A 57,671-nucleotide genomic window follows, 5' to 3' on the forward strand; every position below is an offset into this window, starting at 1 on the left:
ACAGTGGGGCCGACCTGATCCAGAAGACGTGGGTGTCGGGCAGTGACTGGTACGCGTGGAGCGGCCGCGGACCCGTCGGCGCACCAGCCTGCTGAGAACCGACGGTGACCGGCCCGGCCGCCGCGGCACCACCGCGGCAGCCGGGCCGAACCGCGGGTAGCCGCGTGCCGGCAGCCCAGCCCAAGCCGCCCCTGGGAGGATGGACCGGTGGACGGTGATCTGTCTGTGGCGGTCGCAGGCCTTCAGAAGGCGTTCGCCCGGTACCCGCGCAGGGCGACGCTCGAAGGCTGCCCACATTGCCGAGGGCCGGTGCCGGTCGACGATCACGATCTGTTCTCTTTGACCATCAGCCTCGGCAACACGGTCGGCAGCCGTGACGACCTGAAGAGTCTGCTGCCCCTGCTGCTGGAGCGCATGGCCAGCTCCACAGAACTCGACCCGGCGATCGTGTTGGGCAAGCTGCCTCGCGAGCAGTGGCGCACCTGGCCCGAAGCCGAGCAGGGCGCTGTCGACGGCTACCTGGATGCGGTGTGGCGGTCGTTGCTGGCGACGTACCCGTCGCAGGTCGGTGCGTTTCCCGACCCGGCTACCTTCCTGGCCACGGTCGTGGCCGGCGGGGAGAGCGTCGAGCGCTTCCTCGATGTCTGGGACGTCACGCTCAGTTCGGCGGCGGATCGCCACCTGGCTGCCACGGTGAACGGACTCGACTTCGCGGACCGGAGGTCGGCGGCGCTTGCCGCCTGGCTGCGCCGCGAGTCGGTCCGCGACCGGCTGTTTCGGGCGTTCGAGCGTGACCACGCCACGTCCTGGGGTGACGACCTGGCGCGGGCCCACGACCTCGTCCGTATGTAACGACACCCCATTTCAGATCCAGGTCCAGCGCGGGTGCCGGTGCTCGCGTCCCGCCACGTCGCCGACGGGGCATTATGGCCGGTCGTCGGTCTGTCCACACTGGTCGGACGGCTCGGGGGCCGGATGCGTTCGGGGTCGGATTTCCGTCCACCCAGATCTGGTCTACGGCGGACAATGTCGATATCGTTACCGGCCAATTGGACGGCCGATGATCATTCGTCGTCAGCTGACCTCCCCAAGCCCCGAGAACAGGAGGACGCGCTCGTGGCCTCACCCGCCGATTCAACGGTCGCCGGCGACGACGTCGAGCCGCAGCGGCCCATTCCGCGGTTCCTCACCGAGTTCACGCCCACCCGGTGGCGCCGTCGGCTGAGCCCCTTTTCGCGCGTACCGAAGCACTCCAAGATGGGCGAGACCTGGCACGTGGCGGCGAAGACCGCCCCGGACGAGCTGGTCATCGTCGACCGCCCGCCGGACATCGACCCCGACGGAGCCGAAGCCCGCACCTACACCCAGTGGGCGGAACTCGTCGATCGCGCCGCGGCCTGGCTGCACAAGGCGGGCGTGCGCCCGTGGGACCGGGTGGCGATCCTCAAGCAGAACCACCTGGACATCGTCATTCTCGGCTGCGCCATCGCCCGGATCGGCGCCATTCCCTGCATGTTCTCCGGCTCCTACGGGCCGGAGGCGATGATCCCGATGCTGGAGCGGCTGGAACGGCCGTTCCTGTTGACCGACCAGAAGCACCTCGACAAGTGCGGCATCACCCCGGAGGTGGTGGCGGAGCTCACCGTACGGACGATCAGCGTCGACGCGGTCGCGGACCGGCCGGACGTGCTGCACCTGGACGACTTCAAGGACGCGCCGCCGGTCCAGCCGAACATGCGCGAGTTCAAGGAGCCGGTGGTCATCACCCACACCTCCGGCACCACCGGCATACCCAAGCTGGTCATGCACTCCGCCGAGTCCATCTACGCGATGGCCATCGTGGAGACCGAGCGGTGGCCCAGGTTCGGGCTCCGGCGCAGCGACACGGTGGCGTTCTGCGATCCCTACACGCACGAGCGGCTCACCACCATGCAGCTGGCGATGGCCGCGGTCGGCCCGCGGGTGCTCTACCTGTCCGACCCGCTCTCGCCGAGGATCCGGGAGTTGCTGGCCGAGCACAAGCCGACGCTGGTGGAGGCGCTGCCGAACATCTACCTCGCCTGGGAGCCGCTGGCCCGCGACCCCGCCGGCCTGTTCAGCAACGTGCGCGAGTACGTCAACTCGTTCGACGCCATCCACACCCGTACGATCCGCACCTTCATGGCCGCCACCAAGCGCCGGTTCCCGATCTGGGTCCAGTCGTGGAGCCAGAGCGAGAACGGCGCGCTGTGCATCCGGCCGTTCTTCCGCTTCGTGGTACGCCGCAAGGGGCACCGCCCGCCGCCGACGCAGCTGATCGGCTGGCCCATCCCGTTCCACGCCAAGATGCGGGCGGTGGACCCGGAGACCGGCAAGGAGGTCCCGCGCGGCCAGGTCGGCCTGATCGAGATCGACCAGCCGGGACGGTGCCTCGCCTACGTCGGCGAGCAGGACCGGCACGACCTGAAGTGCAACGGCAGGTGGTGGAACACCGGCGACCTCGCGGTCATCAACAAGTGGGGCGCCGTGCGGATCGTGGACCGGGAGATCGACCGGATCCCCGGCGGCAGCGCGATCGAGTTCGAGGACCTCATCCTCGACCGGATCGACTACACCACCGAGGTCATCGTCCTCCCGGTCGCCGGTGACCTGCCGGTGCCCGTGGTCAGCACCGCGGACGACGTTCCGCTGGACAAGGGCGACTGGGAGCGGGCGGTCGCGGACCTGAGCCCGATGGCCCCGCCGATCCAGATAAAGTGGGACGAGTTCCCGCGAACCGGCACGTGGAAGATCCGCCGGGTCGCGCTCCGGGAGAAGCTGCTCTCCGATGCCCAGGCGATCGGCATCGGGCGCTGGACCTGATCATCACCATCCTGTGATCACATCGACGCGGCGCCGGTCCTGACTGTGCCGGCGCCGCGTCGTTCTCCTGAGCACCGCGGTCGAGCGAAGGGTTGCTGCCATGTTGGATCTCCTCGGCCGGCTCGCGCACCGGGCGCGCTGGTGGGTGATCGCCGGCGCCGCGGTGTTCCTGGTCGCCGCGGGCACCTGGGGCGCCGGCGCGTTCGGCGACCTGGCCGTCGGCGGATTCACCTACGCGGCGAGCGAGAGCTCCCGCGCCGACGAGGTCGAACGCAAGGCGCTCGGCCGCAACGACGCGGACGTCGTCGTGCTGTTCGGCAGCGACCGCTGGACGGTGGAGGACCCCGCGTACGCCGACGCCGCCCGGCGCGTGCTGGACGGGCTGCCGGCCGACCGGGTCGAGGGCGTGACCGACTACTGGCGGGCCAGAGTTCCCGCGCTGGTCAGCACCGACCGGCACGAGACGTTCGCGGCGGTGCAGATCGCCGGTGCCACCGAGAACGACCGCCTCACCAACTACCTCGCCATCAAGGACGGCCTGACCAGCCCGGATCTCGACGTCACCGTCGGGGGGCCGCTGGCGCTGATCGACGACGTCAACAGCCAGAGCAAGGCGGACCTGACCCGCGCCGAGGCGCTGGCGTTGCCGATCCTGTTCCTGCTGCTGGTGCTCATCTTCCGTAACCTGCTGGCGGCGCTGCTGCCGGTCGCGGTCGGGGTGCTGGCGATCGTGGGCTCGTTGGCCGGCCTGCGGCTGCTGGCGCAGTTCACCGACATCTCGATCTTCGCGGTCAACGTGGTCACGCTGCTCGGCCTCGGGCTGGCCGTGGACTACAGCCTGTTCATGGTCAGCCGGTTCCGGGAGGAACTCGGCGCGGGCCACCCCGTCCCGGCGGCGTTGCGGCGGACCATGGTCACCGCGGGCCGGACCATCGTCGTCTCCGCGGTGACCGTCGCGCTCGCGCTCGCCAGCCTGGCCGTCTTCCCGCAGGTGTTCCTCCGGTCCATCGCCGTCGGTGGGGTCGCCGCGGTGCTGCTGGCGGGGTTCTTCGCGATGACCGTGATGGCGGCGATGCTGGCCCTGTTCGGGCCGCGGCTGCGGGAGCGTCGCCGCAGGCCGGTCGACACCGACCCGAACTCCGGCGCGTGGGCGCGGATCGCGCGGACGGTGATGCGCCGACCCGTACTGGTCGGGGGCGCGGTCATCGCCGTGCTGGTGGTCCTCGGTCTGCCGTTCCTGCGCATCTCCTACGGCTGGCTGGACACCCGGGTGCTGCCCGCCTCGGCGGAGAGCCGGCAGGTCCAGGACGCCATCGAGCGGTCGTTCCCGGACAGTGTCACCCGGCCGGTCGAGGCCATCGTCACCCTGGACGGCCCGGTCACCGGTCCTCCCGCCCGGGAGGAGATCGCCGCGTACGTGGAGCGGGTGGCCGCGCTGCCGGGCGTACGGCAGGCGGACGTCAGCGGGCTGGCCGGCGACACCGCGCGGGTCACCGTCCGGTTCGACGCGGAACCGATCTCCGAGCAGGGACGGGAGCTGGTCGACGCGGTGCGCGCCGTCGAACCGCCGCCCTCCGGCACGGTACTGGTCGGCGGCGACGCCGCCGGGTTCGCCGACCTGATGGACATGCTCGCGCAGCGGCTGCCGTGGATGGCGCTGCTCGTCGTGGCCACCACGTTCGTGCTGTTGTTCCTGTCCTTCGGCTCGCTGGTGCTGCCGGTCAAGGCGATCCTGATGAACGTGCTGAGCCTGACCGCGGCGTTCGGCGCGGTGGTGTGGGTCTTCCAGGACGGCCACCTCGCCGGGCCGCTGCGGTTCACCTCCACCGGCAACATCGACGTGGTGCAACCCATCCTGATCTTCGCCGTCGCGTTCGGGCTGTCGATGGACTACGAGGTGTTCCTGCTCTCACGCATCCGCGAGCACTACGACCTCAGCGGTGACAACACCGAGGCGGTCGCGGTCGGGTTGCAGCGGTCCGGACGGATCATCACCAGCGCGGCCCTGCTGCTGGTGGTGGTGATCGTGTCGTTCGCGACCGCGAGCGTGCTGGTCGTGAAGATCATCGGTATCGGGCTCGCCCTCGCCGTCGTCGTCGACGCCACCATCGTCCGGGCGCTGTTGATGCCGGCCACGATGCGGCTGCTCGGCCGGCTCAACTGGTGGGTGCCCGGGCCGCTGCGACCCCTCTACAGCCGGTGGGGGATCCGCGGGGAGAGCAGCCACCTGGACGCGGAGCGTACAGCCGCGTAGAGCCGCGCCGCCGCGCCGGGGAAGTCCCCGCCGTGCCCGCCAGTCGTGCGGCCCGCCCGTGGCCTGGGGCTGCCCCCCAGGCCACGGGCGGGCGGGTTAGTAGATCAACGCCCGGCCGAGGCCCATGTCGGTGAGGCGGGTGGAGTGCACGATGCTCGTGACCTCGACAGCCTTCTGGATGCGTTCCTCCGGCGTGGTGTCGACCAGCCGTCGCCCGTCCCACACCTCGTAGTCACCGATGCTGTCCAGGTGCGGGGCGATGCCCTCCTGGAACCAGTTCTCCCAGCGGGTGAGCTGGTCGGACACCGGCAACTGCTCCCACAGCCGCATGCCGTCGCGGATGAGCTCGACGAGGCGTTCCTTCTCGTCGGGGTGCCGCTGCACGTGCTCGCGGATGATCGACGTGCCGACGGCCAGGTGGCGCACCTCGTCGATGGCGGCGCCCTTCTCCATGTCCGCCATCCGCGGGTCGATCGGTCGCCACTTGCGCTCGCTGAGTTCGAACGACGGGGCGAGGAACCCTTCGACCAGGATCGTCAGCAGCACCACGCCGCCGACGAAGTCCTGCTGCTCGCGCACGATCGGCATGCCGTACTCCTCCAACGGATCGAGGATGGTCGCCTTGTCGTGCGCGGTCTCCCGGGCGATGACGGCGGCGACGTCCCGCTCGTCGATGCCGAGGTTCCGCAGGTGGTTCCGGAAGATCATCGCGTGGCGGGTCTCGTCCACCAGCTGGGTGGCGTAGAACTCCGCGGTCGTGGAGTCGGGCGCGCACGCCACGATGTGACCGATCGCGCGGGCCGCCCGCTCCTCGGCCAGCGCGCGGAACGCGACCTCCTGGATCAGTGCGTCCCGCAGCGGGCCCGGCTCGTGGAGGAATTCCGGGGTTACCAGCTCCGGCGGGTAGCCCACGATGTTTCCGCGCAGCGTGCGCTGCGGGACGTTGGCGAACCAGTACCGCAGGTCGCAGTCGCGTGCGGTCAGCCGGATGCCCTCCGCGCCGTCGAAGAGGGAGGACGCCTGGTCCCAGTCGGCGGCGTCGTCCGCCGTCATCCCCGACCGCTCGTCGGTGCGGGGGGCCGCGGGCTGCGGGCTGTACGTGACCACCGGCTGCGGGCGCGGGCCGGGCAGGGTGACCGGTGCCGTGGCCTCGTCGGGCCGGGTGGAGGCCGGGTCCTGGACCGGCTGGACCGCGAGGCTGGGCGCGGGTGCGCCGACCGGTGGGGCCACGGACGAATGCACCGCCTGCGGGCCCGGTGGCTGCGCGGCCGGCACCGCCGGTGCCTGCACGGACGGCTGCGCCGCTGGTGGCTGCGCGGCCGGTGCCGGGGCGCTGTCGTTCATGATGAACGGGCGGGTGCCGTCGAGGTAGTCGACCAGCGGCGCCGCGACGCTGGCCCGCGACGGCGGGTGGAACGCGACGCACTGGCAGGCCGCGACCAGGTAGGCCACCTCGGGGGAGCGGATGAACGACATGCCCCCGAGCATTTCGACGGCCTGGCGGGCGGCGTCGGTGATGGCGTCCTGCGTGCCGTAGCGGGCCATCAGGACGCGGGCCAGCGCGTCGTTGTCCGTCTCGCCGGCCTGCATGGCGCGGGCCGCGCCCTCCAGCAGCTGCGTCGCCGTCTCCAGCCGGGTGCCCAGCGCGGCGCGGTCGGTGACCGCGCCGCGCCCGGCGGCCAACGCGCGTTCGACGAGCGCGCTGGCCATGCCCAGGTACGACGCGGTGATGAGCAGCTCGAACCAGATGAACCCGACTGTCTGCAGGTCGTCGAGCATCCCGTCCGGGCCGTTCTCGGTCGGGATGACCAGTTCCTCCTCGATGAACACGTCGGTCAGCCGGACCTCGTCGCTCTCCGCGCCGGCGAGCACGCTGCTGCCCCAGAACGGGTGCCGGGTGATGCCGCGCAGCGTGGCCGGCATGAGCAGGAAGGCCGTCTGCTGGCCGCCGCCCGGTGCGGGCACCGCCACGCTGGCCGTCAGCAGGTCCATCGAGTGGCTCAGGCTGCACGGCTTCTTCGACCCGTTGATCCGGTAGCCGCCGTCCACCGGCGTCGCCGTCATCGAGGGGGAGAGGATCCCCTGGGCCGGGCGGCCCTCGGCGAAGCCCGAGGAGACCAGCAGGTTGCGGCTGGTGATCGCCTCCAGCAGGGCCCACTCCATGCCGGAGTTCTTGATGCTCTCGGCGAAGGTGAACAGCGTCGCCACGGAGAAGTGGTGCATCGTGGTCGCGACCGCCAGCGACGGCGCGTGGGCGCCGATCGCGCGGGTGACCCGTACCGCGTCCAACGGGGACGCGCCGAGCCCGCCGTAGTCCTTCGGGATCACCAGGCTCGGGCCGCCGCTGGCCCGGAACACCGGCAGCGTGCCGCCGCCGGAGGCTTCCCGTTGCTCGAACGGGACCTCGGACAACCCGTCGAGCAGCCCCGGCAGGTACGACTCGCAGAGGGCACGGGCCTGGTCAAGGGATCGCACAGAATTCCTCCGGAGGCGGACGGTCAACGAGGGATGAGCGAGCGGGCCGCCGCGCGGCGCAGCTTGCCCGACGGGGTCTTCGGAAGGCTGCCCGGCGGCAGCACCACGACCTCCGCCGGACGGGCGTCGACGTCGGCGAGGACCCGGTTGGCGATCGCGTCGGAGAGCGCCTTCTCGGCGGCCGGGTCACCGACCAGGCGTGACTCGACCAGCACCGCGAACGACTCCCGCGCCACCCCGTCGCCGGCCATCAGCCGTACCGCCGCGACGTTGCCGTCGCGGACGCCGTCGACGCCGGCGGCCGCGCGCTCGATGTCGGTGGGATAGATGTTGCGGCCGCCCATGATGACGACGTCCTTGCGGCGGCCGCAGACCACGATCTGACCGTCGACCAGGTAGCCCTCGTCGCCGATGTCCAACCAGCCGTCGTCGTCCAGGGCCGGGGCCGGACCATCCTCGGTGAGGTAGCTCCGGGTCACCGAGTCACCGCGCAGCTGCAACCGGCCGACCTCACGGTCGCCCAGCTCGGCGCCGGAGTCGTCGACGACCCGCACGCTCACGCTCGGGTGGGCGGCGCCGAGCATGGGCAGCCGGCGCACGGCGGTCGGGTGGTCGTCGCCCGCCGGTACCGCCCGCCGGTTCTTCTCCAGCGCCAAGGCGTCGACGGTGTCGAGGAGCATCGGATCCGACAGCGCCGACAGCGAGATGACCAGGGCGCTCTCCGCCGCGCCGTAGCAGCAGTTCACCGCCTCCGGCCGCAGGCCGAACCGCGCGCCGGCCGCGACGAACGCCTCCACCGTCGACGGGTCGATCGGCTCCGCGCCGTTGCACAGGGCCTTCAACCGGGACAGGTCGAGCGAACCGGCGTCGGCGCGGGCGAGCTGCCGGGTCAGGATCGCGTACGCGAAGTTCGGCGCGGCGGTGATCGTGCCGCCGTACCGGCTCATCAGCTCCGCCCACACCATCGGGCGGCCGAGGAACTCCGCGGGCGTGACCATGACCAGGTCGATGCCGGTGAACATGGGCAGCAGCAGGCAGCCGACCATGCCCATGTCGTGGAAGAGCGGCAGCCAGCTCACCAGCACGTCGTCGTCGCCGCACTCGAGGTGGGCCGCGGTGTCGACGAGGTTGGCGTGGATGTTGCGGTGGGTGATCCGCACCGCCTTCGGCTCGGCGGTCGAGCCGCTGGTCAACTGGAGCAGCGCGGTGTCGTCCTCGGCGGCGGGCACGACGGTGAACTCCCGGTCGCTGTCCAGGTCGCCGATCATCCGGTGGGGGACGCCCTGCTCGCGCAGCACGCCGGCCATCGCCTCGAACGGGGCGCCCACCAGCACCAGACGCGCGTCGATCATGCGCAGGACACGCAGCGTGTCGTCGCGCCAGACGGCCAGGTCGGTCCGCGGGGTCGGCTGGTGCAGCATGGTCACGCTGCCGCCGGCCAGCCACGTCCCCTGGGCGACCCGCGCGACCTCCCCCGGGTCACCGGCCAGGACCGCGACGGCCTGGCGGGGGGCCAACCCGCCCGCGACCAGTGCCGCCGCCGTACGCCGGGCCGCCTCGTGCAACTGCCCCCAGCCGCGCCGCACCGGGTTCGCGGGGGCGCCGGTGACCATGCCGCCCGACGACCGCCCGGCGGTGCCGACGACGGCATCGACGAAACGGCTCACCTCGATCTCGCCTGAATCATGCGGGACAGCGTAGACAGGGCGATCGACAAAGACCATAGATCCTTTGTGGAGTCCGTACGGGCGATTGTGTTGGGCGCCGTGACCGATAGAGGATGACCGCTGCCCGGTGGGTGACCGCGGCACCGACGTTGATGATCGCGGAAGGCGGCCGCCTGAATGGGTGACTCCAGGACGCAGTGGTGGTTGGATGTCGTACGTACCGAGGCGGCCGAGGTGCTCGGTCGGCCGCGTGGTGACGTCACTGCCGACGGTGCCTTCGCCGACCTCGGCTTCGACTCACTGACCGCGCTCGAACTGGCCGACCGGCTGTCCGAGGCGAGTGGGCTCCAACTCTCCGGCACCCTCGCCTTCGACTACCCCAACCCGTCGGCCCTGGCCGGGTACCTGGCCGAACAGGTCGGCGGCCCGGACGCGGACCCGCAGCCGGGGCACCGCGTCGCCACGCCGGCGGCCGGCGAGCCGGACGGCGCGCCGTCGGGTGCGCCCGAGCCGATCGCCATCGTGGCGATGGCCTGCCGTTTCCCCGGTGGAGCGGCCACCCCCGAGGACTTCTGGACCTTCCTGGCCGACGGCCGCGACGGCATCGGGCCGTTCCCGACCGACCGGGGCTGGGACCCGCAGGTGTTCCATCCCGACCCCGACCGTCCCGGCTCCACCTACGCCCGCCACGGGGGGTTCCTCTACGACGCCGGCGACTTCGACGCCGGGTTCTTCGGCCTGTCGCCCCGCGAGGCGTTGGCCACCGACCCACAGCAGCGGCTGATGCTGGAGATCTCCTGGGAGGCGCTGGAACGCGCCGGCATCGACCCGCGCACGCTGCGCGGAAGCCGCACCGGCGTGTACACCGGCGTCATCGCCGGCGACTACGCCCCGCGCCTCGGCGCCATCCCGCCGGAGGTCGCCGGCTTCCTGATGGCCGGCAACGCGTCCAGCATCGTCTCCGGCCGCGTGTCGTACACGTTGGGCCTGGAGGGACCCTCGCTGTCGGTCGACACCGCCTGCTCGTCGTCGCTGGTCGCGCTGCACCTGGCGGCCCGCTCGCTGCGTACCGGCGAGTGTGACCTCGCACTGGCCGGCGGGGTCACCGTGATCGGGACGCCGTTGGTGTTCACCGAGTTCAGCCGCCAGGGCGGGCTCTCCCCGGACGGGCGGTGCCGGTCGTTCGCCGCGGCCGCCGACGGCACCGGCTGGGCCGAGGGCGCCGGTGTGCTGGTCCTCGAACGGCTCGCCGACGCACGCCGGCACGGCCGGCGCGTCCTGGCGGTTTTGCGCGGCAGCGCGGTCAACTCCGACGGGGCGTCCAACGGCCTCACCGCGCCCAACGGTCCGTCCCAGCAACGCCTGATCGCCGACGCGCTCGCCGATGCGGGCCTCGACGCACCCGACGTGGACGTGGTGGAGGCACACGGCACCGGCACCCGGCTGGGCGACCCGATCGAGGCCCAGGCGCTGATCGCCGCGTACGGCTCCGGCCGGCAGCGTCCGCTGTGGCTCGGGTCGGTCAAGTCGAACATCGGACACACCCAGGCGGCGGCCGGCGTGGCCGGGGTCATCAAGATGGTGCTGGCGCTGCGGCACGGCCGGCTGCCCCGCACGCTGCACGTCGACGAACCCACGCCGTACGTGGACTGGTCCGCCGGCCCGCTGCGGCTGCTGACCGACGAGCAGCCCTGGCCGGCCGGCGCCCGGCCGCGTCGCGCGGCGGTGTCGTCGTTCGGGATCAGCGGCACCAACGCGCACGTCATCGTCGAGGAGGCGCCGCAGGACGAGCCCGTCGCCCCGACCGACAGCGCGGCCGTGCCGGTGCCGCTGGTGCTCTCCGCGCGGACCGTCCCCGCGCTGCGCGAACATGCCCGCCGCCTCGACGCCTTCCTCGACGCCCACCCCGACCTGCCGGTCCGCGCGGCGGCGGTCGCGGCAGCCCGGCGTACGGCGTTCGAACAGCGCGCCGTCGTCCTCGACCGCGACGCCCTCGCGGCGCTCGCCGCCGGGCAGGACGCCCCGGCCGTGGTCACCGGCACGGCGAGCGAGGGCGGGCTCGCCCTGGTCTTCCCCGGACAGGGATCGCAGCGACCCGGGATGGGGCGGGAACTCGCCGCGGCCGAACCGCGGTTCGCCGCCGCCCTGGACGAGGTCTGCGCCGCACTGGACCGGCACCTGGACCGTCCCGTCCGCGCGGTCATCGACGGCGACCCGGACCTGCTGGACCAGACCGAGTACACCCAGCCGGCGCTGTTCGCCGTGGAGGTGGCGCTGTACCGGCTGCTGCGACACTGGGGCCTCCGGCCGGACTTCGTCCTCGGCCACTCGATCGGGGAGATCACCGCCGCCCACGTGGCCGGCGCGCTGTCGCTGGACGACGCCGCCCGCCTCGTCGTCGTCCGCGGACGGCTGATGCAGGCGTTGCCCGCCGGCGGCGCGATGGCCGCGATCCAGGCCACCCCGCAGGAGGTCGAGCCGCTGATCGCCGACCCCGCGGCGCAGGTCGGGCTCGCCGCCGTCAACGGCCCGACGTCGGTCGTCGTCGCCGGCCCGCAGGACGCGGTGCAGACCGTCGCCGACGCGTTCGCCGCACGAGGCCGCAGGACCACCCGGCTACGCGTCAGCCACGCGTTCCACTCCCCGTTGATGGAGCCGATGCTCGCGGACCTCGCCAAGCTGGAGGCGGACCTCACCCACCGGGCGCCGGAGATCCCGCTGGTCTCCAACGAGACGGGCCTGCCGGTGGACATGATCACACCGGGGCACTGGAGTCGGCACGCGCGGCAACCGGTGCGGTTCGCACAGGCCGTACGCCGGCTACGCGAGCAGGGGGTGAGCCGGTTCCTGGAGGTCGGGCCCGGCGGCGTGCTGTCGGCCATGGTCCTCGACTCCGTCGGCGACCTGGACGCCGACACGGGTGACCCGACGATCGCCGTGCCGCTGCTGCGCGGCGGGCGCGACGAACGGGACTCCGCCTGGGGCGCGGTGGCCCGCCTGTTCGCCCACGGCGTGGACGTCGACTTGCCCGCGCTGGTCGGCGGGGACGTCCCGCCCGCGGAGCTGCCCACCTATCCGTTCCAGCACCGGCGGTACTGGTTGACCCCACCGGCCCGGCCGCTGCTCGGGGAGCCGGTCGAGACGCTGGACGCCGGAGTGCTGCTGACCGGCGAACTGTCGATCGCCGCCCAGCCGTGGCTCGCCCAGCACCGCGTGGGCGGGACGGTCGTCGTACCGGGCGCGCTGCTGGCGGAGCTGGCGGCGCGCGCGGGCGCGCACGCCGGCTGCCCCGAGGTGGTGGAGCTCCTCCTGCAGGCGCCGCTGGTGCTCCCCGAGGCCGGCGCCGTCCAGACCCGGGTGGTCGTCGCCGGGACGGACGGCGACCCGACCCGCCCGCTGACCATCCACGCGCGCCCACCCGGCGGAACGTGGACGCCGCACGCGACGGGAACCGTCGCCCCGGTGCGGACCAGCGACGCCACCCGGTTGAGGCTGTGGCCGCCGCCGGGCGCGGCGCCGTTGGACACGGACGGCTTCTACGACCGCCTGCGCGCCGGTGGCTACGACTACGGCCCGGTGTTCCAGGGCGTCGGCCGGGCGTGGCAGCGGGGCGACGAGATCTTCGCCGACGTGACGCTGCCCGCCGACGCCGCCGGCGCGACCGAGGGTTTCCTGCTGCACCCGGCGCTGCTCGACGCTTCGCTGCACGCCCTCGGCCTGATCGGCGACGCCGGCGCGGACGACGGGATCGCGCTGCCGTTCTCCTGGACGGGCCTGCAGGTGCACGCCCGAGGCGCCACGGCGCTGCGGGTCCGGCTGACCCGCGTCGGCGACGGTGTCGACGTCGTCCTCGCCGACCCGTCCGGTGCGCCGGTCGCCTCGGTCCGGCACGTCGCGCTACGGCCGATCACCCCCGACCGGCTCACCCTCGGGCCGTCCGGGTCGGGCGGCGGGTACGAGCTGCGCTGGGTGCCGGCCGCGCCGGTCCGGTCCGACCAGCCGGTGGTCTGGCTCGACGAGTTGGCGGCCGGCGACCAGGTTCCCGACCTCGTCTTCACCGAACTGCCGCCGGGCGGTGACGACCCGCACCCCACCGTCGCCGCCGCGCTCGACCTGGCGCACCGCTGGCTGGCCGACCCGCGGTACGGCGCCGCCCGGTTGGCGGTGGTGACCCGGCGGGCCGTCGGCGACCAGTCCCGGGACCTCGCGCAGGCGGCGGCGTGGGGGCTGCTGCGGTCGGCGCAGTCCGAGCACCCCGGCCGGTTCGCGCTGATCGACCTGGACGACGACCCGGCGTCGCGGCAGGCGCTCGCCGCGGCCGGCTCCGCCGGAGAACCGCAGGTCGCCGTCCGCGCCGGTGGACTGCTGGTGCCTCGGCTGCGCCCGTCGGCCACCGACAGCCTCGTCCCGCAGACCGGGGCCCCCACTGATCCCGGGGCCGTCACCCGCGTCGGACCACGGCCGTGGGCCCCGCAGGGCACCGTCCTCGTCACTGGCGCGACCGGCGCCATCGGCCGTCTCGTGGCACGGCACCTGGTGGAGCGGCGCGGGGTGCGGCACCTGGTGCTCACGTCCCGGCGTGGATCCGACGCCCCCGGCGCCGCCGACCTGGTCGGCGAGCTGACCGCGCTCGGCGTGGAGTCGGTGCGCGTCGTTGCCTGCGACGTCGCCGACCCGGCGGCCCTGACCGACCTGCTGGGGTCCGTCCCCGCCGAGCATCCGCTCACCGCCGTGCTGCACCTGGCCGGTGTGCTGGACGACGGGGTCGTCGAGTCGCAGACCCCGCAGCGGGTGGCCGGAGTGCTGCGGCCGAAGGCGGACGGCGCACGGCAGCTGCACGAGCAGACCCGCGAGTGCGACCTGGCCGCGTTCGTGCTCTTCTCCTCCGCCGCCGGCCTGCTCGGCTCGCCCGGGCAGTCGGGTTACGCCGCCGCCAACGCCTACCTCGACGCCCTCGCCGAGCAGCGGCGCGCGCAGGGGCTGCCGGGGCAGTCGCTGGCGTGGGGCCTGTGGGAGCTGCCGGACGGGATGGCCGAGCAGGTCAGTGACACGGGCCTGCGTCGCATGCGCGGGATCGGGCTGACGCCGTTGCCGCCGGGGCGCGGACTGGCCCTGCTGGAACGGGCGCTCGACTCGGACGCGGCGACGCCGGTCCTCGTCGACGTGGACAGCGCCCTGCTCGACGGGCACGACCGGCGGTCGGTGCCGCCGGTGCTGCACGACCTGATGGCCACGGACCGCCCGGCCGGCGCGGACGTCGCCGGCCTGGGGGCGCCGGCCACCGCGTCGGTCGACCCGGTAACCGGCGGCGCGCCCGGCCCGACCGGCGGCACCCGGGCGGGAGGCACGGACCTCGCCAGGACCCTGCCCGGGCTCGCTCCCGCCGACCAGGACCGGGTGCTGCGGGAGATGGTGCTCGCCGAGGCCGCCAGGGTTCTCGGCCACACCTCCGCCGCCGACCTGGACGGCACCCGGAGCCTGCCCGAGCTCGGATTCGACTCGCTGACGGCGGTCGAGCTGCGCAACCGGCTCGCCACCGCGACCGGGCTGACCCTGCCGGCGACCCTGGTGTTGGACTACCCGAACGTGCGGGAACTGGTCGGCTACCTACGCGGTGAGCTGTTGCCCGAGCAGGCGTCCACCGCGCTCGGGGTGCTGGAGGAGTTGACCCGGCTGGAGTCCAGCCTGGCCAACCTGACGATGGACGGTGTGGCGCGCAGGCGGCTCGCCGACGCCCTGAACCAGTTGCTGTCGCTGGTCGACACAGAGTCGGACAAGGTCGACGCGGCGAAGGACGACTTCTTCGACCTGCTCGACTAGGAGCCCGCCCCGGCCCGTCGGGAAAGCGGGTCGTCCTCCAGCCGATCGGGCGGCTGGAGGACGGCCCGCGGCCGCTCAGCCGAGCGGGGCGGCCTCCACCACGGTGACCTCGATGTCGGAGCCGAACAGCCCGCGCAGGATGTCCCGGATCGAGTCGCGCATCGCCGCGCACGCCACCGGGTCGATCAGGCTCGCCAGGGAGGCGATGCCCAGGTCGAATCGGCTGTCGAACTCGACCCGCACCCCCTCGTCGGCCTCGACGACCAGCCACGAGCCGGTGAACGTCGCGAAGTCGCCCTTGGTCTGTTCGAAGTCGATGCGGCGGTTGACCGGGTCGATCTGGTCGCGTTCGGTCCAGACGAGGATGCCCCGGCGGAAGTTCACCTCCCACGTCGACTCCACCTCGGTCGGGCTGACCTCGGTCACCCCGACCGTCCGTACGGTGTCGGTGAACTCCGGATACGCGGCGAAGTCGGCCAACCGGTCGAACGACTCCTTGGCGTCTGCCCTGGGCAGCAGAGCGTGCACGATGACGGAGCACTCCATCGCGGGTGGCCTCCTCAGCTCGGGTTGACGATCACTGCTGCAACCCCCGGATCAGGTGACGCAGGCTGACCCGCCACGCGTCCTCGGCCTGCGCCGGGGTCATCGCGTCCGGTCCGCCGGGAATCGTGCCGAACGATGTCGGCAGCAGTTCGGGGATGATGACCAGCCCGCAGACGGCCACCACGCCGTCCAGCCGAGCCAGGTCCTCGGGAGGAAGGACGTCCGCGAACGCCGGCCGGACCAGCCGATCCACGATGGACGGATCCGCGATCCGGCCGTCGGGTATGTCCATGCCGCACTCGCGGGCGGTTTCCGTCACCAGTTCGAGGTAACGCTCCACCGGGATGCCGGCGGGTCCGGCGGTCAGCCAGTAGTCGCCCTTGCGCAGGTCGGCGTCGAGCACCGCGCGGATTCCCTGCGCGACCATGTCCTGGGGGACGAGGTCGAAGAACGTGCCGGGATGCGCCGGGATGAACGGCAGCTTGCCGGTCACCAGGTACTCGGCGAGCTGGTGCACTCCCTGGGGCTGGCGGATGACGCCGGTACGGGAGTCGCCGATGACGATCGCCGGCCGGACGATCACCGTGTCGATGCCGCTGTCGCGGACCATCTGCTCGCCGAGGTACTTCGACGTGACGTACTCGTCGGTCCGGGCGGCCACCTTCTCGGTGCCCAGCCTGCCGCCGCCACCGGCGCGGCCGTACCGGGACACGTAGGCGGTGCTGACGTGGACCAGGGTCGCGTCCGCCTCGGCGGCGAACTCGACGACCCGGCCGAGGCCCTCGATGTTGAGCCGGTCCACCTCCGCCTGGTCGGCGGAGAAGTTGACGATGGCGGCGGAGTGGACCACCGCGTCGACCTCGGCGCACAGCTCGCGGTAGGCGCGGCGGTCGAGCCCGAGCGAGGGGGCGTGCAGGTCCAGCCGGACCACCCGGTTCGAGCCGCCCGGCAGGCGTCGGTAGGCGGCGGCGATCACGTCGTACCCGGAGAGTTCCGCCAGTACGGCGGTGCCCACGACGCCGCTGGCCCCGGTGACCAGGACGGTACGTCGCGTCATGCGGGGAAGTCGCTTCCGGTGGCGGGGAAACGCGCGGCCAGGGCGGCGCAGGCCCGCTCGAATGAGGCGACCAGCCGCTCCTCCTCGTCGGGGGTCATCGTGGCGGGTGGGGTGAGCCGCAGCACCGGGTGCGCGTTCATCGAGTGGTTGACGACCACGTCGTTGTCGAGCAGGTCCATCAGGAACTCCGCGGCGTGCATTCCGGAGCGGAACTCCACTCCGATGAGCAGCCCGGCGCCGCGTACGTCGGCCACGAGGTGCCCGATCGACCGCACCGTCTCGGTGATCGCCGCAAGTAGCCGCTCGCCCAGGTCGGCCGCCCGCTCCACCAGCTTCTCCTCCCTGATCACCTCGACCGTCGCGCGGACGGCGGCCATGGCGAGGGGGTTCGCGGAGAACGTGGACGTGTGCAGGTAGGGGTCCTTGTCGAACGGGGCGAACGCCTCCTCGGTCGCCAGGGTCGCCGCGACCGGCACCAGCCCGCCGCTGAGCGCCTTGCCGACCAGCAGGACGTCCGGCCGTACGTCGTCGCGGTCCGCCGCCCACCAGGTCCCGAGCCGCCCCAGCCCGGTCATCACCTCGTCCAGGACGAGCATCGCCCCCCGATCGCGGCACAGCGCCTCGACGGCCTTGAGATAGCCGGGCTGGGGGATGATCACCCCGCCCTCGCTCTGCACCGGTTCGACGACCACGCAGACGTCACGGTCGACGACGGCGGCCAGTTCGTCCAGGTCGCCGAACCTGACGTGGGTGACCTCGGGCAGCAGCGGGCGGAACGGGTCCTGATAGAGCGACCGCGCGGTGAGCGACAGCGCGCCGACCGTCTTGCCGTGGTATCCGCTGTGCATGGAGACCAGCCGGTGCCGCCCGTTCGCCCGGGCGATCTTGATCGCGGTCTCCACCGCCTCCGCGCCCGAGTTGGAGAAGTGCACCTTGACCAGGCCCTCCGGCGCCACCGAGGTCAACGCCTCGGCGGCCCGGGCGGCGGGCTCGTTCAGCAGCACCCGGGTGGACAACGCCTGCCGTTCGAGCTGGTCGCGCACCGCCGCGAGTACGACCGGATTGCCGGCACCGACGAAGAACACGCCGTAGCCGGCGCAGTTCAGCAGTTGGCGACCGTCCGCGGTGTGCACCACGGTGCCCGTGGCGCCGACCTCCAGTGGTGTGTGGAGCATGGCGGCGACCCGCCCCAGCCCCTCGCCGAGATGGCGGCGGTAGATATCGAAGACACTGGAGGACACGGCGGAAGTCTGCCCGAACGGCAGCAACCGATCAATGGTCTACTCAGGACTGTCGTCGGTGGCCGAACAGCCGACCCGTCGAGCATTGCCGCGAGCGTTGACCTTGCTCTAGGGTGCCGGCGTGGACACGTACAGCGAGATCATCTACTCCGTTTCGGACCGGATCGCCACGGTCTCGCTCAACCGTCCCGAGGAGCGCAACGGCTACACCCTGCGGATGGCCGACGAACTCGCGCACGCGTTCGACCGCGCCGACCGCGACGACGACGTCCGGGTCGTCGTCCTCACCGGTACGGGTGAGCACTTCTGCGCCGGGTTGGACATGTCCGTGACGGAGTTCGACACCCCCGACGACCCCGAGGCCGAGTGGGCGGAACCGGCGGGGCGGTGCTCGATGCGGATCTTCGCGATGAACAAGCCGGTCATCGCCGCGATCCGGGGCGCGGCCGTCGGCGCGGGAGCCACCATCATCCTGCCGGCCGACTACCGGCTCGCCGCCACCGACGCGCGATTCGGGTACGTCTTCAGCCGGCGGGGCATCTACGCCGAAGGCGCGTCCACCTGGTTCCTCCCGCGGCTGGTCGGGATGGGCTGCGCGCTCGACTGGATGATCAGCGGGCGGGCGTTCGACGCCGCCGAGGCGCTCTCGGCCGGCCTGGTGCACAGCGTCCACGAGCCGGAGCACCTGCTCGACAAGGCGTACCAGCTCGCGCGGACCATCATCGCCAGCACCGCGCCGGTGTCCGTGGCGGTCATCCGGCAGATGCTGTACCGGACCAGCGCGCTGGACTCGCCGTACCCGGCGCACCGGCTGGACTCCCGACTCTCCGCAGAGGCTCTGACGAGCGCGGACGCGAGGGAGGGCTTCGACTCCTTCCGGCAGCGACGCGCTCCGGCCTTCCCGGGGCGGGTCAGCAGCGACCTGCCCGACCACCTCCCGTGGAGGAACGAATGACGTCTATGGTTGCGGCATGACCACGCAGGCAGCCGGGCACGGTCCAGAAGTCGCCGAACAGATCACCGTCACGGCACCGGCGGGGACGGTCTACGCGGCCGTCGCCGACGTACGGCGGATGGCCAGGTGGAGCCCGGAGTGCGTCGCGGTCTGGGTCACCCGGCGCGACGGCGGGCAGCCGCGACGGTTCGTCGGCTGGAACCGTCGCGGCCCGTTGCTGTGGTTCACCACCTGCCGGGTTGTCACCGCGACGCCGGGCAGCGAGTTCGCCTTCGACGTCACCACCTTTGGCCAGCCGGTGGCCCGCTGGGGCTACCGGTTCAGCGAGACCGACGGCGGCACCGAGGTGACCGAGTACTGGCAGGACCGGCGCAACGGGACGGCCCGCGTTCTCGGCCGGATCTTCACCGGCAGGGCGTCGGGCGACCGCCCGACCGTGAACCGGAACGGCATGCGGGAGACCCTGCGCCGGTTGAAGCGGGAGCTGGAAGCGGCCTGACCCCGCGGCGGCCGACCGGGTGTCGTAACCGGCCCTATCCGAGGATGGGTAGGGCCGGGTTCGGCGGGGCGGGGTCAGGCCCCCGTCGTCGCCAGCGTGCGTTCCTGCTGCGGGGCCGCCGGTAGGTCGTGCGACACGCGCGGGAGCCATTCCAGCCACCGGGGCAGCCACCAGTTCTTCTCGCCGAGCAGGGCCATGACCGCCGGCAGCAGTACCGCGCGGACGATCGTCGCGTCGAGCAGCACGGCTGCGGCGAGCCCGACGCCGAGCTGCTTGGGAGCGGCCATCGGCAGCGTGGCGAATAGCGCGAACACGGCCACCATCACCGTCGCCGCGCTGGTGATGACCCCGGCCGTGCGGGTGATCCCCTCGGTGACCGCCAGCCGGGTCGGTAGTCCTCGGTCGTGGCCCTCACGGATCCGGCTGACGACGAAGACGTGGTAGTCCATCGACAGCCCGAACAGGATGACGAACAGGAACAGCGGCATCCAGTTGGTGATGCCGTCGGCGGCGCGGAAGTCGAGCAGCGACTCGAAGTGACCGTACTGGAAGACGTAGACCAGCATGCCGTAGGCCGCGGCGACGGACAGCAGGTTGAGCAGCACGCCGGTGACGGCCACGACGACGGACCGGAACGACACCAGCAGGAGCAGGAAGGCCAGGCCGAGAACGAACCCGAAGACCAGCGGCAGGGACTTCGCGAGCTGGTCGTTGAAATCCTGGGAGGTGGCGGTGGCGCCGGTGACGCCGACCCAGGCGTCGGGCAGCCGGCCGAGCGTCGCCGGCAGCACGGTTCCGCGCAGGGTCGCCAGGGCCTCCTCGGAGGTGCGGTCCCCGCCGGAGCCGGACAGCCCGACGCTGACGACGGCGACCGTGCCGGCGGGGTTGACCTCGACCGTGATCGGCTCGTGCAACCGGCCGGTCGCCAACGCCTGCTCCTTGAACGCCGCCATCGCACCGTTCCAGGCGGGCCCCGTGACCTGCGGGGCCTTGACCACGATCTCGGCCGGGGCGGCGCCGCCTGGGAACGCCGTCTGGATCGCCACGAACGCCTGCGCGATCGGCGCGCTCGGAGACAGGTCCTCGACACCCTCCCCCTTCGTACGCAGGTCCAGTGCGGGTGCGGCGAGCGCGCCGAGAGCCACGGCGGCGAGCACCGCCGAGACCAGCGGGCGGCGCAGGACGAGCCGCAGAACCGTGCCCCACACCCGGCCGTCGGAACGGGTGCGGTACAGGACGGGGATCCGGCCCGAATCGACGCGGTCGCCGAGCGCGGACAGCAGCGCCGGCAGGACCGTCAGCGAGCCGAGCACCGCGGTCGCGATGACGAGGATGGTGCCGACGGCAAAGCTGACGAAGGTGGTGTCACGGGTGAGGAACATGCCGGCCATGGCGACGATGACGGTCAGCCCGGAGATCCAGACCGACCGGCCGGAGGTCTGCGCGGCGATGACCAGCGCGCGCTGCGGATCCGCGCCGTTGCGGCGTTCGTCGCGCTCCCGGCGGATGTAGAACAGGCAGTAGTCGACGCCGACGGCCAGCCCGACGAGCAGCATGACGTGCATGGTGGTGTCGACGGTCGGCGCCAGGTGGCTGGTGAAGCCGAGCAGGCCGATCGCGGCGACGACGGCGGTGATGGCGAGCCCGACCGGCAGCAACGCGGCGGCGACCGCGCCGAAGGCGACGAACAGGATGCCGAGGGTGACCGGGATGGAGAGCATCGACAGCCTGGTCAGGCCGGCGTCGAGGTCGTCGCCGACGAGTTTGTCGCTGCTGGCGTCGCCGGCCTGCGCGATGTACAGCTGCGGGTGCGCCCGCTGGACGGCGGCGACGGCGTCGAGGACCGGCCCGACCCGGTCCTTGGCAGTCCGCGGGTCGCCGTGCATGGCGAAGGTGAGCAGCGCCGACTTCCCGTCCCCGGAGATCACCGGCGGCTCCATCGCGTCGGTGGCGCCGGTGGCCTGCACGGCGGCGGTGACCTCGGCGATGGCGGCCCGCCCCTCCGGACCGTCCACCGTCGATGTGCGCGAGCTGACGATCACCATCTCGCCGGCCTGCTCTGTGGGGAAGCCGGCCTGTTCGACGATACGGTCGGCGTGGCCGGACTCGCCGAGGCCGAAGTCGCTGTCGGTCGCCTTGACGATGCCGACCTGCCCACTCAGGACGGTGACGCCGATGACGAAGACCAGCCAGCCGAGTATGGCGAGCGTACGGTGACGGGCACTCCACACCGCGACGTGCGCCGCGACGCCGGTGACGTCTTCCCTGGATCTCATGGCTCGAACGGTATGGAGCGCGACGGGGCGGGTCGATCCCGTGAGCCTCCTGGTGGGGGTGGGGACAGCCCTACCTTGACGACCGGGGCGGGGCGGATGGACGTACCGGCCGGCTGGCACCTGCGAGTTCGCGCGCCCAAGGCAAGATCGCATTGCGTCGCCCTCGCCCTACGACGTGGGCAAGAAGATCAACGGTTCGTCATCACCGACACTTCGGGCCTGCTGGGGGTACGTCGCCGTCGCTCCGGCTGACGCTTGATCCAGCCCGCCCACTCGGGCTGCGCCGCGTGTTCGGAGGCCCGCCAGGCCGCATGTGCCAGGTGGTCCTCGACGAGCACCAACGCGTCACCGGGCAGCGGCCGGGGCGCGGAAGCGGTTCCTCAGTCGTCGCGATCAGCAGGCCGGCGGCTCCCCCGCCAGCGGTGCGTAGGTGCCACCGCGAGCCGCGCAGGTGGCAGCGCCACCGGGCAGCATCTAGCCGCTACCGGACCCAGGCGGACAGACCGGTCCTTACGCCCCAGAGAATGTGAATCAACTACTTATAGCACCTCAAGTGCTACATGTTGCGAAACCCGGAAAAGACCTCTTGTTTCACATGAATCGGCCTAACGTTCGTCATGGCTCGTCCTCCTGAGCCGACCAGAAGGGAGTGAGGAACATGTCGATGAGGTTTTTGACCAAGCTCGCCGGCGGGGTGGTGCTGGGCAGCGCCGCCCTGCTGCTCGCTGCGCCCGCCACCGCGCTCGCCGCGACCGACGAAGGTCCCAAGGAGCCCACGGCCTCGAACCAGGGGCAGGCGAAGAAGAAGTCAGACGACAAGCCGAAGACCTTCAGCCTGCACGACAAGAAGGGTAACGGGGTCACTTGCGCCACCAACAAGCAGATCAACGAGCAGAACATCACCCAGATCATCAAGGACAACACCATCACGAACAGCATCGTCACCTTCAACCTGTCCGCAGCGCAGTCAGCGTCGAACGACAACAGAACCCAGCCAAACAACATCGTCGTCTGCATCCGCGACCTCGACGTGGAGGTGGATGTCGAGACCGATCTGCTCGCCGACCTCCTCGGGATGGTCGAGGCCGGTATCGGCAAGGCTGGTTCGTCGGTGGGCCAGCCTGCCGGCGCCAGCGGCGCGTACGCGGGTCCGGACGGAGCCTGGGTGTTGCCGAAGACGGCTGGCGTCGCGGCCGGTGACGGTGGCGCGCTCTCCGGCACCAACACCGGTGCTCTGACGGCGGCCGGTGCCAGCATGATGGGCGTTGGCGTGCTCGGTGGCATCGCACTGCTGCGTCGGCGGTCCGCCAATGGCACTGTCGCCTAGGGCGGCCAGGAGCGCCAGCGGCCGCCACGGATTCCCGTGGCGGGCCGCTGGCCTCGTCCTGGTCGTCCTCATCACGCTTGCCGGAGCAGGGTTGATCACGCTCGCGGCCACGGCTCCTGATCCGGTCGGGCCGCCGCAGCCCGACCCCGCCGCCGCACCGCAGTCCCTGCTTTCACCGTTGGCGGACGAACCCACCACACCAGAGCCGACGCCGAGCGAAGCCAACGCGTCGCCGGCGACCCACGGCGAGGCGCACAGTGCTCGCGGCCGCCTCAAAGCCGATCCCGGGTCCACGGCGACCCGCCCGTCTCCCGCGCCGAAGATGGCCGGGATGCCGCGATCGCAGCCCACCCGCATCAGGATCCCGCGGATCGGCGTCGACGCGCCGACGGTTCCGCTCGGGCTGGACCGGAACCAGCAGATCGCGGTCCCACCGCTGGATCAGCCCAAGACGGCCGGATGGTACAAGCTGGGACCAAGCCCCGGCGAGGTCGGGACCGCGGTGGTGGTGGGCCACGTCGACTCACGCGCCACGGGTCGGGCGGTCTTCTTCCGCCTGGGCGCGCTGAAACCCGGAGACACCATCGAGGTGCCCCGCCAGGACGGCAAGAAGGCCCGCTTTGTCGTCGACGGGGTGGCCCGCTACCCGAAGAAAAAGCTCCCGCTGAGCCTGGTCTACGGTCACACCGGCAAGGCGCAGCTCCGCGTGATTACCTGCGGTGGCGCCTACGACAAGGCAGCGAAGTCGTACAAGGACAACATCGTGGTGTTCGCGACGCTGGCGCCCTGACCACCACCGTTCGCTGTGTTGGTGGCACGCCGGCCTCAGTGGCGGCCCGGGCGACTGCCGGGGTCGTGCGGATCCGGACGCTGCCCCGTGTCGGTCGTCAGCCATCAGTGTCCCGGTCGCGGTCCCTTCCCTCGCGGCCCTCTCACGCTACTGACGGAACAGCCATGTCATAGCCTCCAGGCTCTTGCTCACGTATGCGTTCTGCCCGGTGTCGACTCCGTACATCATGTCCTCGAACAGGGTGCATCGGGCGTAGAAGACCGCCCGGTCGTGCAGGCCCGTGCGGTCGGGCCCAGGTGCGTCGTACCTGGCTAGGGCGAGGTCGAGTGCGTGTGGGCCAAGGTCGCGACAGATCAGGCCGAAGTCGTAGGCAGGGTCGGCGATGGCGGCGTCACTCCAGTCGATGATGCCGGTGACCTCACCGTTGTCGGGGTCGACGAGGACATGTTCGATGCCGAGATCATTGTGGGTGAACACCGAAGTGTGTGGTTCTGGCGGCGGGGTGGACTGGAAGAAGGCGTCGACGGCTGGCCGATGTCGAGGTGGGATGTGCCCGGCAACAACTGAGTAGAACTCCTCGGCCTCGCGGTGCCACTCGGTCAGCGGCGTGTCGTCGATGTCGACCAACCCGGCCACGCGGTCGGCGGGGATGGCGTGAAGGGCGCGGAGAAGTTCACCCAGGGCGGTCGCGACCGACGGGATCAGCGCCGCGCGCGATGCCTCACGAATCGACAGGAGTGGGCGGCCGCGCAGTTTGGGGTACGCCAGAACACCGGTTTCGGCCGCCGCGAGCAGTGGTTGGGGCACCGGCAGAGGTGATGCGGGTGCGACCACCTGTAGTAGCTGACATTCACGGATCGCGCGGGCGGTGCGCTCGTCAGAGTCGGGGTCTTTGGAGATCCGGACCACGAGGTTGTCGTTCACCTCGTACGAAATGTTGTCCAGGCCTGCCCCGAGCGGGACCACCGACGTGACATGAATGTCGGGCAGGTGGGCGGACACCGTTCGCAGTGCGGTTTGTTGATCGTCCCACTCGGATACGGCTGGGCCGGCTTGCCCGGGCATGGAGCCTCCAGGGTGTGATGCGATGACTGACGTCGGGGATGAAAGGCTGAGGTGGTCTTGGATGTCTCCGCGTGTGCAACGGTGGCCGGTGGACGATCTATGCGCGACACCGTTGGCGTCGGCGTGGCAGGAAACCCACCACAGCGAGGCCGACAATCACGGTGACCACGCCGGCGGCCAACCAGCCGGGTGACCCACCCGTGACGGGTTGACAGTCGGCGACGCACAGGATCGGCCTTATCCGGATCAGGTCGGTCCCCTGCAGCATCCATAACAGGCCAAGCAGGACGAGGGTCATTCCGGCGACCACCCTCGCGGTCCTACGCCATCTCACAGCCACGCCCCTTCCGGTTGGGTGAGGGATGGGATGCGCCAGGGGCGTCCCGCAGTCGGTGTCGCTGTCGCAAGGCCGGCAACCGGCGGCGAGTTGCCGGCCCGGTGCCACCGGTCGGAATGGGGGATGGCAGTGGTGAAGCGCTGGGTGGGCACCGCCTCGGAGGTGCCGACGAGGTGGGGCTGAGGCATGCTGCTCCGTTCGGCTAGGCTCAAGTAATCAAGCAACCTTAGAAGGCGAGATTATAAGGTGCCCGAAGGATCCACAAGTGACAAGCCGTTCCTCCCGCAGCTCATCGGTCAGGCGTTCAACCTGATCCTCGACCAACTTCACCACCACCTCGTCGAGACCGGACACGGCGACCTGCGACCCACCCACTACCTCAACGTGTTCCGGTTCATCGACTGTGACGGCACCCGGCCCACCATCCTGGCCAGGCGAGCCGGGATGACCCCTCAGGCGATGAGCGAACTCGTGGGTTACCTGGAACAACGCGACTACGTGCGGCGTGTCCCTGACCCCACCGACGGCCGCGGTCGCGTCGTCGTCTACGCCGACCGCGGCACCCGGGCCGCCGAGGTCGCCACGAGATTCTTCGCGGACCTGGAGGCCCGCTGGGGCGCCGTGGTCGGACACGACCGCCTCCAGGACGTGACGTCCGCACTCGCTCAGATCCTCGACGCCTCTCCTCGCGGAGCCGACACGTCGAGAGCCTCCGCACCATGACACCGTCGCCCCGACACTCGCCGACCAGCGGGAAGCCCCAGCTTCCACCACGACACGAGGACGGCTGGCGCCAGCGACGTGCAGCCCAGCCGTTACGGCTCGGCGCGGTCAGCCGGCCGGCGGGATCTTCCAGACCTCGTTGAAGGCGATGCTGTCGAAGAACGCCGTCCCGTCGGCCACCTTGCCGTCGCGGAAGGTCAGGAACCAGGCGACGGTGCTGTCGTGGGTGGTACCGGCGACGGTGACGCCGGTGCCGTCGAACACGGCGATGACGGTGTTCGCGTCCGGGTCCTCGTAGAGCGCCCGCACGCGCACCGGCCGGTACGGGCTCTCCGGCCTGAATCGCGCGTCGAACGGCCGCAGCGCCTGGGTGACGAAGTCGTCGACGCCGTGGTACGTGCGCGACACCGCCGAGTTGCCCACGATCTCCCACCGCACGTCGGGAGCGAGGATGTCGGAGATGGCGCCGGTGCCGGCGGACCAGTTCGCGAGGGCGCGGGAGACGATGTCCCGGTTCGTCGCCATGAGGCGGACCGCCCTTCTCCTGTCGCGCGGGCGCCGCAGCCGGGCCCGCTCGGCGGCTCGATCGTTCGTGCCGTCAGGTGTTCGGGCTCACTGTATCGACGGTCAGGTCGACCGAGGCCAGGTCGGCGGATCGCGGAAGTCGTACGGCTGCGGCCCGCTATGGTTGCGGCCGCGACGACTGCTGCCAGCACGCACCCCCGCCGGGAGGGGCCGCCGGCGCCGGTCGTCGGGCGGCTGCGGCGGCGAGATCCAGGTGACCATCACCACCGAGATGATCATGAGGAGGAACCACGACGCGAGCTTCTCCGGCGAGACCGGGTGCCAACCGCTCATCTGGCTCGGGTAGAGCCAGGCCTGCGACCAGGTGGCGATGTTCTCCGCGAGCCAGATGAAGAGGGCGACGAGGAGGAAGGCCAGCAGGAGCGGCATGCGCAAGCGGAACCGGAACACGCGGAACTGCATGACACAGCGCCCGAACACCAGCGCGACGACGGCGATGAGCACCCATCGCACGTCCAGGACGTAGTGGTTGCTGAAGAAGTTGGCATAGATCGCGGCGGCCACGACAGCCGTCACCCAGCGTTTCGGGTAACGCGCGAAACGCAGGTCGAACAGCCGGTTGACCCGGACCATGTAGGAGCCGACGGCGGCGTACATGAAGCCGCTGAAGAGGGGCACCCCGGCGAGTCGCAGGACCCCGTCGGGCGCGTAGGACCACGAGCCGATGTGGGTCTTGAACAGCTCCATGGCCGTGCCGACGAGGTGGAACAGGACCACCACTCGCAGTTCGCGCAGGGTTTCCAGGCGTCCGGCCACCATCCCGATCTGGACGGCGACCGCGGTGAGAGTCAGGAAGTCGTTGCGGGCGAGTGCCGCGTCTGCCGGGTACCAGAGGTGCGCCGCGAGGATGACCGCCAGCATCGCCGCACCGAACACGCACGCCCAGGCCTGTTTGAGCCCGAAGACCGCGAACTCGGCCAGCCAGCAGATCGGCCCACGCTCAGGCAGCCGTGCCAGGACCGCGCGGAAGCGGGCATCGATCGCGCGTTCGGCCGTGGTCAGGCCGGCTGGTCCGGACGGGGTACGCATCACCGCGACGCTATCGGCCGGCCCAGCCCGAGCCGGCGCCGGTGGGCGGTGCGCGCCTGCTCGTCATGCGGCAAGCGGGACGCGAAGCGACGAACCCCGTGTCTCAGTCCTCGTCCGCGGCCAGCACCGCGACCAGGACGCCACCGCCAGCGGCGATGACGAGGGCGTCCATGACGTGCCGGCTCACCGGGTTCCATGCTTCCAGATCGGTGTTGGTCCACCAGCGGGTGCCGTGACCCAGCAGACTGATCGTCTTCTGGAACACGTCTCGAGCCTGCCCGATCGGGTAGCGGCCCCGTGTGCGGTAGGCGAGCGTGCGTGCGGTCATCCCCACCAGCACGGCCGACGCGGCGTCCTGGTCCACCTCGCCCATGCGTGCCGACAACTCCGCGGCATCCTGTGGCGCCTGCGACGCCGTGCCGTACGGGCTGCCGGAGCCGATGACGGCAGCCTCGGTCAGGAACGCGAACGCCGCCGGGAACGGATCTTCGGCGTCGCTGGACCGGACGAGGGTCCAGAGGCGTCCTTGCCGTACGGCCCCGGCAGCCCGGCCAGCAACCGCCGGAGCCGTACCAGTCGCTCAGCGGAGTCCACCGCAGGTCACCCCGTCTGCTCAGCCGGCCGGAACTCGTGCACCACCTTCGGGACCGACGAGGTGCCGGATTGGCTGCCCTCGGCCGGTCGGCGGGGCGGAGATCCGTCGACCGGGCTCGAACCGGCGTCCTGCCGGACCCTAGCCGGCTGCTCTACCGCTGAGCTACAACGGACCTCCGCACGTCCCGATCGGCTGGGCTCGAACCAGCGTCCACCCGGTTAAGAGCCGGGCGCTCTACCACTGAGCTACGACGGGCCGCCGACGATGTTCTCCGATCACTGCGGGCCCTGTCCACCGCGTTCCGGCAACGCGCTGGTCACGACGCCGGCGGGTACCTGGTGCTGTGCCCGGCCGGCCTTGGCCGGCTTGCCGGAGAACACGCCGTCGGAGCGCAGCACGGATGCCCAGACCGGGTCGGCGATCGACACGCCGTGCACCAGTTCCGGCGTCGGCCGGAACACGCCGGTGTCGCCCACCGACCGCGGCCCCACCCAGCCTGATCTGGCGGGGTCCACACCGGCGTCCGCGCACGCCGCTTCCACGTCCCGGCGGGTGCAGGCTGCCGCCCCGTCGAGGACGTCCCAGGGCAGCGGCAGCCGCGTCCACACGCCCACGTCGGGGTGCAGTCCGCCGCCGGTGGAGCGGTGCCACGCGGCGAGGTCGGCGGCGATCAGCATCATCGCCTTGCCAGGGCAGGACACGTCCAGCAAGCCGGTGCTGCCCGACGCGTCCAGCGTGTTGATCCAGGCCGCTCGGGCGGTGTTGTAGGCGCCGCACAGCAGATTCCACGTGGACGAGTCGTTGCCCCGACGGACGATCATGGTGGCGCGGTCGAACTCGCTGGCCGCCCACACCCGCTTGAGTAGACCCGCGACCTGCCGCATCGTCGCCCACCACCGGCCCAGCAGCTCACCCCGCCGCGCCTCGGACAGTCGCGCGAGCACCTCCGGGCTCGGCCAGACCTGCGCGACCATCCACCAGTCGGTGCCCGGACTGTCGACGCAGCGGCGGAACAGCAGGTCGGCGATCTCGTCGTAGGGGTTCTCCCGGCCGGACAGGGTGAACTCCCGCCGTAGCTTGCGCTTTGCCGTGAGGTAGGCGACGAAGCATCCCGCCCAGGGGTCGGCGACGAACGCGTCCCGGTCGATGTCCGCCGCGAACCCGGCCCGCGCGATCATCGTCAGCTGCCGCTTACTCCACTCCGTCTCCAGTCGCCCCGCTTTCGCCGCCACCCGCTGGGTCACCCGGAAACGCCGGTTGTACTGCCGCTTCGAGATCTCGATCCCCGCCGCGGCCCGCGCCTCCCGGTTCAGCCGGTCCCGCAGGAAGTCCAACCGCCGCGCGTCGACGGCGCCGAGGGACTCGCTGAGCTGGACGCTGAAGTCCAGCAGCGAGGCCGGATCGTCCGCGTCGACATCGACACCAGGCAGCTCGAACAGCCGCAGCGCCGCGTCGACCTGTCGTCCGCCGCCAACGGGACGGGCGAAGTCGGTCGACATCGAACTCCAGCCGTTCCACCGGGACGCGGCCCGGGCCACCCGGCCCAACACCGTCCGCTCGCGTAGTCCCAGCTGGCCGCCGACAGCTTGCCACACCAGAAGCGCGACCTCCTCCGGCCGGCGCCGCTCGTCGAGCGACGCGTGCAGCGCGGTCAGCGCTTCGTCAGCGGACACCTCAACAGACATGACCGCGATCCTGACAGCGGCCGACACGTGCGGCAATCGCATTCGTACGACCGCCGAGCGCGGCGGAATCGGGGTGTCCCCGACCCGGCCGGCCCACTACGCTGCCGTGCATGACCAGCGCGACCGCTCAGTGCACCGGAACGTCGTATGACGTCCAGGTCGGTGCGCAGCGACGCCGGCGATCCGTCGCCCGCCCGCGCTGACCTGTTCACGGCGACCGGCGGATCGAGCCGCCGGCCATCGCCGATCGTCCTCGGTCTGCCCGCATCTCCCCGTCCAACGGCCCGCGTGACAGCGCGGGTCCGAGCGAGATCGGCGTACCCATGGATCTTGAAAGGCTGCTCTCCGACCGGCTGGCACCGGCGTTCGCGACCGTGGCCGGCACCCCGGTCGACCCGACGGTGCGGCGTTCGCCGCGCGCGGACTTCCAGTCCGACGCGGCGCTGGCGCTGGCCCGGCGGCTCGGCCGCTCGCCCCGCGACCTCGCCGCCGAGGTGCTGGAGCACGCGGCGCTCGACGACGTCTGCGCGTCGGCGGAGGTCTCCGGGCCGGGCTTCCTCAACCTGACCGTGGCCGACCAGACGCTGGCCGACCTGGTTTCCCGGCTGGCCGGCGACGACCGGCTCGGCGTGCCGCCGGCGGCGGTGCCGGAGACCGTGGTGGTCGACTACTCGGCGCCGAACGTGGCCAAGGAGATGCACGTCGGCCACCTGCGCTCCACCGTCATCGGCGACGCGGCGGTACGGCTGCTGGACTGGCTCGGGCACCGCGTGGTGCGGGTCAACCACCTGGGCGACTGGGGCACGCCGTTCGGGATGCTGATCGAGCACCTGACCGACCTCGGCGAGGTCGAGGCGGCGCACGGGTTGTCGGTGGGTGACCTGGACTCGTTCTACAAGGCGGCCCGGGCGAAGTTCGACGCCGACGAGGCGTTCCGCGAACGGTCCCGGCGGCGGGTGGTCGCGTTGCAGGGCGGTGACGAGTCGACCCGGCGCCTGTGGCGACTGCTGGTGGAGCAGTCGGAGCGGTACTTCCTGTCCGTGTACGACCTGCTCGACGTGACGCTGACGGGGAGCGACTTCCGGGGCGAGAGCGCGTACAACGAGCTGCTCGCCGACGTCGTCGACGACCTGGACCGGCTGGGGCTGCTGGTGCCCAGTGGCGGGGCGGACTGCGCCTTCCCGCCCGGGTTCACCGGCCGAAGCGGTGAGCCACTGCCACTGATCGTGTGCAAGAGCGACGGCGGCTACGGCTACCCGGCCACCGACCTGGCCGCGCTGCGGCAGCGCACCGGGGAGCTGGCCGCGACCCGGTTGCTGTACGTGGTCGGGCTGCCCCAGCAGCAGCACTTCGCGATGGTCTTCGCCGTCGCCGGGGCGGCCGGTTGGCTGCGCCCGCCCGCCCGGGCCGAGCATCTCGGCTTCGGCTCGATCCTCGGCGCCGACGGGCGGATGCTGCGCAGCCGGACGGGCGAGTCGGTGAAGTTGGTCGGCCTGCTCGAAGAGGCGGTGGCCCGCGCCACCGACCTGGCCCGGGCCAAGAACCCCGACCTGGACGCCGCGGCCGCCGCCGAGATCGGCCGGGCCGTCGGCATCGGCGCGATCAAGTACGCCGACCTCTCCACCGACCGCGCGCGGGACTACGTCCTGGACTGGGAGCGGATGCTGTCGCTCGACGGCAACACCGCGCCCTACCTCCAGTACGCGTACTCCCGCATCCGGTCGGTGTTCCGGCGGGCCGGGACGGCCCCGCGGCCCGGCGCGCCCGTCGTGCTCGCCGAGCCGTCGGAGCGGGCGTTGGCGATCGAGCTGCTCGGCTTCGCCGGGGTCGTCGGCAAGGTGGAGCGGAGCCTGGAGTTCCACCACCTCGCCGGCCACCTGCACCGGCTCGCGACCACGTTCAGCGCGTTCTACGAACGCTGCCCGGTGTTGCGCGCCCCCGACGAACTGCGGCAGAGCCGGCTGCTGTTGGCCGACCTGACCGCCCGGACCCTGCGGCAGGGGCTGCACCTGCTCGGCATCCGAACCCTCGAACGGATGTGATCCCACGGCGTGGTCACCGACCAGCAGGCAGGTAGCGGGGGAGCGGGCGGCCACCGTAGGTTATGGGCTCCGGACAGTGAGGGGTGTGGATGCGGACCATCGACTGGCGGGACGGTCTGATCATCGCGATCGACCAGACCCGGCTGCCGCACGAGGTCAAGTTCCTGGAGATCGGGACCGTCGAGGAGTTGATCGCGGCGATCCGGTCGCTGGCGATCCGGGGCGCACCCGCGATCGGTGTCGCCGGGGCGCTCGGCGTGGCCCTCGCCGCCCGGCTGTATCCGGACGACCCGGCGGAGTTGCGGCGGGCCGTCGACGCGATCCGGGCCGCCCGCCCCACCGCCGTGAACCTCGCCTGGGGCGTCGACCGGGTCCGCGTCCGGCTCGAGGCCGAGGGCGCGGAGGCCGCCCTCGCCGAGGCCCTGACGGTGCTGGAGGAGGACGTCCGCTGCTGCCGTGCGCTCAGCGAGCGGGGTGCCCGCTGGCTCGTCGAGACGGTGGGGCCGCAGGTGGCGGTGCAAACCCACTGCAACGCCGGGGCCCTGGCCACCGTCGAGTGGGGCACCGCGCTGGGCGTGGTCCGTTCCCTCCAGGAGCACGGGGCGCTGGCCCACGTGTACGCCTCGGAGACCCGCCCGTTGCTGCAGGGCGCGCGGCTGACCGTGTGGGAGTTGGCCCAGATCGGCGCGCCGCACACCCTGGTGGTGGACTCGGCCGCCGCGTCGGTGCTGGCCCAGGGCCTGGTCGACGCGGTCGTGGTCGGCGCGGACCGGATCACCGCCAACGGCGACGTGATCAACAAGGTGGGCACCTACCCGCTGGCCCTGGCGGCGGCCCGCGCCGGGGTGCCGATGGTGGTCGCCGCCCCGGAGTCGACCGTCGACCTGGCCACCCCGACCGGCCGGGACGTCCACATCGAGGTACGCGCCCCCGAGGAGATCACCGCTCTCGGTGCGGCGGACCTGGCCCCGAAGGGCACCGGTACCCTCAACTACGCCTTCGACGTGACCCCGGCGGACCTGGTCACCGCCATCGTCACCGAGCGTCGGGTCATCCTGCCGGCTGCCGGCGGCCGCCCCGACGACCCCACCGCCCGGGCCTGACCAACCCCGACCTCTCCTGCGAGGAGCCGCCCCCCATGCTCGACCGCTGGTCCGCCGCCGACGCCCCGGACGCCTCCGATCCGATCGCGCGACTCGTGTACGCGTCCCGGCTGCTCGGTGCCGACACCGACCTGGTGCTGCACGGCGGGGGGAACACCTCGGTCAAGACGACGGTCACCGACCTCACCGGGGAGCCGGTGGAGGTGCTCCACGTCAAGGGCAGCGGCTCCGACCTGGCGACCATGGACGCGTCCGGCTTCACCGCGCTGCGGCTGGACCGGCTGCGGGCGCTGCTGCGGCTGGAGCGGCTCGCCGACAGCGACATGATGAACGAGCTGCGCTGCGCCCGCCTCGACGCGACCGCGCCGGACCCGAGCGTCGAGACGCTGCTGCACGCGCTGCTGCCGTACCCGGCTGTGCTGCACAGCCACGCCGACGCGCTGCTCGCCCTGACCAACCAGCCGAAGGGTGACCGGCTGGTTGAGGAGGTCTACGGCGACCGCGTCGTCGTGGTTCCGTACGTCATGCCCGGGTTCGACCTGGCCCGGCTCTGCGCGGAGCTGTACCCGGCGCGCGCCCACGCCGGTACGGTCGGCGTGGTCCTGCTCAACCACGGGCTGTTCACCTTCGGCGCGGACGCTGAGGAGGCGTACCGCCGGCACATCGAGCTGGTCACCCTGGCGGAGGAGAGGATGGCCCTGCCGCGCCCCCGGGTCGCGCCGGCCAAGCCCCGTCCGGTCGACCGGCTGCGCCTGGCCCGGCTGCGTCACGAGGTCTCCACCGCGGCGGGCGCCCCGATGCTGCTCAGCCGCTACGAGGACCCGGCCGTGCGGGCGTTCCTCGACCGGCCCGACCTGGCGGCGGTCGCCACCCGCGGCCCGGTCACCCCGGACCACGTGCTGCGCACCAAGCGGATCCCGCTGGTCGGCACCGACGTGGCCGGGTACGCCGACAACTACCGCCGGTACGTCGAGCAGAACCGCTCCCGGGCCCGGACGGCGCTGACCACGCTCGACCCCGCGCCCCGGGTGATCCTCGATCCGGAGTTGGGGATGCTCACCGCCGGCCGCCGGGCGGCCGAGGCCATGATGGCCCGGGACATCTACCGGCACACCGTCGACGTGATCGAGGCGGCCGAGGCCGTCGGCGGCTACCAGGCCCTGTCGGCGCAGGACATCTTCGACCTCGAGTACTGGGAGCTGGAGCAGGCGAAGCTGCGGCGGGGCGGCCCGGTGCCGGAGTTCGCCGGCGAGGTGGCCGTGGTGACCGGGGCGGCCTCGGGCATCGGCCGGGCCTGCGCCGAGGCGCTCCTGGCCCGGGGGGCCTGCGTGGTGGCCCTGGACCGGGACCCGTCGGTCGCCGCGTCGGACGGCCCGGCCCGGCTCGGCCTGACCGTCGACGTCACCGACTCCGCGGCCGTCGACGCCGCCCTCGACACGGCGGTGGACCGGTTCGGCGGAGTCGACATCGTCGTCGCGGCCGCCGGGATCTTCCCGGCCAGCCGGGAGATCGCCGGGCTGGACCCGGCCGACTGGCAGCGCACGATGGCGGTGAACGCGGAGTCGGTCGCGTATCTGTTCTCCCGGACCCACCCGCTGCTGGCGCTCGCGCCCCGGGGCGGGCGGGTCGTCGTGGTCGCCTCGCGCAACGCCCTGGCCCCCGGGCCCGGCGCCGTCGCCTACTCCGCATCGAAGGCGGCGGTGACGCAGGTGGCCCGGGTGGCGGCGCTGGAGTGGGCGACCGACGGCATCCGGGTGAACGTGCTGCACCCCGACGCGGTCTTCGACACCGGGCTGTGGAGTGCGGAGTTGCTGGAGGCTCGGGCCCGGCGCTACGGGCTGACCGTGGCGGAGTACACGCGCCGGAACCTGCTCCGTACGGAGATCACCAGCGCCCGGGTCGGCGACCTGGCCGCCACGCTCTGCGGGGAGACGTTCGCGGCCACCACGGGCGCGCAGATCACCGTGGACGGGGGGAACGAGCGGGTGATCTGAGGCGCTGACGCCTCGGCCCGCGGCGGCATCAGGTCCGCTCGGCATCATCCGTTCGGGTTACCGGGGGTCGGCTGTTCGGTGGCGGCGATGGTCAACCTTATGGCAGACTCCCAGCGGGTTGTTTGACACGTATGTGTCACGCGGCGAGGGGATTGAGAGGCGCGGGTGCCAGCCGGTGTAGGACGGCTGGAGCCCGCGCCTCTCTTCATCGGTTGGGCGTAGCCGGAGGGGTCGAGCCCTGTTCGGGCTCGCCGTACCGCTGGTGGGGTTCAACGCCCCGGGCGGCTTCGCCGACGCGAGCAGGCCCGCCTCGACCGGCCCGGGGACGTCGCCGTGGCCGGCGGGTGCCGTCCGTTCGCGTGTCGGAGCGTGTCGATGCGTTCACTGTTGGCACAATCGGCGTGGTCGGGAAGAGCAGTCCCCGGAGGTGCGTGTGGTGCGGGTTCGCGGCCGATTTGCCCGGACGATGCTGCGGGGGGCGCTGGTGGTCGGTGGCGTCCTCGGAGCCTGGGGCATGGCCGAGGCGACAGCGGAAGAGCCTGCCTACGCTGCCGGACCGCCCCGCCTGTGTACGTTGGGCGATCTGCTTGACAGCGCCGGGGCCATCGCGGACGGTTCGCTGTCCTGCACTGCCTCGTCGGCCGCCGACCGTGGATCCCCGGCCATCGTCGCTGTGGGCGTCGGCCCGGCGGCGCGGGGGAAGGCGCCGGTGGGCGCGATCCCGCCCGACGGAGTGGACTCAGTCACCGAGGTGGCCGAACCGGTGACGCGTCGGGTCGTGGGCGATGCCCCGCCCGCCGTACGGGAGGCCGCCGAGGCCGGCCCGCTCGAGCCGGTCGGCGCGGTCGTTCGTCCGGTGGTCGAGCCGGTCGGCGCGGTCGTTCGTCCGGTGGTCGAGCCGGTCGTCGAGGCCCTGGCGCCCGCCCTGGCGCCGGTGCTCGAGCTGACCCGGCCGATCGTCGGCCCACCCGTCGCGCCCCGGCCCCCGGCCGGCGATCCGGCGGATGTCGTGCCTGCGCCGGCCGAAGACGTGCCGGCCGTCACGCTACCCGCCACTGACGAGGGCCCGATGCCCGTGCCGCCGATGATCCCGGGCGTCATGCCACACATCCCGAGCAGCGCGGCAACCACGTCACCCGCGACGGGGGAGTCGACGCCCGCCGGTGCGCCGGGCGCCGGCGCAACCGAGGCGAGCCACCCGATCCGGCAGCCCTCGCCGGCCCACGTTCCCGGTGTCACGCCGGCCGCGTCTGGCAGCTCGGCGGGCAACAGCTCCGCCGGCGGGTGGACCGGCACCGCCGCCGACACCGCACTGGGTTCGTGGGCCCCAGAACCCGAGTCCCAGGGCTGGTGCGCCAGCCGCGGCGAGGAACTCGCGGACCGGCCGCGCCAGCCCGATACCCGACCCGCCTGAGCCCTTGCGCCCGGCCCCGGACGCATCGTCGCCGTCACCACCGGAAGTCATCGGAGGCGGAAAGACCCAACGGACGGCGTACGGGTAGCGGTTCGCCATGTCGGCAACCCGCTTCGGGCAGTGGTGGTCGCTGTCGCGATGACGAGCCGTACCGCTGGCGGCGTCGGCATCACCACGATCGCCTGGACGGTCCGCTGACGGGTCGTCGCTGTGGCCACCGGACTCGGGGGCGGGCGAACGACCAGATGCCGTGTCCGCACGACGAGGGGCGTGGGCCCGCGTCCGGGCGGGGGAGCGATGCCCTGCATCGACCCGGCGCCTTCCGTCGTACTGATCAAGCCGCCTGGACTCCCGGCACCGTTGTCGGCCGGCGCGGGCCGGGCCTGATCGAACAAGTCCATCTGCCCTGCGGCTGCTCCGTCTGTCGACCAGCCGTACCCGTGAAGAGGAGAAGTCATGAAGGAAACCCTGCCGCTCGGACGTGCCCGGTGGTGCGACATCGGCGAGGTCGTCCACCTCGTCGCCGCTGCCCTCGCCACCAGCGCCATCGGGGCATGGCTCGTACCCGACGAGTGCCGTCGACACGACGTGCTCCGCGCCGTCACCCGGATCTGGACCGAGCACGCGCTCCTCTTCGGCGAGGCCTACCTCCTCGACGACCACTCCGCCGCCGCGGTCTGGTTCCACCGGTACGGCCGGATCCCGCCACCGACCGGATACGGCGAACGGCTCGCCGTTGCCTGCGGCGACCACCTCGATCGTTTCCTCTGCCTCGACGGCGTCCTGGCCGCCCATCGGCCCACCGGCCCCCACAACCACCTGGCGTTCTTCGCTGCCACGCCGGACCGGCGAGGCGTCAACCGCGCCGGCGCCCTGCTCACCACGAGCCACGCCCGGATGGACCACGCCTTGCTGCCCGCCTACACCGAGGCAACCACCCTCACCGAACGTGACCTCTACACCCGGCACGGCTACGTCGCCCATGAGCCCTTCACGCTCCCCGACGGGAGCACCGCCTACCCGATGTGGCGCAGCCCAGGAGCGGGCGGGACGCCGGCGCAGCTCACCCGACGCGAATCTGTCGGCGGCTGACCTCTTCCCGTCACCGCCGTGCCTGTCTGCCTTCCGCATGCGTACACCGTCAGAAGGGATCACTCCGGTGTCGAAACCAGCTACGACACGGCCGCAGCGAAGCGGTGCCGGTCATTCGCCCCGCCGTGGCGCTGGCGGGGAGTCGGTCGTCGACGCCCCGCAAGGCTCGGGCCGGCGTGGCGCACCGCATCGTCGTGGAGGCTGAGGTGCCGGCAGACCGGGTTTCTCCTCCGCGCCGCCTGAACGGCCTCCCGATCCGGGTGATCCTCGACTCCTCGGCGATCCTCGCGTTCGCCGAGGAGTCGATCGACGTGGGCGAGGTGATTGCCGAGGTGGCCGACGAGGGGTGCATGTTCGGGCTGCCGGTGGCGTGCCTTGCCGAGGCGTTTCGGCTGGCCGACGCGGACCGCCTCGACATGGTCGTCAACCATCCGGCCGCCGCGGTGCTGACGGTCGACCCCCTCAACTGGCGGGCGTGCGCCATGGCGCACCTCATGCTGGGGCGCTTCGACGCCGCGAGCGCTCTGCTCGCCGCCGTCGACAACGAGTGCCACCTGCTCACCGGACAGCCCGACCGGTATGCGCCTCTCGCCGACGGGGGGCCGATCATCCCGCTCCAGGTCGGAAGGCGGCCAACTGGTTGGCAGCACGGCTCGCCCGACTGGAGCGAGTGCCAGGTGCCGTTTCTCGAAGGGTCGTGACGCCCGATGACGTAGCCGAAGGCGCCCGTGCGACCGTCACGAACGGGCGCTGTTCGGCACGCGCCTGATGTCGTGCAGCAACACGGCGAGTGCGACGCCGTCGACGGCGGCGGCCGCGTACAGCGCGCACGCCAGGGCCAGGAGGACGCCGCCGGCGGCGACACCGCGTGCGGCGGTGCGCAGTCCATGTGTGCCGCGCGCGGACCGGACCTGAAGCAGGGCGACCAGCACGGTGTGCGGCCCCGGGGCGGCTGGCTCACCGCCCCGGGGCGGCCATGCTTCCAGCACGGCGGTCGCCGAGCCCTACGCCGGAGCGGTGGTGTCGCACCGCAGGCGGGCGACGTGGTCGACCAGGGCGGCCCGCAGACCGTCGTGGTCCCGGAGGTCAGCCCCGAAGACCTCCCGGACGTCCAGGAAGGAACTGACCAGGCGGTGCGGATCGCTGCCGCCGGCCACCACCGCGGCGCACAGCCGGTCGGCCAACGGGTCCTCCAACGGCACCGCCCTGTCGCGGACGTCGGCGACGTACGTCATCCACGCGGCGATCGCCAGCGCGGCATGGTGGGGCACCACACCGGCGGCGAGGCGGTCCCGAACGGTGCCCACCAGCCGGACCGGCAGCTTCTGGGACCCGTCCATCGCCACCTGGGCGGTGCGGTGCCGCAGCGCCGGGTTGGCGAAGCGGGTGAGGACCTCGCGTCGGTAGCGGTCCAGATCCAGTCCCCGCGGGACGCGCAGCGTGGGCGCGACGTCCTCGGCCATCAGCGCGTCGGCGGTCGCGGCGAGGTCGTCGTCGGCGAGCGCCTGCGCGATCGTCTCGTGTCGGCGCAGCGCGCCCAGATAGGCGAGCAGGGAGTGGGTGCCGTTGAGCATGCGCAGCTTGACGGCCTCCCAGGCGGCGACGTCATCGGTGAGCACCGCTCCGGCCAGTTCCCAGGCCGGTCGGTCGGCCGCGAAGTCGTCCTCGATCACCCACTGCCGGAAGGGCTCGGCGACCACGAGGCCCTCGTCGCGCAGACCCAGGATCGCCGCGGCCTCGGCACGGTCCCGGGGGGTGGTGGCCGGGACGATCCGGTCGACCACGCAGGACGGAAAACGTGCCGCCCCGGCGATCCAGTCGGCGAGCACGTCGCCCTCGGCCGACGGCAGCGCGGCCAGGAAGTCGTGCACCAGGTGGCGCAGGACCCTGCCGTTGCCGACCAGGTTGTCGCAGGACAGGATCGTGACCGGACCGGCGTCGAGTGCCTGCCGTCGTCGCAGCCCGCGGACGAGTTGACCGACGGCGGTGCGGGGCGGGCGGCCCCGCAGGTCGGCGACGACCTCCGGATCCGTCAGGTCCAACCGGCCGTCGCCGCCTCGCCGGTAGCCCTTCTCGGTGACCGTGAGGGTGATCAGCCGGACGGCGGGATCGGCGAGGCGGTCGACGACCGCCGCCGGATCGTGCGGCCCGGCGAGGACCTCCCGGACACTGCCGACCACCCGCAGGGGCGCGGCTGCCGGCCCGCGCTCCAGCACGGAGTAGAGGCCGGCCTGCGCCGTCAACTGGTCGCGTACGGCCGTGGAGCGTTGCGTCACCGCGGTGATACCCCAGTCGTCGCGGCCGGCGGCGGCCGCGGCCAGTTCGGTGAAGGTCGCCTGGTGTGCCCGGTGGAAGGCACCGATGCCGAGGTGCACCATGCCGACCCGCACCGCGCGCGGGTCCACCGCCGGCCCGATCCAGCCACCGCACCCCCGCGGTGCGGCCGCGAGGCTGCCCAGCGAGAGCCGTGGCCCCGACCCTGCCGTGGCGCTCACGACAGCCAGCGGTCGAGGTGCTCGGCGACGAAGTCGTCGTCGCGCAGATGCGGGTACGCCCGCCACACCCGGTCGATCTCCGCGAGCTGACCCGGGCTGAGCGATTCGCGCTCGTCCAGGCACCACAGCCCGGCGAGCAGCCCCTGCCGGCGCAGCACCTCGTGGATGCCGGAGAGGCAGCCGTGGAACCTGCCGGCGACGTCGAAGATGGCGGCATTGGCGTCGGTGAGGGCGAGTTCGGTGGCGAACGCCTCGCGCAGCGCGTCCGGGTCGCCGGCCTTCGCCCGCCGGGCGGTCCGGTGCAGGTGCACCGCGCGCTGCGTCCACACCGACCACTGACCGAGCAGCCCACCGACGAACTCGATTTCCCGGGAGCCGTCGACGGGGTAGCGCGAGAGCAGGTCGCCGACGATGTGGTCGTCGTTGCCGGTGTAGAGGGCGATGTCGGTGCTGCGCACCGACGCGGCCACGCCGAGGATGACGTCGAGCGACGCGTACCGGTCGAACGGGGCGACCTTGATGCCGATGACCGACGGCAGGTCCGCCAGGCTGGTCCAGAACGACCGGGACAGAACCCGGCCGCCGACGGCCGGTTGCAGGTAGAACCCGATCACCGGCAGCACCTCGCCCACCGCCGCCGCCCGCTGGACCAGCTCGTCCTCGGTGAGGTCGCCGGCGCCGTACGGGGCGAGCAGGATCGCGTGGTAGCCGAGTTCGGCGGCCAGCTCCGCCTCGGCGACGGCGTGTCGGGTCGGCCCGCAGGCGCCGGCGACGAGGATGGTGTCGGGGGTCTCGTACTCGGCGGCGGTGGTGGCGGCCAGTTCGAGGACGGGCCGGAGCAGGCCGTGGCGGGGCTCGTGGATGGCGAACTGGGTGGTGTGTACGGCGACGGCGACGCCGCCGGCGCCGGCCTCCAGGTAGTAGCGGGTGAGGGCGCGTTGGCGGCGTTCGTCGAGTTTGAGGTGGGCGTCCAGCGCCAGAGGATGCGCGGGAATCACCGTGCCGGTACGGAAGAGTGTCAGCGGGTCGGTCGTCCTGGCCTGCACCGTCGTGGTCATCGGCACCTTCCATTCCGCGTCTGGGATCGAGTGGGTCCTGCCCGGCACGCTGCTGCTGCCTTCGTCCGTGGGTCAGGGAATCGTGAGGCGGCCGGAGCGGCTCGTGGGATCCCAGGCCCCGAAGGCGTCGAGCAGGGTGCGGGCCATGGCCCGGTGACCGTGCTGGCCGGGGTGGCACCCCATGGCGTACCAGTGCTCGGGCGCCGGCCGGTCGGTGTCGGTCCACACGGCGTAGTGGTCGACCAGGGGCGCCGCGGTGTCGGTGGCGACGGCCCGGATCGCGTCGACGTAGCGGGGGAGGTGCTCGACGACGTGCTCGGGAGCCGTCGGCAGGGTGTCGTTCGGGGTCTGGGCCACGACCAGGCTGTCCGCCCCGGTGCGGAGCCGCTCGACGACCGACCGGTAGGTGGACGAGAACGCGGCCAGGCCGGCCTCGCCGTGCTTCGTGTCGTTGAGTCCGATGCCCACCACCACGACGTCCGGCCGGAAGCGCAGGGCGAGCCGGTCGAGACGCTCGTCGAGGTCGGTGACGGTGTAGCCGCTCACGGCGGTGTTGACGAACGCGTCCGCGGTCCGACCCAGCTCGCGCAGGCGTTCGGTGAACAGCTCGGGGTACGACCGGGCGCCGTAGGTGTGCCAGGTCCCGGCGGTCACGCTGTCGCCGATGAACGTCCAGGTCAGCGGCGTCTGCCGGGCGATGACGGCGGTCAGTGCGGGGTGCGGGTCCACGTTTCGCTCCTTCGGTCAGTGGATGCGTACCGGTTTCCCGGCCCGACCCGACTGGTAGACCGCCTCGATGAAGGCCACGGCCGCCCGCGCCTGGGCGGCGGTGACCAGCGGCGGGCCACCGGTGCGGGCCGCGGTGACGAAATCGGTGAGCTGGGCCAGCTGCTGGTCGGTCGGTACGCCGTCCGGGCCGGGTGGTTGCCCGCCGTGCCTCGAGGTGTAGTGGGTGACTTGTTCCGCCTCCACCACCACCGACCCGCCGTCACCGAAGACCGCGTAGCGGATCGGGACGCTGTCGTAGGCGGCGGTGGTCGCCAGGAAGGTCAGCAGCGCGCCGCTGCGCAGCCGGGCGGTGATGGTGACGGTGTCCTCGACCTCGATGCGTTCGTGGGCGAGCAGGTCGGTGTACGCGAACACCTCGTCGACCTCGCCCAGCAGCCACAGCGCCAGATCCACCAGGTGCACGCCCTGGTTCATCAGGGCGCCGCCGCCGTCGAGGGCCCAGGTGCCACGCCAGTCGCCGGCGTCGTAGTACTCCTGACTGCGCCAGAGCGCGACCTCGAAGGTGGCGGACGTGATCCGCCCCAGGTGACCGTCGCGGATGGCGCGGAAGACGAACTGGTTCGCCTCGGCGAACCGACGTTGGCTCACGACGCTCAGGGTCCGGCCCGACCGCTTCTCCGCGTCGAGGATCTGATCCGCGGCCTCGACCGTCACGTCGATCGGCTTCTCCAGCAGCACGTGCTTGCCCGCTTCGAGCGCGGCGACCGTGACGGCCGCGTGCAGGCCGCTCGGGATCGCCACGATCACGGCGTCGACGTCCGGGCGGGCGAGCAGCTCCGGCACCGACCGGGTGGCGTCGACGCCGAACTCGGTTGCGACGGCGTCGGCGTGTCCGGTGTTCTCGTCGGCGACCGCGACCAGCGTCGCGTCGGCGGCGCCGCTGACCAGGCGCTGGACGTGGGCCCTGCCGATGACGCCGACCCCGATGACGCCGACGCGGAGCGGACCGTGGGGTGGGGGCATGTTTCCGTCCTTTCCTAGGACCGGCTGGTCAGCGCGTCGGTGATCGCCGCCATGACCACGATCGGGGAGAGCAGGGCGCGCGGATCGACCGGTGACCGCCCCTGGTCGCAGGCGTCGACGAACCGGGCGAGCGCGGGGGCGTTGTAGTCGGGGCCGATCGTCGGGGACTCGGTCAGTACGCCGCGCGTCCCGGTGGCCACCACCTGGAACGGGACGCGGTCGTCGGTGGGCGTGACGAAGGTGAAGGTCACCACGACGTCGCCGATCCGGGTGAGGGCCACCGTGGTGTCGCCTTCGCGGACCAGGTCGACCGATGCCGACTCGGGCTCGACGTGCGGGTCGCCGAGCAGTTGGAGGGCCAGTTCGACCTGATGGATGCCGTAGAAGAACAGGCCTGCCCACTCGCTGTCGGGATCGGCCGGGCCGATGACGGCGAGCTGGCGCAGCCGACCGATCCGTTCCTGTGGGTCGGTGAGCCGGGCGACCTCGGGGACGAACCGCAGGGCCGAGCAGGACACCAGCGGCGCGTGGCCGCGCGCGGCGGCCGCGAGGATCGCCTGGGCGTCGTCGACCGATGCGGCCAGGGGCTTGTCGACCAGCACCGGCAGCCCGGCGTCCAGCAGTGGCTCGGCCTGTTTCCGGTGGTGGCGTCCGTCGCGGCTGCTGACGATCGCCGCGTCGACCCGTCCGATCAGGTCGCTCGGCTCGTCGACGACGAGTTCGATGCCGCCGGTCTCGGACAACGCCGCGTTGCGGTCGGTCGGGCCACCGGCCAGGGCCACCACCCGGTTGCCGGGGTGCCGCTGCTCGGTGTTCAGGAAGCGGATGAAGTGGTCGACGTGCGAGTTCTCGGTGCCGATGATTCCGATCCGTCTCACGCGACTGCCCTCTTCGAAGTCGACGGCCAACTGCCCCCAGCCTCGCCTGCAATCGGTTGCACGTCAAGAGCCTCCCTGGTTGTCGGACTGTCCTGCCTGGAATGGACCTGCTGCACGTTAGCCATGTCCGATGGGCTTGCCGTGCGCGGGGATCGCTCGGTCATCTCCCCGGAGCAACCGATTGCAGTCGAGCTATGCGTGGCCTTACCCTGGCCCGGTGAACCCGGATGGTGCCGCTGACGAGCATCACGAGCCGGAGCAGGGCCGGGACTGGTGGCGGCGGTGGCTGGGTGCGGTCCGCGATCCGGACGGGTCGTGGGAGATCGGCTCGGCGCGGCGGGCCGCCGACGGGACGCTGCGCTGTCCCGTCGACCTGACCTCGTACGGGACGACGATGCGGGCGGAGCTGGTCCGGCCGGCGGGTGAGGACGTCCGCCCGGCCGTGGTCGTGCCGTTCTACGAGGTGGCCACCCTGTTCGGTGAGCCGTGCGCCCGCACCGCCGGCCGCGGTCCCGCCCAACGGGGATCCCAGGCCTACGCCCGGCACCTCGTCGCGCGCGGCTTCGCGGTCCTCGCCGTGCCGTGGTGGTTCGAGTACGTGCTCGATCCGGGAACGGGAGCGGCCTCGCTGAGCGAACGGTACGGACCGAGTGCCGCGTCGCACGCGGACTCGTTGGCGATCACCGGTCTGGGCCGCAGCCTGGCCGATCTGTTCCTCGCGGTGGACGCCCTCGCCTGCGTACCGTGGGTCGCGCCCCGGCGGATCGGTGCCTTCGGCCACTCGCTCGGCGGGAAGCTGGCACTGCACCTGACCGCGTTGGACACGCGGATCGCCGCGGGAGTCGCGCACGAACCGGGCCTGGGCCTGGCGTACTCGAACTGGGCCGATCCCTGGTACCTCGGCGGCGCGGTGCCGCCCGACCGCGACCACGACGACCTGCTCGCCCTGGTCGCGCCCCGACCGTTCCTGCTCGCCGGCGGCGGCGCCTCGGACGGATGGCACAACCACCCTCTGGTCGAGCGGGCCGCCCGACGGTGGCCCGGACCGCCCGGCCTGGAGACCCTCTACCACAACACCGGACACGCCCACCCCGACCACGTCCTGGACGCCTGCTACGCGTGGTTGCGCGGGCGCCTGGCCGCTGTCGACACCCCCGAGGAGACCTGCCCGCCATGACCAAGCCGACCCTCTGCGTCGTCGTCGCCCCCGACGAGTACGACCTGCTGTTCGCGCCGGAGTCCCAGGAGCGACTCCACGACCACGCGGTCGTCGAGTTCGGCGACGGCGACCGGGGGACGGTGCTGCCGCCGGCCGCCGCCGACCGGTTCGACGTCGTCGTCACGTCGTGGAGCACGACGCCGTTCGACCCGGCTCGACTGCGTGGCGAGCGGCTGCGACTCGCCCTGCACTCGGCCGGTTCGATCCGTCGGCTGTTCCCGGCCGCGGTCCTCCGGTCCGGGCTGCGGGTCTGCCAGGCCGGCGCGGCGGCCATGGCGCCCGCCGTCGCCGAGATGGCGCTCACCCTGACCCTCGCCCTGCTGCGGAACCTGCACCGGCACGACCGTGCCCTGTGGACGGAACGGGACTGGGCGGCGGCACGGCAGCCGGTACTGGGGCGGGCGCTGGCGGCGCGCAACGTCGGGATCGTCGGTTTCGGCCGCACCGGGCGGGAGTACGCGCGGATGGTGCGGGCGTTGGGGGCGTCGGCGCTGCGCGCGTACGACCCGTACGCCGACCCGGCGGTGGCCGCGGGGCACGGGGTGGAGTTGGTCGGGTTGGCGGAGCTGTTCCGGTGCAGCGACGTCGTCGCCGTGCACGCGCCGTCCACCCCGGAGACCCGGCACCTCGTCGGCCGGGGCGAACTCGCCGCGCTGCCGGACGGCGCGATCGTGGTCAACACGGCCCGCTCCTGGGTCGTCGACGAGGAGGCCCTGCTCGCGGAGCTGGTGCCGGGCCGGCTCTCGGCCGGGTTGGACGTGTTCGACACCGAGCCGTTGCCGGCGACGAGTGCGTTCCTGGGGCTGCCGAACGTCGTCGTCACGCCGCACGTCGCGGGCGGCACGGTCGAGGCGCGACAGACGCAGGGTCGGATCGTGGTCGACGAGCTGTGCCGGTTCGTGGCCGGCGCACCGCTCGAACACGAGGTGAGCGTGGAGTCCTACGACCTGCTGGCGTGACCGGGCCGGCGGGCGCGTCGCGGTGAGGGGCGGGTGCGGACCCCGGCGGGACGGTGGCCGCTCGTCGGTCGTCGACCGGCCACCCTGCACTGACGACCCCCGCGCGCCGGGAACAGTTCGGCCTATCGATGCCCTTGACCGGTGGCGGTGCCGACGCTAGGTTCTCTGCAACCGATTGCACGATAAAGAGCAGGCGGGGGCAGGCTGTTTCAGAAAAGAGGGGGCGGCATGAGCGGTAATTCCAGACTCCGATTGGGCGCCGTGGCGCTGACGATGACGCTGGCCGTCGCCGGCTGCAGCGGCGGGGACAGCGCGATGCCGACGGATCCGGGTGCCGTCGAGGGTTCGGTGACCTTCTGGACCTACCCCATCGGGGACAGCGGCAAGGACAGCTACTGGGATCCGGTGGTCGAGCAGTTCAAGCAGAAGTACCCGAAGGTCGACGTCGACGTCGTGGTGCAACCGTTCACCAACCGCGAGGAAACCCTCGTCACGGCGATCGCCGGCAAGCAGGGCCCCGACGTCGTCTACTTCAACCCCGACTTCATCCCGAAGTTCGCCGTCGAGGGCGTGCTGGAGCCCGTCGAGGACGTCATCGCCGACGACCGGGACGACTTCACGCCGGCGGCGCTCGACGCGATGTCGTGGGACGGGAAGCTCTACGGTGTGCCGCTGCTGATGCAGGCGCTGATCGGCGTGTGCAACAAGAAGGTGCTCGCCGCCTCCGGGGTGGAGAAGTGCCCGGAGACCTGGGCGGACATCGAGCAGATGGCGCCGAAGGTGAAGGCCGCCGGATACGTCCCGACCGACTACGTGGCCGCCCAGACCCTCACCCTCAACCACAGCTTCTACCCCTACCTCTGGCAGGCCGGCGGTGAGGTCCTGACCGCCGACGGCAAGAAGGCGGCGTTCAACAGCCCCGAGGGGCTGCGGGCCCTGGAGTTCGTCAAGAAGCTGGTCGACAACGGGTGGACCTCGCAGCAGAGCCTGACCACGGCCGAGACGCTGGAGCAGAGCGCGCTGGGGCAGGGCAAGCAGGCCTACTCGCCCAACAACACGACCGCCAGCCTGGCGAAGCTGTTCAAGCCGGAGGAATTGGTGGTCAGCCAGCCGCTCACCGACAAGGTGCAGGTCGCCGCCGGCTCGGTGGGTGGCCTGTCGGTGCTGGCCGGCAGCGACGCCAAGGCCGCGTCGAAGGCGTGGATCGACTTCCTGACCAGCCCGGAGCACATGCGGTCCTTCGACCAGAAGAACGGCTACTACGCGCCGAGGAAGTCCGTCACGGGGCTGTACGCGGACAACCCGGGGATGGCCGAGGGCGAGAAGCACCTGGACGTCATCCGGTCGGGCGTCATCCACCCGAAGGCGCGGGAGATCATGAACCTGATCAAGCCGCACCTGCAGGCCGTGCTGCTCGGCAAGACCGCACCCGGGGATGCGCTCGCCGCGGCGGAGAAGGACGTCAACGCGCTCCTCGAGCGCCGCTGATTCACATTCGACGGTCGCAGGCGTGGCCGCATCCGGCACGCCTGCGACCACCGGCGAAGGAGGTGTGGTGAGCGAGCAGGCCGTAGGGACAGTCCAGCCAGTGCCGCAGTCGGGGGCACGACGCGCGAGAAGGCCCTGGTGGCGCTCGCGAGCCGCCTTCGCCGGCTACCTGTTCATCCTGCCGTACGTCCTCTTCTTCCTGGTGTTCCGGATCATCCCCGCGGTCATGGGCATGTTCCTCAGCCTGGGCGACTACGGGATCGCCGGCACCTTCACCTTCGTGGGCACGGAGAACTTCACCCGCCTGTTCGGCGATTCGCTGTTCTGGAACTCGCTGAAGGTCACGGCCTACTACACCCTGCTCACCATCCCGCTCAGCATGGGTGTGTCCCTGGCGATGGCGACGCTGTGCGACCGGACCCTGCGCGGCATGAGCATCTACCGCTCCGTCTTCTTCCTCCCGGTCGTCACCAGCACGGTCATGTCCGGCATCATCTGGGTGTGGATCTTCGAGGTCGACGGTCCGCTCAACTGGCTGCTCAACCTCGTCGGCATCCCGAGCGTGGGCTGGTTGCAGAGCGAGGCCATGGTCATTCCCGCGCTCGCGATCGTGAGCGCGTGGAAGGGCTTCGGCTACAACATGCTCATCCTGCTCGCCGGAATGCTCGCCATCCCCAACGAGTACTACGAGGCCGCCCACGTCGACGGGGCCGGGTGGCGGCGCCGTTACTGGCACGTCACGCTGCCGCTGCTGAAGCCGGCCCTCTTCTTCGTCCTGGTCCTGGAGATCATCGGATCCTTCCAGGTGTTCGACACCATCTACGTGATGACCGGCGGCGGCCCGGTACGCGCCAGCTACTCGCTGACGTACATGATCTACGACCAGGGCTTCGGCTACTTCGACTTCGGTTACGCGAGCGCCGCCGGCGTCGTCCTGCTGGTCATCACCCTCATCACCTCGCTGATCCAGCACCGCCTGATGAACAAGGGGAAGTCGGCATGAGCACCACGGTCGCGCACGCCCCCGCCCCACCGACGGCCAGCACACCGCAGCCTCCCGTACGGCGGCCCGACCGGCGGCGGCGCCGGGCCCTGTGGATGCACGTGCCGCTGGCGCTCTGCGCGGTGGTGACGTTCTTCCCCTTCTGGGCGATGCTCGTGCTGTCCCTGCAACCGAAGCAGGGCGTGGAGCTGCCGGGCTCGCTGCTGCCGGACAGCATCTCGTTCGACGCGTACGCCGACGCCCTCGGCAGCAACCAGGTGTACGAGTGGGCCCTCAACTCGGCGGTCTACTCGTTGGCGTCGGTGGTCCTCGTCCTGCTCTTCGCCTCGATGGCGGGCTACGCGTTCGCCAAGAAGCGGTTCCTGGGCAGGGAGTTCGTCTTCTGGTTGTTCGTCGCGATGCTCATGGTGCCGGGGCACCTGACGCTCATCCCGCTGTTCATCATGGTGTCGGAGATGGGTGGCCTCGACACGATGTGGGGGATGGTCGTCCCCACCATCGCCAACGCCCAGGCCATGTTCCTGATGCGGCAGTTCATCCAGGAGATCCCGGACGAGCTGCTCGAGGCGGCCCGCATCGACGGGGCGAGCGAGTTCCGGGTCTACTGGTCGATCATCCTGCCGCAGACCAAGCCGATCATGGCCACGCTCGGCACCTTCGTCTTCCTGTGGCACTGGAACGACTTCCTCTGGCCGCTGGTGTCCCAGCGCAGTCCCGGCAACTACGTGCTGACGGTGGGTCTGAACAGCCTCCAGGAGCAGGACACCGAACTGGCCACCACGATGGCCGCCTCCGTCATCACCTTCGTCCCCACCGTCGTGGTCTTCGTCCTCCTGCAGCGGTTCTTCGTCCGCGGCGTGATGATGAGCGGCCTCAAGTAGCGGCGTCACGCGCTCAGCGGCACGCCCTTCCCCCTGTCTATGCCATCGATTGCAGTACCGCGAGGCGCAATCCGGACGAACAGAAGAGGTGCCCTCATGCGATCGCTCCTGCCCAGCGGACTCCGGCGAGGCTCGGTCGTCCTCGCCGCCTGTCTCCCGCTTCTCCTGTTGCTGACGACCACCGCCGCCCCGGCGGCACCCCCCGCTGTCGTGGCGACCGCCGGCCAGGTCACCGACCTGGGGCCGGCGCTCTACACCGTGAACGTCCGCAACGCCGAATTCGGCACACTGCCCGACGGCACGCCGGTGGCCTACGCGATCTCCAACGGCACCCCGGCCAGCTTCACCGTCGTCGACGCCCGCGACGGCAGGCGGATCACGGCCATCCCGCTCGACGGCTACACCGTCGGCGGCTGGGTGGAGCTGGCGGCCGACGGCACCGTCTACTTCTCCGTACGCGCCCCCACGCCGGCGGCCGTGTTCCGCTTCCACCCGGACACCATGCGGCTGGAGCAGCTCGGCGGGATCGCCGGGGAGACCGCCCTCTACTCGGCCACCTTCGACGCAAACGGCGTCCTGTACTTCGGCACCTACCCGCACGCGAAGCTCGTGTCGTTCGACCCGGCGACCGGCCGGTTCCGCGACTACGGCAGCCTCACCACCGACGCCGCGTACGTCTTCTCGGTCGGGATCGTGGCAGGCAAGGTCTGGGCCGGCACCGGACCGGTGCCCCACCTCTACCAGGTCGACCCGCGATCCGGTCGGACCACCGAGATGTCGGTGCCCGCGCCCCTGCTCGAGAACACCGACTGGTTCATCGGCATCGAGCCCCGCGACGACCTGGTCTTCGTGCGGCTCTCGCCGCGAGGCACGTACGACATGGCGGTGTACGACCTGAAGCGCGAGCGGTGGCTCGACCAGGTCATCGGCAACACCTTCGGCGCGGAACCCACCGCCCAGGGGCGCGACGGCATTTTCTACCTGATGGCCGGCGGAACCCTCACCGGCTACCAGGTGCCCGCCCGCCGCAGCGTCTCGACCGGATTCGAGGACAGCGCCCTGCCGGCCCAGCTGGCCGACGCGGTGGGCACGTACGGGATGAGCCTCGTCGACCTGCGCGAACCGCTCTTCCCCGGCGAGACCGTGGCGGGCATCGACACCGACGGCCGCCTCTGGCACTACAACCTCGCCACCAGACGGTCCCGGATCGTCCCCGCCGACGTGCTGGGCTCACCCGCCGGGGCACACAGCATGGGCGTCGGCCCCGATGGCACCGTGTACCTGGGCGCCTACCTCAGCAGCGGCGTGATGAGCCGGATCGACCAGGAGTCGCAGCAGGTCGAGCAGATCCGCGGGCCCAAGCAGGCGGACGCGATCGTCAGCCACAACGGGACGATCGCGGTGAGTTCCTACCCCGGCGCCGTTGTGCACACCGGCGATCCGGCGCAGCCCTGGGCCTGGGGCACCAATCCGCGCAAGGTGCTGGAGCTCGGCCGGGGCGAGCCGCACTTCCAGGACCGGATCTTCGCCATGACCTCGGCGGGGGAGCGGCTCGCGGTCGGCAGTGTCCCGGACTACGGGCAGCTCGGCGGCGCGCTGACCCTCGTCGACCCCGCCACCGGGGCCGCCGAGGTCCACCGCGACGTCGTCGACGACCAGAGCGTCGTCTCGCTCGCCTACCGGGACGGGGTCGTCTACGGCGGCACGTCGATCCACGGCGGGCTGTCCAGCGAGCCGACGCAGGACCAGGCGCGGCTGTTCGCCTGGGACGTGGGGGCCGGCCGGCTGGCGTGGAGCGACGTGGTCGTGCCGGGCGCGACGGTCATCCACGAGCTCGAGTTCGGCCCCGACGGCCTGCTGTGGGGGATGGCCGACGACGGCACCGTCTTCGCGTACGACCCGGGTCAACGGAAGGTGCTCCGGTCGGTCGCGACCGGCCTGCGCAACACCAACACCTGGGGCCGGGTCTCGTCGCTGTACCACCGCCCGGCCGACGGGCTCTTCTACGGCAACGCCGGTGGCCGGCTCTTCCGGTTCGACCCCGGGACGCTGGCGATCGAGGTGCTCGTCGAGACCGGCGTACGGGAGTCGGCGATGGACGGGCAGGGCCGGATCTACCTCGCCGACGCCACCCACGTCTACCGATTCGATCCCGCGACGACACACCAGTAGCGCCCACCCGGCCCGCTCGCCCCGGCGAGCGGGCCGGCCCGTTTCGCCCACCGTCCCGTCCCGCGTCGACCGAAAGGTGCCACCATGCCAGGTTCATCCAGACCCGACCCACGCATCCGCCGCAGAGCCCTGCTCGCCCTGCTCCTGGGCGTGGCGTTACTCGCCACGTCCGCCGGGCCCGCACACGCGTCGCCCGCCTCCGATACGAGCGGCGCCGCCGCGCAGCACGACCCGATGGCCGAGTTCGTGGACCTCGGCTCGATGTACACGGCCAACGTGCGGCTCGCGGCGATGGACGTCCGCCCCGACGGCACACCCGTCGTCTACGGCTTCAGCGACGGCACCCCGGTGAGCTTCAACGCCATCGACGCCCGCACCGGCGAGCTGCTGCACACCACGACCTTCCCGGGCTACACCGTCGCCAGTTCCATCGTGGTGGACGACTCCGGGCTGGTCTACTTCAGCGTCCGGGCGCCCAACGACGGCACCCTGTGGCGGTACGACCCCGCGACCGACCAGGTGACCAAGATCGCCACGGGGGTGGTCGGTGAGGGGATGCTGCGGACGCTGCTGATCAGGGACGGCATCCTCTACGGCACCACCTACCCGGACGCCAAGGTCTACTCCTACGACCCCGCCACCGGTGCGTTCCGCGACTACGGCGGTATGACGACCGACGGGGACTACGCCTGGGGCTTCGACGAGGCCGACGGCAGGCTCTGGGTCGGCACGGGCGCGGTCCCGCACCTGTTCAGCCTCGACCCGGCGACCGGCGGGAAGACCGAGATCCCGCTGCCGGAGCCGGTGGCGTCCAGGGCCAGCTTCATCAACCGGGTCACCCGGCACGGCGACCTGGCGTTCGTGCAGTACTCACCGAGCCTGGACGGCCGGAACCACCTCGTCTACGACCTGTCCGCCGGGCAGTGGTGCTGCACCGGCACGATCGGGCAGCCGATCGCCTTCGGCCACATGACCCGCGGCGCCGTGGACGGCCGCTTCTTCTACGCCTCCGGCGACAAGGTCCAGGGCTACGACACCGCCACCCGGCAGACGACCTCCATCGGTTGGGAGGACAGCCCCCTCGCCGCGGCGCTCGGCACCACCCGCGCCTTCGAGCCCATGCAGCTCGGCACGCCCCAGTTCCCCGGCACGACCCTGGTGGGCATGCGGGGCGACGGCACGATCTGGCGGTACAACCTGCAGAACCGCACCGGCGACATCCTGCCGAACGTCATCCGGAGCACCCCGGCGACGGTCCACTCCGTCGGCGCCGGCCCCGACGGAAACGTCTACTTCGGCGCCTACCTCAGCGCCGGCGTCATGGCCCGCGTCAACCGCGGGACGGGCCAGCTCGAACAGTTGTCGGGGCCGAAGCAGGCGGACAGCATCACCACCCACGGCAACCGGATCGTGGTGGGCAGCTATCCCGGCGCGGAGTACTACGCGGGCGAGGTCGGCGGCGACGCCGCCTGGGACTGGGGCAGCAACCCCCGGCACCTGTTCTCGCTCGGCCGCGCCGAGCTCGGGCAGGACCGGCCGGTGACCCTCGTGTCGGCCGGTGACCTGGTGGTCGGCGGCACCGTCCCCGACTACGGGGAACTGGGCGGCGGCCTCGTGGTCTTCGACCCGGCCAGCGGGGCGTACCAGTTCCACCGCGACGTCGTACCGGACCAGAGCGTGACCGCGCTGACCACCGTCGGCGGGCTCGTCGTCGGCGGCACCTCGATCCACGGCGGGCTGTCGAGCACCCCCACCCGGGACCGGGCCGAACTGTTCGTCTGGGACGTCGAGGCCGGTGAGAAGGTCTGGAGTGCGCCCGTGGTGGGCGGCGGCGCCGTGGTCCAGGCGCTCACCGTCGGCCCGAACGGCATGGTGTGGGGCCTGGTCGGGGACGGCACCGTCTTCGAGTTCGACCCGCGTACCCGCACCGTCACCCGGTCCTTCGACCCCGGATTCGCCGACGGCAACCTGTGGGGCTTCCGCACCGAGCTGTTCTACCGCGCCGCGGACGCCCGCTTCTACGGCAACGCAGGCGGGAAGCTGTTCTGGTTCGACCCGCAGACCCTGGAACACGGGCTGGTCCTGGCGCAGGACGTCCGCATCGCTGGCATGGACCGTGACGAGACGATCTACGTCGCGAACAACACCAACGTGTTCCGCTGGGAGCCCGCCGACGACCCGCGCGACTGCGACGCGACGGTCACCGGTACGCACGACGGCCCGCTCCGGGTCACCGAAGGCAAGACCTGCGTCACCGGCGCGGTGGTCGACGGTCCCGTCCAGGTCGGCGCCGGGGCGAGTGTCCGGATCGAGGACTCCCGCGTGCACGGTGGCGTCACCACGGACCAGGCCCGGGTGGTGAGCATCGCCCGGTCCCGCGTCGACGGGGCGGTGTCGATCACGCGTACCAGCGGACGTGTGCTGCTGTCCGGCAACACCATCGACGGCGCGCTCGGCTGCGCGGAGAACGGCTGGGCGCCGACCGACGACGGCGTCCGCAACACGGTGACCGGGCAGGTGTCAGGGCAGTGCGTCGGACTGAAGGGAGAGTCCTCGTGAGCGACAACCGACGGAGCCGGGCCTGGGCCCGGTGGATGCTGAGCGCGGTGGTGCTGGCGCCGGTCGCGCTCGTGGCGCCACCCGCGAGCGCCGGTACGACCGGCGTGACCGCAGGCACGAGCGGGAACCTGCTGGCGAACGCGAGCTTCGAGGAGTTGGGTCCGGACGGCCTGCCCACGGGCTGGGCCCCGGTGTGGCCCGGCTCGGAGAAGTACTACTCCCTCGACGACACCGACGCCAGCGACGGTGCCCGGAGCCTGCGGGTGCGCGACGCGAGCACGACTGCCGGCGCGGGGCTGCGAGCCACGCGCGTGCCGGTGACCGGGGGCACGAGCTACACGTTCTCGATGGACCTCAAGCTCGCCAGCGGCGTCCTGCAACCAACGGTCTACTTCTACGACTCCGCCGGCGCCAGGGTCGCCCAGCCGTACCAGGTGCTGCGCCCGGCACCCGGGGCGTGGGACCGTCAGGCGGCGACGTTCGCGGCGCCGGCCGACGCGGTCAGCGCGGAGCCGGTCATCTACTCCAGTTCGGTCGGCACCGCCGACGGCCTCGTCGACTCGGTCGCGTTCGCCGCCACCGGCCCCGCTCCACAGCCGCCGGCCGGTGTCGAGCAGGATCTGGGCGAGCCGATCGCCGGCATCACCAACGCCGGGGCGGGCTACACCACCGACTCGGCCGGACGGGACATCGGGGTGGTCATCGGCGGTGGCAGTCCCTCGACGTTCAGCGCGGTGGACATCGTGACCGGTGCGCGGTTGATGAGCCGGACGATGCCGAACGTGATCATGTCCTGGTCGTTCGTCACGACCCCGGACCGCGACATCTACATCGGCACCCAGACCAAGGGGGAGGTGTGGCGGTTCGACCCGGACGACCTCACCCTCGAACTCGTCGCCACCGCGCCGTTCGGTCAGACGCACCTGTGGTCGGCGACCCTCGACGACCGTGGCCGGCCGGTGTGGGGCACCTACCCGGACGGCAAGGTGATCGCCTACGACCCCGCCACGGGGCAGTGGCAGGACTACGGGGTGCAGGTCGACGGCAACATCTACGTGCGCAGCATCGACTCCGACGGTCGGTACGTGTACGCCGGTGGCGGCGCGCTGCGGGCCAGCCTCACCCGCCTCGACACGCACACCGGCGAGATCCGGGAGATCCCGCTGCCACCCGGGCACGACGCCGACACCTTCCTCTACGACGTGACCGTCTCCGGCGGGCTGCTCTTCGCCCGGCCGACGCCCTCGACCGACCTGCTCGTCTACTCGCTGGCCGAGCAGGCGTGGGTGGACGTCGTACCCCAGGTCGTGGGTCTGGCGGTGTCTCCCGAGGTGAGCACCGAGGACAGCGGCGTGCGCCGGCGCGAGGCGCTGATCGCGCCGATCGACGGTGCGGTGATCGCCTACGACCTCGACACCCGGCAGCAGCGCCGGATCTCCATGAACCTCCAGGGATCCGCGGCCCGTGGCTGGGCCCTGATGGAGCTGGGCACCGACGGGTTCCCCGGCACCTCCGTGGTGACCGCGACCAGCAAGTCGATCTTCCACGCCTGGAACCCCGCCACCGGGCGGACGGCCGCGGTACGCGGCGACGCGGAGCTGACGCCGTTCCTGATCCGGTCGATGGCGACCGGCCCGCGCGGCGACGTCTACGTCGGCGGGTACGGATCCCCGCCGGGGATCGCCCGGGTGGACGTGGACAGCGGCGCGACCGAGCCGCTCAACGGTGTCGGACAGACCGAGGGGCTCGTCGCACACGGCGACCATCTCGTCTTCGGCACCTATCCCGGTGCGCGGATCTACGCCTACGACACCACCCGGCCGTGGGATCCGGCGACGAACCCGGTGACGGACCGCGACCGGGTCGTCTCACTGGGCAGTCACCAGGATCGACCACTCGGCTGGGCCAGCGCCGGTGACGTCGTGGCCATCGGCTCGATGCCGGACTACGGGCAGCTCGGCGGAGCGCTGTCCCTGTTCAACCCGTCGACCGGTGACCTGCGGGTGTTCCGCGACGTCGTCAAGGACCAGACCCCGCTCGCCCTGGCCTACCGGGACGGCCTCGTCTACGGCGGCACCGGCATCTGGGGCGGCATCGGCATCGAACCGACCACCCGCGAGGGCAAGCTGTTCGTCTTCGACCCGGCGACCGGGAATGTGGTGTTCGAGACCGTGCCCGTCCCGGGGGAGGAGAACGTCTCGGCCCTCACCTTCGACGACGACGGCAACCTGTGGGGCTTCACCGCGAACGCGCTGTTCAAGTTCGACCCGGACACCCGCACGGTGGTGCTCCGCAAGACCTACTTCGGCGTGGACGACAGCAAGATCTACGCGACCGGCCGGGAGCTCTTCTGGCACCACGGGAAGCTCGTCGGCACCTCCACCGGCCGGCTCTTCGAGATCGACCCCGCGACTCTGGAGATGACGGTCCTGCAGAGCGGGATGCAGAACCTGGCCATCGACCGCAACGGCACCTACTACTACAACCGGGGCAGCACCCTGTACCGGTGGGTGCCGGAGCCCGTGGCGCCCGCCTGCGACCGGACGGTCACCGGAACGCACCACGGCGACCTCGCCGTCTCGGCCGGGACGACCTGTGTCCGGAACGCCGACGTCCGGGGCGACATCGTCGTAGGCCCCGGCGCGGGCGTACTCGTGGAGGATTCACAGCTGCAGGGCGGGGTGGAGGCCGACCACGCGCGCGCCGTGTGGCTCCGCCGGGCCCAGGTCCGCGGCGCGGTGAGCGTGGCCGGCACCGGCGGCTGGGTGGTGCTGTCCGGCAACCGGATCTCGGGATCACTGACCTGCACCGGGAACGACAGCGAACCGACCGACCGGGGCGAGCCCAACAGCGTCACCGGCGACAGCCTGGGGCAGTGCGCCGGCATGTGACGGCGGCGGCACCGCCGGCGGGGCGGCAACCGGTCAGGTTGCCGCCCCGTCCGGCGGCGTCAGGTCGAAGTCGACGGTGAAGGTGTACGACCAGGGCAGCCGCGCGTTCGTCACGGTCCAGCCGGACAGCGTCCGGGTGCCGGTCGCCCACCGGTGCAGATCCCGCGTGATCCGCGCGTGCACGTCGGGCAGCTCGTCGAGCGGTGGGTCGGTCAGTCCCCGCCGCGCCGCCTCCTGTTGCAGGCGTCGCCGCACGACCGGCAGGTAGTGCCCGTCCTCGATGATCTTGCGGGCGAGGAACCGGTCGCGGGCGTCCTGCGCGCGCGGGGTGACCGACAGTGCCGGCGTGACACCGGCGGCGAGGGTGGTGCCGATCGTGTTGCCCGCGGTGTTCCAGCCGCCGTAGGACACGAGCCGGCCCAGCAGGCCCCGGTCGTCGAGCCCGGCGAGCAACTGGGGGTCGCTGCCGTTGGCGAAGCGGATGTCCGCCACGGCCACCCGGCGCCCCGCGGCGACGTGGGCCGCGACCGCGTCCGCCACGGCCGTCCAGCCGGTGTCGGCGGACGCGTCGGGTGGGTCGAGCACCCAGTCGCCGGGCTCCGGCGCGGGCGGGTGCACGACGACCACCAGGTCGGCCTCGTCGGCGTCCGCGACCTCCACGGCTCCGAGGGCACGAACCTGGTTGGCGAGGCCGAGCCGCACGGGCCGGTCTTCGTACGGGGCGATCCGGTCCAGGCCGTCCGCGTCCGGGCAGTCGACGGCGATCTTCGGGGTGATTCCCCGGACCTGAGCCGCCACGCGCGCCACGAGCACGCTGGGCACCTCGTCGGCGCCGGGGTAGGTGAGGACGTCGACGCCGAGCCGATCGATCCAGCGCTGCAACTGTCGCCGCTCCGCCGCCGGC

41 protein-coding genes and 2 tRNA genes (1 of these 43 only partly in view) are annotated in these 57,671 nt (G+C 71.9%); 23 read left to right on the forward strand and 20 right to left on the reverse strand.

The genetic code is table 11. The features are described from left to right. Positions 1 to 207: 207 nt before the first annotated feature. The 3 genes from ACGF5G_RS30470 (at position 208) to ACGF5G_RS30480 (ending at position 5,095) form a co-directional block, all read left to right on the forward strand. The gene (locus tag ACGF5G_RS30470) at positions 208 to 852 is read left to right on the forward strand and encodes a hypothetical protein (protein ID WP_393269090.1); all 645 of its coding nucleotides are present in this window, start codon (positions 208 to 210) and stop codon (positions 850 to 852) included. A gap of 405 nt (positions 853 to 1,257) precedes the next feature. Continuing rightward, a complete protein-coding gene (locus ACGF5G_RS30475) occupies positions 1,258 to 2,841 on the forward strand; it encodes a class I adenylate-forming enzyme family protein (RefSeq protein WP_393269092.1) in 1,584 nt (527 codons plus the stop codon). 100 nt (positions 2,842 to 2,941) lie between these two features. Beyond that, the gene (locus ACGF5G_RS30480; RefSeq protein WP_393269095.1) at positions 2,942 to 5,095 is read left to right on the forward strand and encodes an MMPL family transporter; all 2,154 of its coding nucleotides are present in this window, start codon (positions 2,942 to 2,944) and stop codon (positions 5,093 to 5,095) included. Positions 5,096 to 5,191: 96 nt separating this feature from the next. Here ACGF5G_RS30480 and ACGF5G_RS30485 read toward each other — a convergent pair whose 3' ends face one another. Beyond that, complete coding sequence (locus tag ACGF5G_RS30485) at positions 5,192 to 7,570, reverse strand: hypothetical protein (protein ID WP_393269097.1); 2,379 nt, start codon at positions 7,568 to 7,570, stop codon at positions 5,192 to 5,194. 23 nt (positions 7,571 to 7,593) lie between these two features. Continuing rightward, entirely contained in the window at positions 7,594 to 9,237 is a 1,644-nt protein-coding gene (locus ACGF5G_RS30490) for a fatty acyl-AMP ligase (RefSeq protein WP_393269099.1), read from the reverse strand. 177 nt (positions 9,238 to 9,414) lie between these two features. On the opposite strand from ACGF5G_RS30490, the gene ACGF5G_RS30495 reads away from it, so the two are divergent. After that, entirely contained in the window at positions 9,415 to 15,057 is a 5,643-nt protein-coding gene (locus tag ACGF5G_RS30495; protein WP_393269100.1) for an SDR family NAD(P)-dependent oxidoreductase, read from the forward strand. Positions 15,058 to 15,132: 75 nt separating this feature from the next. Here the strand turns inward: ACGF5G_RS30495 and ACGF5G_RS30500 are convergent, their stop codons facing one another. From ACGF5G_RS30500 to ACGF5G_RS30510, 3 genes are read right to left on the reverse strand one after another with little or no spacing between them, the layout of a single operon-like run. Further along, positions 15,133 to 15,603 carry a type II toxin-antitoxin system RatA family toxin gene (locus ACGF5G_RS30500; protein WP_393269103.1) on the reverse strand — a complete coding sequence of 157 codons (471 nt, stop codon included), beginning with the start codon at positions 15,601 to 15,603 and terminating at the stop codon, positions 15,133 to 15,135. 31 nt (positions 15,604 to 15,634) lie between these two features. Further along, positions 15,635 to 16,660, reverse strand: coding sequence for an SDR family oxidoreductase (locus tag ACGF5G_RS30505; RefSeq protein WP_393269105.1), 1,026 nt, complete (start codon positions 16,658 to 16,660; stop codon positions 15,635 to 15,637). Next, a complete protein-coding gene (locus ACGF5G_RS30510; RefSeq protein WP_393269107.1) occupies positions 16,657 to 17,901 on the reverse strand; it encodes an aspartate aminotransferase family protein in 1,245 nt (414 codons plus the stop codon). The genes ACGF5G_RS30505 and ACGF5G_RS30510 overlap by 4 nt, the downstream gene beginning before the upstream one ends. A 121-nt stretch (positions 17,902 to 18,022) precedes the next feature. Between ACGF5G_RS30510 and ACGF5G_RS30515 the strand changes: the two genes are divergently transcribed. Both ACGF5G_RS30515 and ACGF5G_RS30520 read left to right on the forward strand, forming a co-directional pair. Further along, a complete protein-coding gene (locus ACGF5G_RS30515) occupies positions 18,023 to 18,856 on the forward strand; it encodes an enoyl-CoA hydratase-related protein (RefSeq protein ID WP_393269108.1) in 834 nt (277 codons plus the stop codon). 16 nt (positions 18,857 to 18,872) lie between these two features. Beyond that, positions 18,873 to 19,355: an SRPBCC family protein gene (locus ACGF5G_RS30520; RefSeq protein ID WP_393269110.1), complete on the forward strand. Its 483-nt coding sequence runs from the start codon at positions 18,873 to 18,875 to the stop codon at positions 19,353 to 19,355. Between the two features lie 74 nt (positions 19,356 to 19,429). On the opposite strand, the gene ACGF5G_RS30525 is transcribed toward ACGF5G_RS30520, so the two are convergent. Beyond that, entirely contained in the window at positions 19,430 to 21,631 is a 2,202-nt protein-coding gene (locus ACGF5G_RS30525; protein WP_393269113.1) for an MMPL family transporter, read from the reverse strand. A gap of 664 nt (positions 21,632 to 22,295) precedes the next feature. On the opposite strand from ACGF5G_RS30525, the gene ACGF5G_RS30530 reads away from it, so the two are divergent. Both ACGF5G_RS30530 and ACGF5G_RS30535 read left to right on the forward strand, forming a co-directional pair. Continuing rightward, positions 22,296 to 22,958, forward strand: coding sequence for a hypothetical protein (locus ACGF5G_RS30530; protein ID WP_393269114.1), 663 nt, complete (start codon positions 22,296 to 22,298; stop codon positions 22,956 to 22,958). A 91-nt stretch (positions 22,959 to 23,049) separates the two neighbouring features. Continuing rightward, the gene (locus tag ACGF5G_RS30535) at positions 23,050 to 23,748 is read left to right on the forward strand and encodes a class F sortase (RefSeq protein ID WP_393269116.1); all 699 of its coding nucleotides are present in this window, start codon (positions 23,050 to 23,052) and stop codon (positions 23,746 to 23,748) included. 147 nt (positions 23,749 to 23,895) lie between these two features. Here ACGF5G_RS30535 and ACGF5G_RS30540 read toward each other — a convergent pair whose 3' ends face one another. Continuing rightward, positions 23,896 to 24,750, reverse strand: coding sequence for a phosphotransferase family protein (locus tag ACGF5G_RS30540; protein WP_393269122.1), 855 nt, complete (start codon positions 24,748 to 24,750; stop codon positions 23,896 to 23,898). A gap of 646 nt (positions 24,751 to 25,396) precedes the next feature. Here ACGF5G_RS30540 and ACGF5G_RS30545 point away from each other — a divergent pair. Continuing rightward, complete coding sequence (locus ACGF5G_RS30545; RefSeq protein ID WP_393269125.1) at positions 25,397 to 25,873, forward strand: MarR family winged helix-turn-helix transcriptional regulator; 477 nt, start codon at positions 25,397 to 25,399, stop codon at positions 25,871 to 25,873. A 108-nt stretch (positions 25,874 to 25,981) separates the two neighbouring features. On the opposite strand, the gene ACGF5G_RS30550 is transcribed toward ACGF5G_RS30545, so the two are convergent. The 6 genes from ACGF5G_RS30550 to ACGF5G_RS30575 form a co-directional block, all read right to left on the reverse strand. After that, positions 25,982 to 26,398, reverse strand: coding sequence for a nuclear transport factor 2 family protein (locus ACGF5G_RS30550; RefSeq protein WP_393269128.1), 417 nt, complete (start codon positions 26,396 to 26,398; stop codon positions 25,982 to 25,984). 102 nt (positions 26,399 to 26,500) lie between these two features. Beyond that, positions 26,501 to 27,487, reverse strand: a complete 987-nt coding sequence (locus tag ACGF5G_RS30555; protein WP_393269130.1) for a DUF817 domain-containing protein — start codon at positions 27,485 to 27,487, stop codon at positions 26,501 to 26,503. A 103-nt stretch (positions 27,488 to 27,590) separates the two neighbouring features. Further along, a complete protein-coding gene (locus tag ACGF5G_RS30560) occupies positions 27,591 to 27,872 on the reverse strand; it encodes a hypothetical protein (RefSeq protein ID WP_393269133.1) in 282 nt (93 codons plus the stop codon). Positions 27,873 to 28,182: 310 nt separating this feature from the next. Beyond that, a tRNA-Pro gene (locus tag ACGF5G_RS30565) sits at positions 28,183 to 28,254 on the reverse strand. Positions 28,255 to 28,264: 10 nt separating this feature from the next. After that, positions 28,265 to 28,337, reverse strand: a tRNA-Lys gene (locus tag ACGF5G_RS30570). A 20-nt stretch (positions 28,338 to 28,357) separates the two neighbouring features. Beyond that, positions 28,358 to 29,767 carry a hypothetical protein gene (locus ACGF5G_RS30575; protein ID WP_393269135.1) on the reverse strand — a complete coding sequence of 470 codons (1,410 nt, stop codon included), beginning with the start codon at positions 29,765 to 29,767 and terminating at the stop codon, positions 28,358 to 28,360. Between the two features lie 323 nt (positions 29,768 to 30,090). Between ACGF5G_RS30575 and argS the strand changes: the two genes are divergently transcribed. The 6 genes from argS to ACGF5G_RS30605 all read left to right on the forward strand — a co-directional run bounded on the left by argS (position 30,091) and on the right by ACGF5G_RS30605 (position 38,113). Next, positions 30,091 to 31,809: an arginine--tRNA ligase gene (argS, locus tag ACGF5G_RS30580; protein WP_393269138.1), complete on the forward strand. Its 1,719-nt coding sequence runs from the start codon at positions 30,091 to 30,093 to the stop codon at positions 31,807 to 31,809. An 89-nt stretch (positions 31,810 to 31,898) separates the two neighbouring features. Beyond that, positions 31,899 to 32,912, forward strand: a complete 1,014-nt coding sequence (gene mtnA / locus ACGF5G_RS30585) for an S-methyl-5-thioribose-1-phosphate isomerase (protein ID WP_393269140.1) — start codon at positions 31,899 to 31,901, stop codon at positions 32,910 to 32,912. Between the two features lie 35 nt (positions 32,913 to 32,947). Then, the gene (locus ACGF5G_RS30590; RefSeq protein WP_393269143.1) at positions 32,948 to 34,906 is read left to right on the forward strand and encodes a bifunctional aldolase/short-chain dehydrogenase; all 1,959 of its coding nucleotides are present in this window, start codon (positions 32,948 to 32,950) and stop codon (positions 34,904 to 34,906) included. 436 nt (positions 34,907 to 35,342) lie between these two features. Beyond that, positions 35,343 to 36,320, forward strand: a complete 978-nt coding sequence (locus ACGF5G_RS30595) for a hypothetical protein (protein ID WP_393269145.1) — start codon at positions 35,343 to 35,345, stop codon at positions 36,318 to 36,320. A gap of 456 nt (positions 36,321 to 36,776) precedes the next feature. Next, positions 36,777 to 37,412: a hypothetical protein gene (locus tag ACGF5G_RS30600; protein ID WP_393269148.1), complete on the forward strand. Its 636-nt coding sequence runs from the start codon at positions 36,777 to 36,779 to the stop codon at positions 37,410 to 37,412. Positions 37,413 to 37,588: 176 nt separating this feature from the next. After that, positions 37,589 to 38,113: a hypothetical protein gene (locus tag ACGF5G_RS30605; protein WP_393269151.1), complete on the forward strand. Its 525-nt coding sequence runs from the start codon at positions 37,589 to 37,591 to the stop codon at positions 38,111 to 38,113. 36 nt (positions 38,114 to 38,149) lie between these two features. Here the strand turns inward: ACGF5G_RS30605 and ACGF5G_RS30610 are convergent, their stop codons facing one another. The 6 genes from ACGF5G_RS30610 to ACGF5G_RS30635 all read right to left on the reverse strand — a co-directional run bounded on the left by ACGF5G_RS30610 (position 38,150) and on the right by ACGF5G_RS30635 (position 43,595). After that, a complete protein-coding gene (locus ACGF5G_RS30610; RefSeq protein WP_393269153.1) occupies positions 38,150 to 38,401 on the reverse strand; it encodes a hypothetical protein in 252 nt (83 codons plus the stop codon). 15 nt (positions 38,402 to 38,416) lie between these two features. Beyond that, positions 38,417 to 39,907: a mannitol dehydrogenase family protein gene (locus ACGF5G_RS30615; RefSeq protein ID WP_393269155.1), complete on the reverse strand. Its 1,491-nt coding sequence runs from the start codon at positions 39,905 to 39,907 to the stop codon at positions 38,417 to 38,419. Then, entirely contained in the window at positions 39,904 to 40,965 is a 1,062-nt protein-coding gene (locus tag ACGF5G_RS30620) for a dihydrodipicolinate synthase family protein (protein WP_393269158.1), read from the reverse strand. The genes ACGF5G_RS30615 and ACGF5G_RS30620 overlap by 4 nt, the downstream gene beginning before the upstream one ends. Before the next feature lie 72 nt (positions 40,966 to 41,037). Next, on the reverse strand, positions 41,038 to 41,694 hold the full coding sequence (locus ACGF5G_RS30625) for an SGNH/GDSL hydrolase family protein (RefSeq protein WP_393269160.1): 657 nt from the start codon (positions 41,692 to 41,694) through the stop codon (positions 41,038 to 41,040). Positions 41,695 to 41,709: 15 nt separating this feature from the next. After that, complete coding sequence (locus ACGF5G_RS30630; RefSeq protein ID WP_393269162.1) at positions 41,710 to 42,717, reverse strand: Gfo/Idh/MocA family protein; 1,008 nt, start codon at positions 42,715 to 42,717, stop codon at positions 41,710 to 41,712. Between the two features lie 14 nt (positions 42,718 to 42,731). After that, positions 42,732 to 43,595, reverse strand: coding sequence for a Gfo/Idh/MocA family protein (locus ACGF5G_RS30635; RefSeq protein ID WP_393269165.1), 864 nt, complete (start codon positions 43,593 to 43,595; stop codon positions 42,732 to 42,734). A gap of 217 nt (positions 43,596 to 43,812) precedes the next feature. On the opposite strand from ACGF5G_RS30635, the gene ACGF5G_RS30640 reads away from it, so the two are divergent. From ACGF5G_RS30640 to ACGF5G_RS30675, 8 genes are all read left to right on the forward strand, one after another. Further along, positions 43,813 to 44,772, forward strand: coding sequence for a dienelactone hydrolase family protein (locus ACGF5G_RS30640; protein WP_393269168.1), 960 nt, complete (start codon positions 43,813 to 43,815; stop codon positions 44,770 to 44,772). After that, a complete protein-coding gene (locus tag ACGF5G_RS30645; protein ID WP_393269170.1) occupies positions 44,769 to 45,773 on the forward strand; it encodes a hydroxyacid dehydrogenase in 1,005 nt (334 codons plus the stop codon). The genes ACGF5G_RS30640 and ACGF5G_RS30645 overlap by 4 nt, the downstream gene beginning before the upstream one ends. A 228-nt stretch (positions 45,774 to 46,001) precedes the next feature. Further along, positions 46,002 to 47,261, forward strand: coding sequence for an ABC transporter substrate-binding protein (locus ACGF5G_RS30650; protein ID WP_393269172.1), 1,260 nt, complete (start codon positions 46,002 to 46,004; stop codon positions 47,259 to 47,261). A gap of 67 nt (positions 47,262 to 47,328) precedes the next feature. Continuing rightward, positions 47,329 to 48,264, forward strand: a complete 936-nt coding sequence (locus tag ACGF5G_RS30655) for a carbohydrate ABC transporter permease (RefSeq protein ID WP_393269176.1) — start codon at positions 47,329 to 47,331, stop codon at positions 48,262 to 48,264. Further along, a complete protein-coding gene (locus ACGF5G_RS30660) occupies positions 48,261 to 49,145 on the forward strand; it encodes a carbohydrate ABC transporter permease (RefSeq protein WP_393269179.1) in 885 nt (294 codons plus the stop codon). Before ACGF5G_RS30655 ends, ACGF5G_RS30660 begins: the two co-directional genes overlap by 4 nt. A gap of 96 nt (positions 49,146 to 49,241) precedes the next feature. After that, the gene (locus ACGF5G_RS30665) at positions 49,242 to 51,317 is read left to right on the forward strand and encodes a hypothetical protein (protein WP_393269182.1); all 2,076 of its coding nucleotides are present in this window, start codon (positions 49,242 to 49,244) and stop codon (positions 51,315 to 51,317) included. An 84-nt stretch (positions 51,318 to 51,401) separates the two neighbouring features. Further along, complete coding sequence (locus ACGF5G_RS30670) at positions 51,402 to 53,876, forward strand: hypothetical protein (RefSeq protein ID WP_393269185.1); 2,475 nt, start codon at positions 51,402 to 51,404, stop codon at positions 53,874 to 53,876. Further along, positions 53,873 to 56,767 carry a carbohydrate binding domain-containing protein gene (locus ACGF5G_RS30675; RefSeq protein WP_393269188.1) on the forward strand — a complete coding sequence of 965 codons (2,895 nt, stop codon included), beginning with the start codon at positions 53,873 to 53,875 and terminating at the stop codon, positions 56,765 to 56,767. The genes ACGF5G_RS30670 and ACGF5G_RS30675 overlap by 4 nt, the downstream gene beginning before the upstream one ends. Positions 56,768 to 56,800: 33 nt before the next feature. On the opposite strand, the gene ACGF5G_RS30680 is transcribed toward ACGF5G_RS30675, so the two are convergent. Then, a protein-coding gene (locus ACGF5G_RS30680; protein WP_393269189.1) for a DUF4127 family protein crosses the window boundary here: on the reverse strand, positions 56,801 to 57,671 show its 3' portion. The gene runs 623 nt beyond the window's last position; only the last 871 of its 1,494 coding nucleotides appear in the window; its start codon lies off the right edge, out of view — the gene reads right to left on this strand; its stop codon occupies positions 56,801 to 56,803.

Origin of the sequence: Micromonospora sp. NPDC047730 (genome assembly GCF_043204765.1) — a bacterium.
Classification (GTDB): Bacteria; Actinomycetota; Actinomycetes; order Mycobacteriales; family Micromonosporaceae; genus Micromonospora.

Bases quoted from the DNA above. Each gene is read 5' to 3' on its own strand.
- ACGF5G_RS30475 (WP_393269092.1), top strand. From the start codon at position 1,258: ATGGGCGAGACCTGGCACGTGGCGGCGAAGACCGCCCCGGACGAGCTG.
- ACGF5G_RS30480 (WP_393269095.1), top strand. From the start codon at position 2,942: ATGTTGGATCTCCTCGGCCGGCTCGCGCACCGGGCGCGCTGGTGGGTG.
- ACGF5G_RS30495 (WP_393269100.1), top strand. From the start codon at position 9,415: ATGGGTGACTCCAGGACGCAGTGGTGGTTGGATGTCGTACGTACCGAG.
- ACGF5G_RS30500 (WP_393269103.1), bottom strand. From the start codon at position 15,603: ATGGAGTGCTCCGTCATCGTGCACGCTCTGCTGCCCAGGGCAGACGCC.
- ACGF5G_RS30505 (WP_393269105.1), bottom strand. From the start codon at position 16,660: ATGACGCGACGTACCGTCCTGGTCACCGGGGCCAGCGGCGTCGTGGGC.
- ACGF5G_RS30520 (WP_393269110.1), top strand. From the start codon at position 18,873: ATGACCACGCAGGCAGCCGGGCACGGTCCAGAAGTCGCCGAACAGATC.
- ACGF5G_RS30525 (WP_393269113.1), bottom strand. From the start codon at position 21,631: ATGAGATCCAGGGAAGACGTCACCGGCGTCGCGGCGCACGTCGCGGTG.
- ACGF5G_RS30530 (WP_393269114.1), top strand. From the start codon at position 22,296: ATGAGGTTTTTGACCAAGCTCGCCGGCGGGGTGGTGCTGGGCAGCGCC.
- ACGF5G_RS30550 (WP_393269128.1), bottom strand. From the start codon at position 26,398: ATGGCGACGAACCGGGACATCGTCTCCCGCGCCCTCGCGAACTGGTCC.
- ACGF5G_RS30555 (WP_393269130.1), bottom strand. From the start codon at position 27,487: ATGCGTACCCCGTCCGGACCAGCCGGCCTGACCACGGCCGAACGCGCG.
- ACGF5G_RS30575 (WP_393269135.1), bottom strand. From the start codon at position 29,767: ATGTCTGTTGAGGTGTCCGCTGACGAAGCGCTGACCGCGCTGCACGCG.
- argS (WP_393269138.1), top strand. From the start codon at position 30,091: ATGGATCTTGAAAGGCTGCTCTCCGACCGGCTGGCACCGGCGTTCGCG.
- mtnA (WP_393269140.1), top strand. From the start codon at position 31,899: ATGCGGACCATCGACTGGCGGGACGGTCTGATCATCGCGATCGACCAG.
- ACGF5G_RS30590 (WP_393269143.1), top strand. From the start codon at position 32,948: ATGCTCGACCGCTGGTCCGCCGCCGACGCCCCGGACGCCTCCGATCCG.
- ACGF5G_RS30600 (WP_393269148.1), top strand. From the start codon at position 36,777: ATGAAGGAAACCCTGCCGCTCGGACGTGCCCGGTGGTGCGACATCGGC.
- ACGF5G_RS30620 (WP_393269158.1), bottom strand. From the start codon at position 40,965: ATGACCACGACGGTGCAGGCCAGGACGACCGACCCGCTGACACTCTTC.
- ACGF5G_RS30630 (WP_393269162.1), bottom strand. From the start codon at position 42,717: ATGCCCCCACCCCACGGTCCGCTCCGCGTCGGCGTCATCGGGGTCGGC.
- ACGF5G_RS30645 (WP_393269170.1), top strand. From the start codon at position 44,769: ATGACCAAGCCGACCCTCTGCGTCGTCGTCGCCCCCGACGAGTACGAC.
- ACGF5G_RS30650 (WP_393269172.1), top strand. From the start codon at position 46,002: ATGAGCGGTAATTCCAGACTCCGATTGGGCGCCGTGGCGCTGACGATG.
- ACGF5G_RS30660 (WP_393269179.1), top strand. From the start codon at position 48,261: ATGAGCACCACGGTCGCGCACGCCCCCGCCCCACCGACGGCCAGCACA.
- ACGF5G_RS30665 (WP_393269182.1), top strand. From the start codon at position 49,242: ATGCGATCGCTCCTGCCCAGCGGACTCCGGCGAGGCTCGGTCGTCCTC.
- ACGF5G_RS30670 (WP_393269185.1), top strand. From the start codon at position 51,402: ATGCCAGGTTCATCCAGACCCGACCCACGCATCCGCCGCAGAGCCCTG.